Below are 57671 nucleotides of genomic sequence, written 5' to 3' on the forward strand. Positions count from 1 at the left end.
TCGCCCTGGCCGTGATCGGCACCGTGGCCTCCCTGGGTGCGTTGGCCGCGCCTACAGCGGCGCTGACCGCCAGCTATGTAACGGCAGTCACTACCGCGACCTTGAGTGTGGTGTCGCTGGCAGCGGATGTGGCCTCGATAGCCTTGCTGGCCACCGGCAATGAAAACGCCGGGCGGATTCTGGGCTGGGTGGGCATGGCAACCGGGCTGGCCTCGGCGGCCCCGTCTATGGCCGGGGCTGCGGCCAAGGGGGTCAAAAAGGCCGGCAAGTTTGTGGGCAGCTGGCAGCATAAATTGCAACATGCAGGGGGCGCTCCGGGGGGTAACCGGGCGTTTCCCGGCAGGGCTCATCGAGTGGCAACGAGCGCCCCACCCCCGCAAATGCAAAATATGAACTTTGCCTATTTACTGGAACAAACACCGATCCGGGACAGCTTTTTGCCGCACTTGTCCCGTGGTGACTTGCAGAACATAGGACAGACCAACAGAGCCAATAGAGCCGCCGTATATAATCCGACATCAAGCACGGCGGTCCAGCCATTAGAGCTGCCTTTTTCCGGGACCAGAGGTATGGAAGATGGAATACAGCACGAGTACCTGAGGCCGGTTATCAACAACCCAAACTATGTCAACGAAGTGAGACAAATCATTACTGGCAATCACCCGCAGTATTATCCTTGGCAGGTTGCTGTTGAAACAGGTATTCAGAACCCGTCCCGATTAAGAATTCTAGAGGCCTCGACTTACCAGGCTTACGAAACATCAAGGGCTGCGGGTAACAGGACCTGGCCAGTAGGTTTCAAGAATTTTGAGGACGATTACAAATGGTTTGGCCCTCAGGGGGAACTTATGCGCAGAGGATGGGCCAATCGAATGCTGTAAGGGTTTCGATGGGGCAACTTTTGATCCATTAAGTTTTTATTCCCCCTCCATCCGGCAATACCGCCAGCAAAGCCCAATGCCTCGCATTGGGCTTTGCTGTTTAAAACCTGCTGTTGAAACGACCTGGTCTTTTTAGACACTAAAGACATTGCCCGTTGTTCGCTATATAGCGGCCACTCCAGGCCGCAACCGGATACGACTTATGGCAAATTGAACGGGGTCACGATCTGCACCTGTGACGGGCTTATCGGACCTGCTTTCCATACCCGGTGATAGTGCAGGATATGCAGGAACACATGCCGGGCATCGACCTGCAGGTTGTGATCGATGATTGCGGCGATTTTTTCTTCGGCCAGCAATTGCCGGTTTTCTTCATCCAGATCATGCCCGATAAACACTTGCAGCGGCCGTCCAAGGGCGGCGAAAGCATCGACAATCGCCCGGTTGCCACCGCCCACGCTGTACACCGCCTGCAATCGCGGATGCTGTTCCAGGGCCAGAGTCACGCGGGCAAAGGTCGGTTCGTAGACCCCGAGCCCTTCACTGATGTCCAGTACCCGCAGGTGCGGCGCCCGCCCACGCAACCACATGCGAAAGCCCATTTCACGTTCTTCCTCGCCGCGAAAACGTTCGCTGCTGATCACCACCGCCACCTCTTGCGCCTCCGTACCCAGCCAGCGTGACAGCAAGTACGCTGCGGTTTGCCCGGCGTTGCGGTTGTCCATGCCGACGTACGCGATGCGATCACTCTGGGGTAAATCGGTGACCAGGGTCACCACCGGAATCCCGGCCGCCACCAGCCGGTTGACCGCAAGGTTGATCAATGGCTCATCCGCCGCCTTGAGCACCACCCCCTGACTGCCCTTCTCTGCGCAGCGCCGGATCAAGTCGTGCATGGCCTGGGGGTCGATCTCTTCGAACAGATGAAAACGCGGCGAAATACGAAACGGCGCCATGCTGCTCAGCTGTGCCGATATGGCTTCTTTTACCGCCGTACTGAAGCGCTCCGGGGTGTGCAGGATGACGTCGACATGAAAAGTGCGACCCATCGCCAGGCCACTTTTCTCCTGAGCTTCCAGCTCGCCCAGGGCCTGCTCGATACGCCGTTGAGTCTGCTGATGAAAACTGCCGCGCTGGTGCAGCACGCGGTCGACCGTGGCTTTGCTGACACCGGCCTGGGTAGCAATTTGCTTGATGGAGAAACGCTTGGCACGGCTGAGCATGATAATCCCCGGGCTGTTTCTTGAGGTTTTTATGAGGTCTTTTCTGCCAGTTATGAGGCTTGGCTGATGCTAGTCTCGGTTTCACGAGGTGTCACCCGACGATCTCGACAACAATAAAAAACCGCAGGAGACGTTCATGTCTGAAGCCGATTTTTCCACCCAGTTCGCAGGCCGTTTTTTTGTCGTTACCGGCAGTACTCAAGGCCTCGGCGCAGCCGTGGCCCATACCCTGGCCCGTCGCGGTGCAGCCGGGCTGATCATTTGCGGGCGCAGCCGTGACAAAGGCGCCGAGCAGGTGCGCCAGCTGGCACAACTGGACTGCCAGGCCTTTTTCGTCGAGGCCGACATGGAGCGTGTGGAAGATTGTCGCGCCGTGATCGAAGCCGCACGCAAACATTTCGGCACCTTGCACGGGTTGGTCAACTGCGCAGGCATGTCTGACCGAGGCAGCATTCTCGACACTTCGCCAGAACTGTTCGACCGCATCTTCGCAGTCAATGTGCGGGCACCGTTTTTCCTTATGCAAGAAGCCATCAAGCTGATGATCCGCCAGGGTGTTGAAGGCGCCATCGTCAATATCCAGAGCGTCAGCGGCCATGGCGGCCAATCGTTTCTCTCGGCTTACTCGACGTCCAAGGGCGCACTGGCGATCCTCACCAGGAACGTGGCCTTCAGCACCCTGCGCAACCGGATCCGGGTCAACGGTCTGAATATCGGCTGGATGGACACCCCCCACGAAGACCAGATCCAGCGCCAATACCACGGCGCACAGGATGGCTGGCTGGCCGAAGTGGAACAGTCGATGCCGTTCGGCCGGCTGCTCAAGCCTGAAGAAGTCGCCCGCAGCGTGGCCTTTTTGCTGTCCGCTGAATCCGGAATGATGACCGGCTCGGTGATTGACCTGGAGCAAGGCGTGATGGGCTGTGGTGACGGTTCAACCCCGCGCCCGGACGCACCTTTGGCATTGGGTGATGCATGACCGGCGCCAGCGCTTTCGTCCGCCAGAGTGCAGTGGCTCTGAGTGACTTTGCCGCGCTGTGCGGGCAGTCTGCCAAAGCCGCGGATTACCCGGGTTGCGCCGGGGTCCAGAGCAATGTGGTGATCTATCACGCCGATACGCTACACAAGGCATTGCATGACGACCCGCTACCGCTGATGAACCAGCTGCACCATTTGTTGCGCCATGGCCCCGGGGTGCTGGTGGTGCGCCAGGCCTATGGCGATCTGCAAGTGGTCGATCGCCATAGCCGGGTATTCGAAGCGATTCTTGCCCGCCAGGCACAGGCTGCAACCGGTGCCGATCATTTCGCCAAAGCAGGGAGCAACGGCCGCATATGGAACTCCCTACAAAAGGCGGCGCTGTATTCACCCGAGTCGTTTATCGAGTACTACGCCAACCCTCTGATCGGGCTGATTGCCGAGGCGTGGCTGGGGCCGCATTTTCAGATCACGGCCCAGGTCAACGTGGTGCATCCCGGCGGCCAGGCGCAGCAGCCCCACCGAGATTATCACCTGGGTTTTCAGTCGGTGGACGAGGTGCAAAGGTACCCGTTGCCACTGCATGTGCTGTCGCAGTATCTGACCTTGCAGGGCGCCATCGCCCACACCGACATGCCGCTGGAAACCGGGCCGACCCTGTTGCTGCCGTTTTCCCAGCAATATGACTTGGGGTATCTGGCATGGCGGGACGAGGCATTTATCGACTACTTCAACCAGCACGCGGTGCAACTGGCGCTGAGCAAGGGCGATATGCTTTTTTTCAACCCGGCGCTGTTTCACGCCGCCGGCAGCAACCACACCGCGAACTGCCAGCGCATGGCCAATCTGCTGCAAATCAGTTCGGCGTTCGGCAAGCCCATGGAAAGCCTGGACCGCGAAAGCATGATGCTGGCGCTCTATCCGGCGCTGCTCAAGGGGCTGCAACAGGATGAACTGGACGCCCGGGATCTGGCGGCAGTGATTGCTGCGGTCGCTGACGGCTATGCATTCCCCACCAACCTGGACACCGACCCGCCGCTTCACGGCCTGGCACCGCAGACCGGGCAGCAGTTGATGCTTGAGGCCCTGAACAAGCGCTGGTCGTATGAAGTCTTTGAACAACAGGTCAGCCTGATGCGCAGCAAGCGTCAGGCCTGATCACCTTCGATATCACCCAACGGAATGATCTGCGCGCTGCCATGCCGCACCCCGCGTTCGGCCATGACGTGGCGCGCCAGTTCCGAAACTTCGCCAATGCTGCCCTTGAGCACCGACACTTCCATGCACTTGCCCTGATCCAGATGCACATGCAGGGTCGAGAGGGTCAGGTCATGGTGCTCATGGAAGGCGGTGTTCAAACGCTTGGACAACTCCCGGGTGCCATGATCGTAGACATAGCTCAAGGTGGCCACGCAGGGCTCCTGCGGGTTGCGGTTTTGCGGTTCCAGCAAACCGGCGCGCAATAAATCGCGAATGGCTTCGGAGCGTCCCTGATAACCGTGGGTGCCAACCCGCTGGTCAATCGCAGTCAGCAAGGCATCGTCCAGCGTGATTGTGACCCTCTGCATCTAATCGGCCTCGCAGTTATGATCTTTTGACATAGACTTCATACCCAATGAGTGGACAGGCCAGCGGCCATCAACCTGAGGGAGACGCAGTGTGGAGCAGTCAAGGATGAAAAAACAACTTGCCTTATGGATGTCCGGAGTCTGCCTGAGTATGGGCCTGATCGCAGCCCACGCCGCCGACCCGGCCCCCACCCTCACCTATTCGTGGCCGACCAATGCCGGGCCGCTTGACCCCCGGGGTTACTCGCCAAACCAGATGTACGCCCAGGCCATGGTCTATGAGCCCCTGGTGCGGTACACCGACAAGGGCACGCTGGAACCCTGGCTCGCCACCCAATGGACAATCTCGCCGGACGGCAAAACCTACACCTTTACCCTGCGTGACGCGGTGACCTTCAGCGATGGCAGCCCGTTCAATGCGGCCGCCGCCAAAGCCAGTCTGGACGCCGTACTGGCCAACAGCAAACGCCATCAGTGGATGGAACTGGTCTCCACCCTGGAGGGTGTTGAAGCACCGGACGAGCACACCCTGGTGCTCAAGCTGAAACACCCTTACTACCCGACCCTGATGGAACTGGCGCAAGTGCGCCCGCTGCGCTTCGGCGCACCACACGCCAAACCGGGTGCACCGGTGGGCACCGGGCCCTGGATCCTGGCGCAAACCCGACGCGGCGAATACGACCGCTTCGAGCGCAACGAACGCTATTGGGGGGCCAGACCGGCTTACGGCTCAGTGCTGGTGAAGGTCATCTCCGACCCCGACAGCCGCGCCATTGCCTTGCAGACCGGGGAGCTGGATCTGATTCAGGGCGCCGAGGGTGAAATCTCCCCCGGGACCTTTGTGCGCCTGCGCGACTCAGGTTTCAACACCGCCATTTCCGCGCCCCTGGCTACCCGTTCGGTGGCGATGAACACCGGCCTGGCCCCCACCAACGAACTGGCGGTGCGCCAGGCGATCAATCAGGCCGTGGACAAGGACACCATCATCGCCAAGGTCCTGCATGGTCTGGAACCCCGTGCCGACGCCCTGTTTTCCAACAACATGCCGTACACCGATCTGGGCCTCAAGGCCGCGCCCTACGACCCGCAGCAAGCGCGCCAAACCCTGCAGGCCGCCGGCTGGAAAGCCCAGTCGGGCAAGGGCATCCTTGAGAAGGACGGTCAGCCCCTGAGCATCGAACTGGTGTTTCTGGGCACCAGCGCCCTGCAAAAAAGCCTGGCCGAAATCATCCAGGGCGAGCTGGCCAAGGTCGGAATCGAGGTCAAGCTGCGGGCCGAGGAAGACGGCGCGCTGGTGCAGCGCCAGCGTGAAGGCCGCTTCGGCATGATTTTCGCCGACACCTGGGGCGCGCCTTACGACCCGCACTCCTTTGTCAGCTCCATGCGCTATGCCGGGCACGCCGACTATATGGCCCAGCGCGGCCTGCCGATGAAGGATGCCATCGACGCCAGGATCGCCGAAGTCCTGGGCCAGACCGATGAGCAACAGCGCGCCGAAGGCTACCGCGAAATCCTCACCACCCTGCACGATCAGGCGGTGTATTTGCCGATTTCCTATCTGACCGCCATCAGTGTCAGCCGCAACAATGTGGCTAACGTCCAGTTCGGCAGCACGCTGTTCGACGTGCCGTTCGAAGTCATGCACCCAGCCACCGGGAAGCCCTGAGCCATGCTGCGCTATATCATTTTGCGTCTGGTACTGCTGATCCCGGTGCTGCTGGGGGTGTCGCTGATCGTGTTCATCCTCCTGCACCTGGGCAATGGCGACCCGGCCCTGGATTACCTGCGCCTGTCGCAGATCCCGCCGACCGACACCGCACTGGCAGAGGCACGCCAGGCTTTGGGGCTGGATCGCCCGCTGCCCGAGCAGTACATCAGCTGGCTGTGGAATGCCCTGCACCTGGACTTCGGCACCTCCTACATCACCGGCCGCCCGGTGCTGGACGACCTGCTGTATTACCTGCCGGCCACTCTGCAACTGGGTGGCCTGGCCCTGCTCACCACTCTGCTCATGAGCATCCCGCTGGGCCTGGCCGCCGCGCGCTGGAAAGGCCGCTGGCCGGATCAGGTGGTGCGTTTCATCACCTTTATCGGTGTGTCGATGCCCAACTTCTGGCTGGCCTTTTTGCTGATCGCCCTGTTCTCCCTGTGGCTGGGCTGGTTGCCGCCGATGGGGCGTGGCGGGCCGCAGCACTTGCTGATGCCGGTACTGGCCATCGCGCTGATGTCGATGTCGATCAACGCCCGCCTGCTGCGCGCCAGCCTGCTGGATGTGCGCCAGCAGCGGCATGTGTTCTACGCCCGGGCCCGTGGCCTGAGCGAACGGCGGGTGTGGCGTGATCACATCCTGCGCAACGCCTGGATGCCGCTGGTGACCGCCACCGGCATGCATATCGGCGAACTGCTGGGGGGTGCATTAGTGATCGAAACCATCTTCGCCTGGCCCGGCGTCGGGCGCTTTGCGGTCAGTGCCGTGCTCAACCGCGACTTCCCGGTGATGCAGTGCTTCACCCTGTTGCTCACCACCCTGCTGGTGCTGTGCAACCTGGTGGTGGACATCTGCTACGCCTGGCTCGATCCGCGCACGCGTCTGTCGGGGGTGATGGCATGAGCACCTCAACCATGGCCTTGCCGGGTAAAAAACACGGGATGCGGGTCGGCTATCTGCTGGTCGGCCTGTTGCTGTTGATGGCACTGTTCGGGCCCTGGCTTGCGCCTTACGACGCGACCCTGGTGAGTCTGGATGATCGCCTGCTGCCCGCCAGCGCCAGCCACTGGCTGGGTACCGATCACCTTGGGCGCGACGTGCTTTCGCGCTTGATCGTCGGCACCCAGTTGTCCCTGGGCAGCGTGGTGCTGGTGCTGGCCCTGGTGCTGATCATGGGCGTGGTCATTGGCGGGATCGCCGGGATCGTTGGCGGCAAGGTCGACATGTTTCTGATGCGCCTGTGCGACATGTTCCTGACCTTCCCGACCCTGGTCCTGGCGTTCTTCCTGATTGCGCTGCTGGGCACCGGCCTGACCAACGTCATCATCGCCATCGCCCTGTCCCACTGGGCCTGGTACGCACGCATGGTGCGCGGCATGGTGCTGGCCCAGCGCAACCGCGACTATGTGCTCGCCTCACGGCTGGCCGGGGCCTCGCGCCTGACCCGTCTGCGCCAGCACGTGATGCCCAATGTGGTGGGACAGTTGCTGGTGCTGGCCTCGATGGATATCGGCCACATGATGCTGCACGTCTCGGGCCTGTCGTTCCTGGGTCTGGGCGTGAGCCCGCCGACTCCCGAATGGGGCGTGATGATCAACGACGCCAAGGAATTTATCTGGACCCAGCCGCAACTATTGCTGTGGCCGGGGCTGATGATTTTTATCTCGGTCATGGCCTTCAACCTGCTGGGCGACGCCTTGCGCGACCGGCTTGACCCCAGCGTGCTGGCGGAGATCAAGGAATGAAACATACCCTGAAAATCAGCGGCCTGACCCTCAAGCACCGGCAACGCACCCTGGTCGAGAGTGTCGAGCTGACCCTCAAGGCCGGCGAGGTGCATGCACTGGTGGGGGCCAGCGGTTCGGGGAAATCCCTGACCTGCCTGGGCATCCTCGACCTGTTGCCGCCCGGGGTGCACAGCAGCGGCGCCAGCCTGTTGCTGGACGGGCAGGCAGTTGCGGCCGCCAGCCTGCGCGGGCGCGAAGTGGCACTGGTACTGCAAAACCCGCGCAGTGCTTTCAACCCTGTCCGTTCACTGCGCCAGCACGCCTTGGAAACCCTGCAGGCGCGAGGCATACGGGGCGTCGACGCCGAGCAACTGATCCACGCCACCCTGCTTGAAGTCGGCCTGTTTGACGGCCAGCGGGTGCTCGATTCATTTGCCTTCCAGCTCAGCGGCGGCATGCTGCAACGGATGATGATTGCCCTGGCCCTGCTTGCCGACAGCCGATTCTTGCTGGCTGACGAGCCCACCAGCGATCTCGACGTGGTGGCCCAGGCGCGCTTTCTCGACCTGCTTGAACGACTGATGGTGCACCGTAATCTCGGGGTACTGCTGATCACCCATGACATGGGCGTCGTGGCCCGCTGCGCCGATCAGGTCACGGTCATGGCCCACGGCCGGATCGTCGAGCAGGCCGATGTGCATAGCCTGTTCCATGCCCCGCAGAGCCAGGAGGCGCGCACCCTGCTTGCGGCGCATCACTCGTTAACGATGGAGAGCTGCCCGGCATGAATTTATTCCAGATACGCAACCTCAGCCACGGCTATACCGCTGGCGCAATGTTCAGCAAACGGCATCGGGTGCAGGTGCTCAGCGAACTGAATCTGGACCTGCCCGAGGGCCAGAACCTTGGCCTGCTGGGGGGCAGCGGCAGCGGTAAAAGCACCCTCGCCCGCCTGTTGATGGGCCTGGAAACGCCCGACCAGGGCAGCATCCACTTCAATGGCCAGGCGTTGCAGGGCACCCATCCGGAGTTTTTGCAGCGGGTGCAGATGGTGTTTCAGGATGCCCTCAGTGCTTTCAACCCCCAGCGCAGCATTGGCTGGAGCATTGCCGAGCCGTTGCGCCACCTTGCGGGCATGCACCGCGAGGCGTGCCAGGCCCGGGTTGAACAACTGTTGCAGCAGGTCAAACTCGAACCGGCCGACATCGACAAACTGCCGGCGCAACTCAGCGGCGGGCAGCTGCAAAGGGCCGGGATCGCCAGAGCCATGGCGGTTGGCCCGCAACTGATCATTCTTGACGAAGCCCTGTCCAACCTTGACCGGGTATTGCAGGTGCAGATTCTTGATTTGCTCGCAGAGGTGCGACGTGAATCCGGGACAGGGTTCTTGCTGATTACTCATGACCTGAGCCTGGTCCGGCGTTTTTGCCAGCGGGTGGTGGTGCTGGCCGACGGCAACCTGGTGGAAGACCGCGAAGTAACGCCGGGGATGCGCTTCGAGCATCCTGCGGCGCGCATTCTGCAGGAAGCCGTGCTGCCGGCGATGCCCGGGGCCCGACAGGTGGCCCCTCGCACGGCCAGCGCCTAGTCGCCGACCAGGCACGAAGCTGCGCTGGACTGCGCAGCAGCCCCCGGGTATCGGGGGCTCAGGTCCCGCTTTTGACCTTGCTCCACAACCGGGTGCGTATCCGCTCCAGTTTGAGTGCCATGGGCTGAAGCGGGAACAGGGTCGCCATCACTGCCTCGGTCGGGTAAATATCAGTGTCATCGCGAATGACTTTGTCCACCAGCTCCCTGGCGTCCTGGTTGCCATTGGGGTATTTGAGGTGGTTAGAGGTACGGGCAATCACTTCGGGGCGCAGCATGTAATTGATAAACGCCAACCCCTGTTGCGGGTTCGGTGCATCATTGAGCAACACCAGGTTCTCGATCCAGATCGGTGCCCCTTCACGGGGGATGCTGTAGCCAATGGTGCGACCATTGCCAGCCGCCAGCGACGCCGTTTTCGCGTCCTGCACCCCGCCTGCCCAGCCCACCACCACGCAGACATTGCCATTGGCCAGATCGGTGATGAACCTCGACGAGTCAAAGTAACGGATATACGGCCGCACCTTGAGCAGCAATGCCTCGGCCTTTTGGTAATCCTGGGGGTTGCTGCTGTTTTGCGGCAGGCCAAGGTAATGCAGGGCAATGGAGATAATATCGCCCGGGGCATCAAGCATGGCCACGCCGCACTGGCTCAGTTTGCTGATGTTTTCTTCCTTGAAGATCAGGTCCCAGGAATCCACCGCAGCATCAGGACCGAGAGTCGCCCTGACCTTGTCCGCGTCGTAACCAATGCCCGTGGTGCCCCACAGATAAGGCACCGCATAGCGATTACCGGGATCATTGTTTTGCATTTTCGCCAGAATGGCCGGGTCAAGGTGTGGCAGGTTGGGTAACTGCGAGCGATCGAGCTCCTTCAGCACCCCGGCTTTTATCAAATTAGGCAGCACATCGTTGCTGGCGACCACCACGTCGTACCCGCTGCCTCCCACCATGAGCTTGCTCTGCATCACATCACTGCTGTCGTACACGTCATACACCGAGCTGATGCCGGTTTCAGCCTGGAAATTCTTCGTCGCATCCGGGGCAATAAAGTCATACCAGTTGTAGATATGCACCTGAGAATCCGCCGCCTGCACCTGGGCCAGACCGACACTCAACAAGGTGGCCAGGGCCCAGTTGACACTGCGTTGACTTTTCATTGTGCAACTCCGGTCAGCAGCTCGCGGCGGCCATCTGGGTGGACGATCTGTTCGCCGGCAAGCAGCACACGGCGGTCCTTGAGATAGTCGTAATCACGGCGGGCGAACCTGAGCAGATTCAGGTCCAGCTCCACCACCTGTCGCACTTCTTCGCGTCCGGCCTCAAAGACCACCTGGCCATGGGGGTCAACCACTGTACTGCCACCGGCAAATACCAGGCCGTCATCCCCTGCCCCGACGCGATTGACCATCACGGCAAAGATCTGGTTCTCCTGGGCCCGAGCCATGATGGCGGTACGATGCACCGCACCGTAGGGGTCCATATTGCCGTTGGTGACGATAATCAGATCAGCGCCCAGTTGCGCCAGCGCACGGCTGGTTTCGGGGAACTCGATGTCATAACAGATCAGCAAACCCACTCGAATCCCGCGCCATGGCACCGTGCTGAAACGATCGCCGGGGCAAAAATCACCGCGCTCGGTTGGCCACAGGTGGGTCTTGCGATAAGCCAGCGCTATGCCCTCGGGGGTCACCAGAACCGAGGTGTTGTAGTAGGTGCCGTTGTGCTGTTCAGCCATGCCCAGCACAACCGAAACATCCCGCTCGCGCACGGCCTGCAACACCCTTTGCAGGGCCGGGCCATGCACAGGTTCGGCGACGCGGGCCAGCTCATCGGCGCCGACAAAGCCGCTCAGATGAGTCTCGGGGAACACCAGCAAATCGGTGCCGGCCTCACAAGTGGCGATGGCATTGAGGGTACGCGTCAGGTTATAAGCGGTGTCGCCGTCACGGCCTGCCAGTTGCATCAGTTCAATCTTCATCTCAGATCCTTGCACGGGGGATGAACCGAGTATGGAACGCGGCATCGCGCCAATAAATGACATCGATGGGGTAACCCCCTCTGGGTACAAAGATGAGTCTGACATTGCAGGATGTGGCCTGGCATGACGCCATGGGCCGGGTGATTGAAACCCTCGATCGCCCCAATTTCTGGACCGCGCTGGTGCGCTTGCTCGGCCGCTACCTGCCCGTGGACAACTGGGTGGTGCTGATTTACGGCGCCGGCAAGCCCCAGGTACTGGCCGAGTCCCCCGGTGCCGACGGCGCCGTGGACCCGCTGTTCCAGGACTACCTCAAGGGCCTGTACCTGCTGGACCCGTTCTATATCGCCAACCGCGAAGCGCCCCAGAGCGGGTTGTTCCAGCTGCAGGACGTGGCTCCCGAATGCTTTGAACAGACCGATTACTACCAGCGTTATTTCCGTCTGAATATCGTGACCGACGAGGTGCATATCAACGTGCAACTCGACAATGAACGCACCCTCAGCCTGTCCCTGGGCAGCCAGTGCCGGTTCAGCCTGGAACAGACCGCCCTGCTGGGACTGGTCCAGCCGTGGGTCGCGGCGCTGATGCGCCAACGCCTGCTGTTTGAACGCGATCCCGGGGAAGCGCCAGAACTGACGCCCAACTGGCAGGCTCGCCTGGAGGCGGCCACTGCACAGTTGAGTTCGCCCCTCACCGCACGGGAGATGGAAGTGGGCCGGCTATTGCTCAGCGGCTGCTCGAACAAGGAAATCGCCCGCAAACTGGCAATCTCGGCCGAAACCGTAAAAGTGCATCGCAAACACATGTACAGCAAGCTGGGAATCAAGTCCCAGTCGGAACTGTTTTCACTGTTCCTGCAAGCCCAGCAATCGGTGTAGGTGCGAGGGTGAAATAAAGGGGGCTGTTTTTGACCCATTTTCGATAATGTTTTGTTACATTCATCCGCTATTCACCCTCAACCACCTGCAAAGGAATGCCCTGCTCAATGGATTTCTCACTCAAGCAACTGGCCGCCGCAACCCTGATGATGGCCAGCCTCACAGCGTTCACCCCGGCTGCTATGGCCAATATCACCCCGCAGCAGAGCGAGCTCATCCTCAAGTCCTTCAGCGATAAATCGGTAACGGATTTCAGGCAGTTCCTGACCAGCCTGGCCAAGAGCGATCTGGCTAAAACCGATGACCTGGGCCCTGCGATCAATGCTTTTCTCGACAACAAAACCCTGTCCGCCGAGCAGCAGAACGAGATCTATCGCCTGCTGGGCCTGTACACGCGGATCAAGTACGGCAGCGCGGCCACCCAGACCCTGATCGAGCTGGTGGCCATCCCCACCGTCAACGTGGAAGGCGTGCCATCGTACAAGAACCCTGAATTCATCAAGATCGGCGACAAGATCAGAGACCTGGCCAAGGCCTTCAATCTGAACTATCGCAACGTCGATGGCCGGGTCTACGAGATCTCCCTGGAAGGCAAAGGCGATGAAGTGGTGGGCATCCACGCCCATGCCGACGTAGTACCGGTGAGCCCGGAAAACTGGGTACTGAAAGACGGCACCCGGCTTGACCCGTTCAAGGTCACCCTGATCGGCGACCGCATGTACGGCCGCGGCACCGAAGATGACAAGAACGGCATCGTGGTCACGCTGTACGCGATGAAGGTGATCAAGGAAGAAAACCTGCCACTGGCGCGCAATTTCAAGCTGCTGGTGGACACCACCGAGGAAACCAGTGGCGACGCCATTCCGTATTACTTCGAACACAACCCGACGCCCAACTACAACCTGGCACTGGATGGCGGCTACCCGGTGGTCATTGCCGAAAAAGGCTACGGCACGGTGATGGCCAACTTTGCACGGCGTAAAGCAGAAGGCCAGGGTGCAGAAATCACTTCGCTGACCGGCGGCCTGGCCACCAACCAGATCCCGTCGACATCAGTCGCCACTTTTGTCACTGACAAGCCTGCCGAGCTGGCCGCCAGCCTGCAAAAAGTCGGCATTGAATATGCCAGACGCAATGGTGAGAACTTCGAAGTGAGCGCCAAAGTGGTTGGCAAGGACGTGGTGCTGACCGTGACCGGCGTATCCGCCCACTCCTCCAAACCCGACTCCGGGGTAAACCCGGTGGCGCGGATGCTGGACTTCATCAACAGCCTCGAAGGTCAGGTAGCGCTCAAGCACAACCACATCACCGATGCGGCCCGTTATGCAGCCGACAACTGGGGCCTGGACTATCTGGGCGGCAAGTTGGGGATAGGTTTTGCCGATGATTTCATGGGGCCGCTGACCACTTCCCTGACCTATGTCGGGATGGACGACAACAACTTCAAACTGGCGGTCAACCTGCGCGTGCCCAAGGGTGAATCCCCGGAAGCGCTGAAAGCCGAAATCACCGAAAAACTGACGCAGTGGAGCAAGAACAACCATATCCCGTTGACCCTGGAGACCTCCATTGCCGAGCCGATGTACCGCAACCCTGAAGGCGAGTGGGTCAAGGCGCTGCTGGCGGTGGCCACTGAAAACCTGGGCATGGAACACAAGTTCGGCGCCTCCTCGGGTGCGACTTCGGTGCATGAACTGCCCAATGGCGTGCAATTCGGCCTGGCGATGCCCGGGGTCAAATACACCGGTCACAACGATAACGAGTTCAAGACAGTGAACCAGTTCATGCTGGACCTGCAGATCGTGACCGAAATGATGGCGCGCGTCGGCCAGCTGCCGAACCTCTGACCCGCCTCCGTGGGAGCTGGCTTGCCAGCGATGCATACACCGGGGTTTACCTGGTACACCGCACCGCTGCCATCGCGAGCAAGCTCGCTCCTACAGGTGCACCTGCCCACCTGCCCACCCACCCGGCCAGTGCACCATCATTTCTGTGGGAGCTGGCTTGCCAGCGATGCATACACCGGGATTTTCCTGATACACCCCACCGCTGCCATCGCGAGCAAGCTCGCTCCTACAGGTGCACCTGCCCACCTGCCCACCCACCCGGCCAGTGAACCTCATTTCTGTGGGAGCTGGCTTGCCAGCGATGCTTACACCGGGATTTTCCTGATACACCCCACCGCTGCCATCGCGAGCAAGCTCGCTCCTACAGGTCCATCTGCCCACCTGCCCACCCACCCGGCCAGCGAACCATCACTACTGTGGGCTCAGGGTTGCCAGCCTACTTTGGCCAGGGCGCTAAGCAGGCGCTCTGGCTTGAGGGAAAACACCTGGCTGGCGCAACCCTTGAGGTCACTGGCAGCCAGCATGGCATTGAGAATGGCCTCTTCTACCGCGTCCGCGGCAGCCACGAACAACGGCGAGATGTAATCGTTATTGACCATCTGCAACTCGGTGGTCGGCGCCCCCGGATGACCAAAATCAGCCGCCGGCAAACTGCTGTTGCCCACCGAAAAGGCAATGAAGATATCGCCACTGGAATCCTCAGTGCCCCCTCCAACACGTGCAAGACCAACACTGGCCCGCTGCGCAAGCCGGGTGCATTGATGCGGCAACAAAGGTGCATCGGTAGCAATGGTAATCACGATGGAACCCATGCCCGGCTCGCCGACATTGATCTCGCTCCTGAACGGCGACGGCACATCATTCAGTACCTTGCCGACCGGATACCCCGCCACCCGCAGCGCTTCTCGTACGCCGTAGTTGGCCTGCACCAGAGCGCCAACGGTCCAGCCGCCCTGCTCAGTGCTCAGCACCCGCGAAGCGGTGCCGATGCCACCCTTGAATTCATGGCAAATCATGCCCGTGCCACCACCCACATTGCCCTCCTGGACAGGGCCGGACCTTGCATCCAGCAGCGCCAGTTGCACATGCTCGGGGCGCACGTGCTGGCCCCAGATGTCATTCAAGGTGCCATCGTAGGTTTCCAGTACCACAGGCATGCACCAATAGGTGTGCTTCTTGCCCATTTCACGTTCTGCGGCCACCAGCGCATCGCGCACTACACCGACACTGTGGGTGTTGGTATAGGCGATGGGCGTGGTCAGTAAACCGGCTTCGCGAATCCACTCCAGACCGGTTGCGTCACCGTTGCCGTTCAACACATGGACCCCGGCAAAACACGGCTGCAAATGCGCCGCGCCGGCCCGCGGCTCAATGACCGTGACACCGGTATGGATGGAAGCTTCGGCGGTTTCTACATTCAGCGTGTGATGCCCGACCCGCACACCCGCAACATCGGTGATTGCGTTATAGAGGCCCGGGGTGCCCGAACCAATGGTTATGCCAAGCTCACGGATACGCATCGTTCTGCTCTCGTTGTGGTCAGTAAAGTGCGCCCAGTGTAGAAATCCGGGCAACACTTGACGATACCCCCCATTCACTACCCCAAAGAGGGTATGGATCAATCCTTTACTTGTCCGACTTGATGCTGGTCCAGGCCCGGGTGCGTACACGCTCGAGCTTCTGGGGCAGCGGCTGCACCACATACAGGTTGTTCAGGGCTTCGCTGGTCGGGGTCAGGTTGGGGTTGCCGGTAATGTCCTTGCTGATCAAGGGCAGCGAGTCTTTGTTGGCATTGGGATAACCGAGAAAATCGCTGATCGGGGCAATGACCTTGGGCTCCAGCAAGTTGTTGAGGAATTCATGGGCCTCGGCGACATTTTTCGCGCTTTTCGGAATGGCAAAGGTATCGAACCAGATGGGCGCGCCTTCCTTGGGCAGACGCCAGTCAACCACCACACCGTTGCCCGACTCTTTGGCCCGGTTGCCGAACTGGTAGAAGCTGCCGGAATAACCGATGGCCACGCAGATGTCACCGTTGGCAATGTCGGTCATGTATTTGGCCGAGTTGAAATAGGTGATGTAAGGACGAACCTTCAACATCAGTTCCTTGGCTTTTTCATAGTCGGCCGGGTTCTGGCTGTTCGGGTCCAGACCCAGATAGTGCAGGGCCAGCGGCAGGATCTCGGAAGGCGAGTCGAGCATGGCCACGCCGCAGGATTTCAGTTTTTCCATGTTCTCGGGTTTGAACACCAGGTCCCAGCTGTCCACCGGTGCATTGTCGCCCAGCGCGGCCTTGACCTTGGCCGGGTTGAAACCGATCAGCACCGTGCCGTACATGTAGGGCACCGCGTACTGGTTGCCGGGGTCGTTGGTCTGCAACAGCTTGAGCAAGGCCGGGTCTTGATGCTGCCAGTTGGGCAGTTTGGCTTTGTCCAGTTTCTGGAATACCCCGGCCTTGATCTGGGTATCGAGAAACTGGTTCGACGGCACCACCAGGTCATACCCCGAGTTGCCGGTCAGCAGCTTGGCCTCCAGGGATTCGTTGGTATCAAAGGTGTCCCAGATCACCTTGATCCCGGTTTGTTTGGCGAAGTCCTTGGGCACCGAAGGCAGGATGTAGTCTGCCCAGTTGTACACCCGCAATTCGCGCTGTTCGGCCTGTACGGCACTGGCCAGCAGGGTCAGTCCGCAGACGGTAAGGCCCAGTAAGCGTTTGATTGTGTGCATGCGTGTGTTCCCCGAAGTCGGCGTGAGATCGATATTTTTTATGTTCTGTACACGGCAGCGGCCTGCAAATGGCCAAGGGCAAGCTCGGCAAACTTTCTTGTTAGAGGGCGGGTGCTTTTGATTCTTGCCGACAACCCTGGCGCATCACAGTGGGAGGCAGGCCAAAAGGGGATAGTTATGGCCAATGTTTATGTCCGGATCCAGCCGTCGAGCCTGCAGGAACTGTTGCCCAGCCAACAGTGGATCAGCAAACACCTGCCCCAAAAACAGCAGCCGATGCGCCAACCCCCGCATTCAGGGGCTTTGTCTGTTGGTACGGAGTTTGCTCAAGGGTATTACCTGTCCACAGTCCGCTGCCCAACAGCCAAGGATCAACCATGTCTCAAGCGCTGCAAGTCGTCGTCGTTTCCGGGGGAGCATTCAGCCCTTCACGCACCCTGGTGCTGGCCGAGGCGATTCTCGACGAACTGAAAACCCGGCTTACCCTCGAAAGTCACTTGATTGAGCTGGGCGATATCGCCCGGCAATTGGGCGGCGCCCTGTCACGCCAGGAGCTTGGCCCCGAGGTCGAAGCACAGATCCGGGCCATCGAGAACGCCGACCTGCTGATTGTTGCGACACCGGTCTATCGCGGCTCCTACCCGGGGCTGCTCAAGCACCTGTTCGATCTGGTGGATATCAACGGCCTGATCGATACCCCGGTGTTGCTGGCCGCCACCGGCGGCAGTGAGCGCCATGCCCTGGTGCTCGAACACCAGCTGCGGCCGCTGTTCGGTTTCTTTCAGGCACTGACCCTGCCGATCGGGGTGTATGCCGTCGAATCCGATTTTGCCAATTACCAGATAACCAGTGAGCCCTTGAAGACTCGCATCCGCCTTGCTGCAGAACGTGCCGCGCCGTTGTTCGGCGTGTCTGCCAGGAACCTGCTGAAAATCGCTTAAGGACTCTGTCATGGATGTGTTCTGGTTTCTTCCCACCCACGGCGACGGCCATTACCTGGGTACCACCCAGGGCGCCCGCCCGGTCACCCTCAACTACCTGAAACAGGTGGCCCAGGCGGCCGACGATCTGGGCTACCACGGGGTGCTGATCCCCACCGGCCGCTCGTGCGAAGACTCGTGGGTGATCGCCTCGGCACTGGTGCCGCTGACCGAGCGTTTACGTTATCTGGTGGCCATCCGCCCGGGAATTATTTCGCCGACGGTCTCGGCACGCATGGCCGCAACCCTGGACCGACTGTCCGGCGGGCGTCTGCTGATCAATGTGGTGACTGGCGGCGACCCGGATGAAAACCGTGGCGACGGCAGCTTCCTCGATCACAGCGAGCGCTATGAAGTCACCGACGAATTCCTGAAAATCTGGCGCAGGGTCCTGCAAGGCGAAGCTGTGGATTTCGAAGGCAAGCACCTGCGCGTACAGAACGCCAAGGCGCTCTACCCGCCCGTACAGAAACCCTATCCGCCGCTGTATTTCGGCGGCTCTTCCGAAGTCGCCCACGAACTGGCTGCCGAACAGGTCGACGTGTACCTGACCTGGGGCGAACCACCGGCGGCCGTGGCCGAAAAACTGGCCGATGTACGCCAGCGTGCTGCCCGCCAGGGCCGTACCCTGCGCTTCGGTATCCGCCTGCATGTCATCGTGCGCGAGACCGAACAGCAAGCCTGGGCAGCGGCTGACAAACTGATCGAACACATCAGCGACGAGACCATTGCCGCCGCCCAGAAGTCCTTCTCGCGCTTTGATTCTGAAGGCCAGCGGCGTATGGCCGCGCTGCATGACGGCCGTCGCGACAACCTGCAAATCGCCCCCAACCTGTGGGCCGGTGTCGGCCTGGTGCGCGGTGGCGCCGGTACTGCACTGGTGGGCAACCCGCAACAGGTGGCAGCGCGGATCAAGGAGTACGCCGACCTTGGGATCGAGAGCTTCATCTTCTCCGGCTATCCGCATCTGGAAGAGGCCTACCGCTTTGCCGAGCTGGTATTCCCCTTGTTGCCCGAGCCGTATGCCAGCCTGGCTGGACGCGGCATCACCAACCTGACCGGCCCCTTTGGCGAAATGATCGCCAACGACGTCCTGCCGGCCAAAGCCTGAGGCCTGCCCTGTATCGAACCAACTGTAGGAGCGAGCTTGCTGTGTAGGAGCGAGCTTGCCTCGCGAGCTCTTCACAACAGCGCCGCAGATATAAAACCGCCCCAAACGGCTCGCGAGCAAGCTCGCTCCTACAGAAACACAGGGGCACAGCGGCACAGCGGCAGGATTTTTTGAATGGAGGCCATAACCCGTGACAGCCCATCTACAAGACGCAGCACTTACCCCGCTGCACACCGCCCGGGCGCTGGCCAGCGAGTTCGCCCACAGCGCGGTCGAACGCGACGAGCGTGGCGGTACGCCCATTGCGCAACGGGATGCCCTGCGCGCCAGCGGCCTGCTGGCCATGAGTATTCCCCGCCAGTTCGGCGGCCTCGGCGCCAGCTGGAGCGATACCTTTGAGGTGGTGCGCGAGTTCGCCCGGGTCGACAGTTCCATTGCCCACGTATTGGGCTTTCATCACTTGATGTTGGCCACTGTCCGGCTGTTCGCACGCCCCGAGCAATGGCAGCCCTGGTTCGAACTGACCGCCCGCCAGAACTGGTTTTGGGGCAACGCCCTCAACCCGCTGGACACCCGCACCACCGTGCGCAATTTCGGCAGCTGGCGCGAATTCTCCGGTAAAAAAAGTTTCTGCTCCGGCGCCAGCGACTCGCAGATGCTGATCGCCTCGGCGGTGGATGAGGCCGCCGGTGGCAAGCTGTTGATCGCCGCCATTCCCAGCGCACGTACCGGCATTACCTTGCATGGCGACTGGGACAACATGGGCCAGCGCCAGACCGACAGTGGCAGTGCCACCTTCGAGCGGGTACGGGTCGAAGAGTCGGACTTGCTGCTCGATCCGGGACCTTTGAGCACCCCGTTCGCCTGCCTGCGGCCTCTGATTGCACAGCTGCATTTCGCCAACATTTTTCTCGGCATCGCTCAGGGCGCGTTCGAAGAGGCACGCCAGTACACCCTCGGTGAAACCCGCCCCTGGTTTAAATCCGGCGCCGCGCAAAACCATCAGGACCCCTATGTACTGGGGCACTACGGCGATTTCTGGGTGGGCCTGGAAAGTGCCCGGCTGCTGGTCGAGCACGCCGCCGCGCAACTGGACAAGGCCTGGGCCAAGGGTCCCAGGCTCAGCGAACAGGAGCGAGGACAGGTGGCCGTGGCCATCGCCACCGCCAAAGTCGCCGCCCACCGCCACGGGCTGGAGCTGTGCAGCAAGGTTTTTGAAGTCACCGGCGCCCGCGCCACCCACGCCGCTGTAGGTCTGGACCGGCACTGGCGCAACCTGCGTACCCAAAGCCTGCACGATCCGCTGGATTACAAGCTTCAAGAATTGGGCGACTGGGCACTGAACCAGAACCTGCCTACTCCCACTTTCTATTCCTAGAGAAGCCTATGCAGCTTTTGACGCTACCGCCCTCACCCGCCCTGGCAACGTCGATCCGCGCCACCGCGCAAGTATTCGAAGACCCGAAATCCAGAGCGTTGCTGGCCCATTTGCAGCAGGTCGCCCCCAGCGAAGCCAGCGTACTGATCATTGGTGAAACCGGAACCGGCAAAGAACTGGTCGCCCGCCATCTTCACAACCTGAGCGCTCGCCGTAACCGGCCGTTCATTGCGGTCAACTGCGGCGCGTTTTCGGAGTCACTGGTGGAAGCGGAGCTGTTTGGGCACGAGAAAGGCGCCTTCACCGGCGCGCTCAGTGCCAAGGCCGGCTGGTTCGAAGAAGCTGACGGCGGCACCCTGTTCCTCGATGAAATCGGTGATTTGCCGATGGCCATCCAGGTCAAGCTGCTGCGGGTGCTGCAGGAGCGCGAGGTGGTGCGCCTGGGGTCGCGTAAAAGCATACCCATCGACGTGCGGGTGCTGGCTGCCACCAACGTGCAGCTGGAAAAGGCGATTAATGCCGGGCATTTTCGTGAGGACCTGTTTTATCGCCTGGACGTGGTAAGCCTTGAGCTGAGCCCGTTGCGCGAGCGGCCCGGCGACATCCTGCCGTTGATCCGGCACTTTATCGAGGCCTACAGCAAACGCCTGGGCTACGGCGAGGTACGGCTAAGTCCTGCAGCGCAAAGCAAGCTGCAGGGCTATGGCTGGCCGGGCAACATCCGCGAGCTGGAAAACGTGATCCATCACACGCTGTTGATCTGCCGCGATGGCCTGATCCAGAGTGGCGATTTGCGCCTGTCCAATATGCGCATCGAACGCCAGGAGGAGCCCGCCGGCACCGACAAATCTGCCGAAGCCCTGCTGGAGCGGGCCTTTCAGCAACTCTTTGAAGAACACCCCGCAGCCCTGCACCAGAAAGTCGAGGAGGTTCTGTTCCGCGCCGCCTACCGCTTCTGTCACTACAATCAGGTCCACACCGCCAACCTGCTGGGCCTGAGCCGCAACATCACCCGCTCCCGACTGATCAACATCGGCGAACTGGCGGTCAACAAACGCCGGCCCAATGACACACCGCAAAGCGAAAGAATGCTAAACCTGTGCATCTGAACTGTCCAAACACCTGCCCCATGAGGATTCGATGACTTATATCGCTGCCGAAAACCGCTATCAATCCATCCCTTATCGCCGTACCGGTCGCAGCGGGCTGCTGCTGCCAGCACTGTCTTTGGGCCTGTGGCACAACTTTGGCGACAGCACGCCGATCGACACCCAGCGCGCGCTGTTGCGTACTGCCTTCGACCTGGGCATCAACCACTTTGACCTGGCCAACAACTACGGCCCGCCCTACGGCAGTGCCGAGATCAACTTTGGCCGTTTATTGCGCGAAGACTTCAAGCACTACCGTGACGAGCTGATTATCTCCAGTAAAGCCGGCTGGGACATGTGGCCCGGCCCGTACGGCCAGGGCGGCGGTTCGCGCAAGTACGTACTGGCCAGCCTGGATCAGAGCCTGCAGCGCCTGGGGCTGGACTATGTCGACATCTTCTACTCGCACCGCTTCGATCCCGACACGCCACTGGAAGAAACCGCCAGCGCCCTGGCCACCGCAGTGCAACAGGGCAAGGCGCTGTACATCGGGATCTCCTCGTATTCCGGGGTAAAAACCCGCGAAATGGCGGCCTTGCTCAAAGAGTGGAAAGTGCCGTTGCTGATCCACCAGCCGGCGTACAACCTGCTTAATCGCTGGGTTGAAAAGGACCTGCTGGACACCACCGAGGAGCTGGGCACCGGCGTGATTGCCTTTACTCCGCTGGCTCAGGGGCTGCTGACCGACAAGTACCTCAACGGGGTTCCGGCCGATGCACGGGTCAATCGTCCGGGGGGTGGCTCGCTGCAAGCCTCGCATCTGTCCGACGCCAATATCGCCCATGTGCGTGCACTGAACGAGATCGCCAAACGCCGCGGCCAAAGCCTGGCCCAGATGGCGCTGGCCTGGACATTGCGCGATCCGCGGGTGACCTCGGCGCTGATAGGTGCCAGCCGGCCGGAGCAAATCATCGAGAACGTCGCGGCGTTGCAGAACCTGAGCTTCAGCGAGCTGGAACTGGCCGAGATCGACCGCTTCGCCCAGGAAGGCGGGATCAACCTCTGGCAGAAGCCCTCGCTGGCCGAATGACCAGGCGCCCACAGGTTCTGTAACCTTCAACATAAAACCCTGTAGGCGCTTGCTCGCGAGCTTTCTATCGAGCCTATATTGATGACCGCATGAACGCGGCCTTCTTGAGAAGCTCGCGAGCAAGCTCGCTCCTACAGGCGAGCTTGCCTGGCCAACCGCTCTGCCAGAGCCTTGGCCTGCAAGGCAACGTCGGTCACCGCAGTGCTTTCCCACCACATTCCGCGCAATGGAGGGCCCATGGCAAACAGCCGTGGCGCAGGCTGTGATGCCGCATCCAGCACGGCACCTGAAGCATCGGCAGCAATCCCCAACCCCAGATTTCCGGGCTGCACCAGCCCACGTCGCAACAGCTGTACCGGCAGCGGTTTATCCACCCGGCGCCAGTCGTACTCGATGCCGGTGGAGTTGATCAGCCCGTCACCTTCGACCCATACCGATTCGGTCTGCCCCCGGTAGCGCAGACGAATCCGTGGCCGACCGCCCACCGCCTCCACCCCTTGCAGGGAGGCTGCGGTAATCGTCAGGCGGCCTTCACTGAGCAGGCGTTGCAGTAACGCATTGCCCTGGGGTGGCGAACGGTGGTGATGACTTTCCCACCAGGGCCGCACATGGCGTACAAACTGACGCCGTTGCGCATCGCTGGCCTGGTTCCAGAGCCTGCCTATATGCACCCGTACCGTATCCAGCGGTGCTTGCCAGTCGATACCCCGGGCCTGTGCCAAACGACATTGGCGGCGCAGTTCACGGAACAATTGCAGGGGGCTGCGCAGCTGTGGTGCCAGGGTCAGAAAGTCTTCCCAAACCGGCGGCTGGCGTCGAACCTGGGGCAATAGCCCGTGGCGCGAGTAGACCTGGATCGGACCGCGATGCCCGGCCTGATGCAAGGTCTCCAGGGCATCGACCATGGTCAGCCCGGAGCCGATGATCAGTACCCGCGCATCCACCGGCAAACCACGCAAGGCTGCAACATCCCAGGGGTCCAGGGCAGCGGCATTGAGCCCGCTGGACTGGCGCTGGGCGGTACGCGCGGCCGGGAACATGCCGGTGGCCAGCACAGCTGCAGCGGCTTGCCATTGGCCACCGTCGCCAAGGGTCACTGTGGCCCCCTGTTCATGGGTTTGCAGGTCCACCACGGCATCACGGACGTGGATCAGGGTTGAACCTGCCGCGGCTCCGATTTGCTGTGCCTGCGCCAGTTTCTGCTGGGCATACAGCCCGAACAGCCCCCGTGGCGGGAACAGCTCGGCCACCGCTACATGCTGTTGATCGGACTCCGGCCAGCCACCAGCGGCGATGTGCGCTTCAAGCCAGCGGGTCAGGTCATCGGGATCGTCCGGCTCGACGCTCATGCGCGCCGCATTGCCGTTCAGGGTGTGCCCCGGTTGCGTTGCACTGTAGGCTTCGCCACGTCCCAGCTCGGGCCGGGGCTCCACCAGCACGATGCGCCGGGCACCTGGCAAGCGCAGCAGTTGCATGGCCAACAGGGTGCCGCTCAGGCCACCGCCAACAATCAAGACATCGGCCTCGCGGATGGCAGGGGTTGCCTGTCCGGCTTGTGGCTCGCTCATGGTATTCACTCGCTTTGGGGGTTTTACAGTTCGACCGGCAGGATCTTCTGCAGATCCTGCGGTGTCCAGCGTTGCGACTCAGGCGCGCTCTTTTTGTCGGCCGCGGTTCAATTCACCGAGGTTGCGCCAGGCCGCCCCCGGATGCCCGTCCGCCAGGCGCGGGCCTTCGCCGAACAGCTTCTCGCGCAAGGTGCCCTTGGTGTATTCCTTTTTGTAGACGCCACGTTTTTGCAACTCCGGAACCAGCAACTCCACGGCGTCAATAAAGGTCTCGTGGGTCACCGCATAGGCCAGATTGAAGCCGTCGACCCCGGTCTCTTCGACCCATTCTTCAAGCAGGTCGGCTACGGTTTCAGGGCCGCCGACGAACAGCGGGCCAAAGCCGCCGATACCCACCCAGTCGGCCAGTGCATTGGGGGTCCAGAGGGTATCTGGATCAGCGCTGGAGAAGGTTTCCACCGCCGATTTGATCGCATTGGTGGGCACGTTTTCAAGCGCCTGATCGGGCTTGAACTGGCTGAAGTCGATACCGGTCCAGCCCGAGATCAAGGCCATCGCGCCTTCGTAGCTGACATAGCTTTTGTATTCTTCAAACTTGGCTTTGGCCAGGGCATTGGTTTCGCCGAGGATCACCGTTTGCAAGTTGAAGATCAGGATTTTTGCCGGATCCCGGCCCGCCTCGGCAGCACGCCTACGGATATCGCTGACAGTTTTTTTCAGCAAGATCTTGGACGGCGCGGCGACAAACACGCATTCGGCCTGCTCGGCAGCAAACTGGCGGCCACGACTGGAAGCGCCGGCCTGATACAGCAGAGGCGTGCGCTGGGGCGAGGGTTCGCACAGGTGAATACCCGGCACCTGGAAGTGTTTGCCGACATGGCGGATCTCATGAATCTTGCTCGGGTCGCTGAATACCCGCCGCTCGCGATCGCGCAAGATTGCCCCCTCCTCCCAGCTGCCTTCCCACAGCTTGTAGCAAACTTGCAGGTACTCCTCGGCATAGTCGTAGCGCGCATCGTGCTCGGTCAGTGCTTGCTGGCCGATGTTCCTGGCGCCGCTTTCCAGATAGGAGGTGACTATGTTCCAGCCGGCACGGCCCTTGGTCAGGTGGTCGAGGGTCGACAGGCGGCGGGCGAAGGGATACGGGTGCTCGAATGACAGCGAAGCGGTAAGGCCGAACCCCAGGTGCTCGGTCACCAGCGCCATCGGTGGAATCAGCTGCAACGGATCATTGACCGGCACCTGGGCGCCCTGGCGGATGGCAGCATCACCGTTGCCGCGGTAGACGTCATAGATACCCAGCACATCGGCGATAAACAGCCCGTCGAACTTGCCTCGCTCGAGGATTTTCGCCAGATCGGTCCAGTATTCGAGGTCCTTGTACTGCCATGAACGGTCACGGGGATGCGCCCACAGGCCGGGGGACTGGTGGCCGACACAGTTCATGTCAAAAGCGTTGAGACGGATTTCGCGGGACATCGAATTACTCCTGAAACTGCGGCGCTGCAACGCCGTTGCGACAATGGAAATCATTGCAGTCGCTATTGCACAGGGCGTGCCGTCAACACCTGTCTTGCAGTCGCTGATGAGGCACATGGCGGCGCAGCAGTCGCAAAACCTGGGCACTCAATAGAGCTGATAAACCTGGGGCCAGGATCAACGACAGCTTCGCTGCCGATCGCAGCCTCGTGACTCGTCAGCAACTACGGGTTGCGGCTGTGCGATTTGGGTACAGGTTGTGGCAGCGCTGTTGGCTGGCAGGCAGTTCGCTGTGCACATGGGACGTTTTTAAAGGCCCGGGCAAACGGCACAGACTATGCAATCCCCCAGGCAGGAATCTTTTTCTTCAGGAGTACTGCCATGACCGTCTCACCTCTGTCCCAGGGCACCGACTACGAAACCCTGGCCAATCGCTTCCGCCCGCTGTTTCGGCAAATCGCCACCGGCAACGTCGTGCGTGAACAGGGCCGTGACCTGCCCCGTGAATCCATCCTGTTACTCAAGCAGGCCGGTTTTGGCGCGGTGCGGGTGCCGGTCGAACACGGCGGGGCCGGTGCTTCGGTGCCCCAGTTGTTTGAGCTGCTGATCGAGCTGGCCGAAGCTGACTCCAATATCCCTCAAGCACTGCGTGCCCACTTTGCATTTGTCGAAGATCGCCTCAATGCACCGCCAGGTCCGGCCCGGGATGCCTGGTTCGCACGTTTCGTGGCAGGCGAGCTGGTGGGTAATGGCTGGACCGAAGTGGGCTCGGTCAAGCTAGGCGAAGTCATCACCAAAGTCAGCCCGCAGGCAGCCGGCTTTGTGCTTAACGGCGCCAAGTACTACAGCACCGGCAGTATCTTCGCCGACTGGATTGATGTGTATGCCCGGCGCTCGGACAACGGCGCTGATGTCATCGCGGTGGTAGATGCCCGCCACCCCGGCGTCACCCACAGCGACGACTGGGACGGTTTCGGCCAGCGCACCACCGGCAGCGGCACCTCGGTGTATGTGGACGTGCCGCTGCCTGCCGAGCACCTGATCCCCTTCGAAACCCGCTTCAAATACCAGACCGCCTTTTACCAGCTGGTACTCCTGGCCGTGCTCGCCGGCATCGGCCGTGCGATAGAACGCGATGTGACGCAAGAAATACGCGAGCGCAAACGGGTGTTCAGCCATGGCACTGCCGACACCACCCGCGGCGATGCGCAAATCCAGCAGGTTGTGGGACAGATATCCGCCCAGGTATACGCCGCCGAAGCCGCGACCCTGCGCTGCGCCGGGCCGCTGCAGCGGGCTTATGTCGCGCGGTTTGGCCACGATCAGGCACTCGAGCGCCAGGCCAATATCGACGCCGAGATTGAAACTGCAAAAGCCCAGGTGGTGGTCTCGGAGCTGATTCTGCGAGCGGCCACTGACCTGTTCAACGCCCTGGGCGCTTCGGGTGTCAGCGTCAGCAAGTCACTGGACCGTCACTGGCGCAACGCCCGCACCGCGGCCTCGCACAACCCCTGGATTTACAAGGCGCGGATTGTCGGCGACTGGACAATCAACGGTACCGAGCCGCTGTATGTGTGGCAGATCGGTAATAGCCTGAAGGCAGGATAAGCCCCCTCCTCCGGACTGCAGGAGCCAGCTCGCTCCTGCAGGGCTGTTCCTCAGTCTGCGCCAGGTTTCATCTCGTACCTTGTGTCCGGTGCCAACCAAGGCGCCATACCCCATAGGTGATCACGATCCTGTCCACTACCGCGCAGGGAAGCCTCTCGGCTGGCCGCGGCAGACATGTCAGCCGCTGCCCGTGAACCTCTGCTGGCGTTGTCCCGGGGCACTGAAAGCTGGCGTATGCTCACCCCACCTCAATTCATCACACAGGCTGACCCTATGGGCTCGTCTTTCTTTTCATCCTGGACCTTCTGGGCATTGCTCTCGGCGGTGTTCGCCGCCATGACCGCCATTTTTGGAAAAATCGGCATCACCGGGATCAATTCCGACTTCGCCACGTTTATCCGCACCATCGTGGTCCTGGTGAGCCTGGGCTTGATCGTCTATGCCACCGGCCAGTATCAGTCACTGGGCTCAATCTCGACCCGCAGCTATGTGTTTTTGGTGTTGTCCGGCCTGGCCACAGGCGCCTCCTGGCTTTGCTATTACCGCGCCCTGCAACTGGGCCAGGCGTCCCTGGTCGCGCCCGTGGACAAACTCAGTGTGGTGATTGTGGCGGTACTGGGCATGACCCTGCTGGGCGAAAAGCTCGACCTGCGGCAATGGGCGGGTATCAGCCTGATCACCACCGGCGTGGTATTGCTGGCGTGGCGCCGGTAGCACCCCGAACCGGGCTTGACGGTCTAAACTGATACAAATTATGTAAGAGGCATCTGCGGAACTTGTAGTCCCTGGCCCAGACTGCGATAAGGTTCCGCGCAAATCAGGGCTTGCCCGGCATTCCTGCAGGATCGATCACTGCCTTTGGCGGCATCAGCAAGGTTTATGGCGCTCTACGGTCAATCAACAGCAATCAGGAATCAACACTATGTACAGGGTTATCGCATGAAGTGGCTCAAGAGCATCATTCTGGGCCTGGCCCTGCTCGCCGTGGGCGCAGTGGCGCTGGGACTGTTCTACTTTCTACCGCAACACGACGTGGTGATGGTCACCGGGGTTGAAGTCAAGCGGGTCGATCACAATGGCGTCATCAACGCTGAGAACCCGGCTGACGGTCCGACCCGGGATGTGTATTTCATCAATACCGAAAACCCTGATACCAAGAATGTCATGGTCTATCGCAACGAGGACACTGGCTGGTCGTTCCCCTGGTATTTCAAGTTCGACTCTGCGGACATCCAGGCCAAGGCCCAGGGTTACTCCCGTGATGCCGAGCAGCTGGCACTTATTCGCTATTACGGATGGAGGATCAAGATCCTCTCGGTGTTCCCGAATATCACGGCCATTGAGTCCACCACCAGCCGCACTGAACCCTTCCCCTGGTTCAATACGATATTTCTGGGCGGTTTGACCCTGGTGGTGATTTTTATCGCGGTCTCGCTACGACGTCGCTTCAAGCGCCGCAATCAGGTGCCGGCGCACTGATCCTGCCCGTTCGCCCGCTGCAACTGACAAGTTTCAGGCCCCCTGTGGCGGGGGGCCTGAAAACAGCCAACGGGCCAGCTGATAACAGGCCGTAAACCAACGCCATAGTTAGTTCGGTAACAGCCGCAGGATTATTGATCCGGCATAGCGATCCGCGACTCGCAACATAGAAACATTTTGTTTGACTTAAGTTGCCTCAGAACTACGCTGACTCCTCTACTATCCCGCGCTTCAATTTAACTGGCAGGCCAGTGACGGCTGCCGGTACTTCGAATCAATCAGGGCTGAGGCCACTCAGTCCGCTCTGCAAGCTGGCAAGGGACAGTCTGCTTCTGAACTAATAATAGGAATGCCTCGATGTTTCAGCTTGATTTTTATGGAACGCTGGTGGCTGCCTCTTTGGTGCTGTTGCTGGGACGCGGGCTTGTTTCCCGCGTCGGATTTTTGCGTACCTACAATATTCCTGAACCCGTTGCCGGGGGCCTGGTCGTTGCCTTGCTGCTCCTGACTTTGCGCCTGTTCGACGTTGAAGTGCGGTTTGATACTTCACTGCAGATGCCTTTGATGTTGGCGTTCTTCGCCACGATCGGCCTGAATGCGGACTTCGCCAGTCTTAAAAAAGGCGGACGCGTGGTAAGCGTGTTCCTGCTGGTGGTGACCGGACTTTTAGTGGTCCAGAACGCCATGGGCATCGGTCTGGCCACGGCTTTGGGGCTCGACCCCCTGATGGGCCTGCTGACCGGCTCCGTAACCTTGTCCGGCGGCCACGGTACAGGGGCGGCATGGGGCGCGACATTCACCGAGCAATACGGCCTGGCCTCCGCTTCGGAACTGGCAATGGCCTCTGCAACCTTTGGCCTGGTGCTGGGTGGCCTGATCGGCGGACCCGTCGCCCGTCTGCTGATCAAACGGGTCAAGACCCCCGGCCTTACCCACGAAGAAGTGCAACTGCCAAAAGGCTTCGAGCAACCCAACGAAGAGCGTTCGATCACGCCGTTTTCCTTTATCGAAACCCTGGCGCTGATCTCCGTCAGCCTGCTGGGCGGCAACCTCCTCAACGGCCTGCTGCAGGGCACGGCTTTCGAGCTGCCGACCTTCGTCTGCGTCCTGTTCGTGGGCGTGATCTTGCGCAACGGCCTTTCTGCACTGGGCCTGTATCAAGTGTTCGAGCGTGAAGTCTCGGTCCTGGGCAACGTCAGCCTGTCGCTGTTCCTGGCCATCGCCTTGATGTCGCTCAAACTTTGGGATCTGGCAGCCCTGGCATTGCCTATTTTCATCCTGCTGGTGGCACAGACCCTGGTCATGGCCCTGTACGCCATTTTCGTGACCTTCAGGGTCATGGGCAGTAACTACGATGCTGCAGTTCTGGCGGCAGGCCACTGTGGCTTCGGCCTGGGTGCCACACCGACGGCCATCGCCAACATGCAGGCGGTGACACAGCGCTACGGTCCTTCGCAGATAGCCTTTCTGGTGGTGCCAATGGTGGGGGCGTTCTTCATCGACATCATTAACGTCATCGTGATCAAGCTGTACCTGTTGCTGCCGTTCCTCGGCGCCGGCTCCTGATCCACCGCTACCGGGCCTGCTCTGTCAGTGCCCGGACTGCCCGGCCATAAAGGCACCCGGGGCAGCGCAACAACAAATAAACCTTTTTGCGATCGACAGTTGTTGCGGTCGATCGCAACTTGCAGTCTTCAATACCCTGCCCTTTACATCAACTTGTCGCCCTGACTGAAAGTTGCGCAGGGGTTTTATTAAATACAATAATCCTTCGACAAAACCATCCCCATAAACAGGTGAAACTCTCAACTTCGAGAGATTGCACCGCCCTTTATAATTAATATCCCGCCGCCTTATATAAGCATCACACTTTAGATTGTTCCCGTTTCATCCCCTGCTACAGGGCAATTCTGTAACGCGGGTGTTTTCTTGCAGGTCATACCCTGACATCAGCCCATTCGAAACCGAGCGCGGACTGAGTGCCTGTAACAGTGCAGCGATCATTGGCGGGCGTCGCGTGACCGGCAGGACCTCGCGGTCATGGCGGCGAGCCGTCCAGATCCGCCACCGCCCCCTTGCTGAGCGCGTTCCTTGAGACCTGCGGGCGACATCAGCAACCGACTGAATAATATGAGTATTAAATTGGAATTTTAAAAAAACGCTGCATCCGACGCGCAACACATGGACAGCAGGCCACCTGGAGCCAATGATGCAGGCAACTGTTCCCGTGAACAGGCCTCCAATAAAAACAACCAGGGGACCTTGATCGCCGATGAATATTCTCTACGACGAACGCGTTGACGGTTATCTGCCCGCCGTCGATAAAGATTCGCTGCTACAGGCTCTGCAGCAACGCTTGCCCGATCTGGATCTCCTGCACCAGGAAGAAGATCTCAAGCCCTACGAGTGCGACGGTCTGTCGGCCTACCGCACCACGCCGATGCTGGTGGCACTGCCGCGTACCGTTGAGCAGGTACAGGGCCTGCTCGAACTCTGCCATCAGCGCCGGGTGCCGGTGGTCGCACGGGGCGCCGGTACCGGGCTTTCCGGTGGTGCATTACCGCTGGAAAAAGGCGTGTTGCTGGTGATGGCGCGCTTCAACCGCATTCTGCACATTGATCCCGCCGCCCGCAGTGCCCGGGTTCAGCCCGGGGTGCGCAACCTGGCAATCTCCCAGGCGGCCGCCGCTACAGGTTTGTATTACGCGCCGGACCCGTCTTCCCAGATCGCCTGTTCCATCGGCGGCAACGTGGCCGAAAACGCCGGTGGCGTGCATTGCCTGAAGTACGGACTGACCGTACACAACCTGCTCAGGGTCGAGATTCTCACCGTCGAAGGGGAACACCTGAGCCTGGGTTCTGACGCCCTCGACGCCCCCGGTTTCGACTTGCTGGCGCTATTCACCGGCTCCGAAGGCATGCTCGGGATCATCACTGAGGTCACGGTCAAACTGCTGCCCAGGCCGCAAGTTGCCAAGGTACTGCTGGCAGCTTTCGACTGCGTGGAAAAAGCCGGGCTTGCAGTGGCCCGGATCATTGCCGAGGGCATCATTCCCGCGGGCCTGGAGATGATGGACAACCTGGCGATCCGGGCCGCTGAAGATTTCATTCATGCCGGGTATCCGGTAGACGCCCAGGCCATTCTGCTGTGCGAGCTGGACGGCGTCGAAGCCGATGTACATGACGATTGCGAGCGGGTGCGCAGGGTTCTGCTACTGGCCGGTGCCACCGAGGTGCGTCTGGCCCGCGACGAAGCCGAGCGGGTGCGCTTCTGGGCCGGACGCAAAAATGCGTTTCCGGCAGTGGGCCGGTTATCCCCGGACTACTACTGCATGGACGGCACCATTCCCCGCCGCGCACTGCCCGCCGTGCTCAAGGAGATCGCCACCCTGGCCGGGGAGTACGGGCTGCGGGTCGCCAACGTGTTTCACGCCGGCGACGGCAATATGCACCCGCTGATCCTGTTCGATGCCAATCAGCCCGGCGAGCTGGACCGGGCCGAGGCCCTGGGGGGCAAAATCCTTGAACTGTGCGTCAAGGTCGGCGGCAGCATCACCGGCGAGCACGGGGTCGGCCGTGAAAAAATCAATCAGATGTGTGCCCAGTTCAACAGCGATGAGCTAACCCTGTTCCACGGGGTCAAGGCCGCATTCGACCCGCGGGGCCTGCTCAATCCCGGAAAAAATATCCCGACCCTGCAGCGCTGCGCCGAGTTCGGGGCCATGCATGTGCACATGGGCCAGTTGCCCTTCCCTGAACTGGAGCGTTTTTGATGGATGCCGAACACAGTGTCGATGACAGCCAGGCGTTGCTGGAGCAGGTCAACCGGGCGCTGGCCAATGCCACGCCATTGCTGATCCAGGGCTCCAACAGCAAGGCGTTTCTCGGGCGTGCGGTGGCCGGTGAAGTCCTCGATACCCGCAGCCATCGCGGCATTGTCAGTTACGACCCCACCGAGCTGGTGATCACCGTCCGCGCCGGCACCCCTCTGGCTGAGTTGTCCGCAACCCTGGCCGCAGCCGGGCAGATGCTGCCCTGTGAACCGCCGTCCTTCGGTCCGGGAGCCACAGTCGGGGGCATGGTCGCTACCGGCCTGTCTGGCCCGCGCCGGCCCTGGTCCGGCTCGGTGCGTGACTTCGTCCTCGGCACCCGGGTGATCACCGGTCTGGGCAAACACCTGCGCTTCGGCGGCGAGGTGATGAAGAACGTTGCCGGTTACGATCTGTCGCGCTTGCTGACGGGCAGTTACGGCTGCCTTGGGCTGATCACCGAAGTGTCGTTGAAAGTGCTGCCAAAACCCCGACACTGCTTCAGTGTTTCGCTGGAGATGGATCGCGCCCGGGCACTGGAAAATCTTGCCCGATGGGGCCAGCAGCCCCTGCCTGTCAGCGCCGCCTGCCATGACGGGCAGCGCCTGCACCTGCGTCTGGAAGGTGGCGAAGGATCGGTGGCGGCTGCCCATGAACGCCTCGGCGGCGAAGCGCTGGACCCCGGTTTCTGGAACGACCTGAATGAACAGCAGTTGGCCTTTTTCGACGTTGGCCCGCCGCTGTGGCGCTTGTCAGTGCCCAACAACAGCGGCGCCCTTGATTTGCCCGGCGCACAACTGGTCGATTGGGCCGGCGCCCAGCTGTGGCTGAAGTCCGACGCCGATGCCGGGGTCATTCGCGCTATTGCCCAAAAGGCCGGCGGCCATGCCACCTGTTACAGCCACGGTCTGATCGACAGCCCCTTTCAACCATTGCCCGCCGCGTTGCTGCGCTATCACCGCCAGCTCAAGGCGCAACTGGACCCGCAAGGGGTCTTCAACCCGGGCCGAATGTACGCGGAGTTTTGAACCATGCAGACCCTCCTCAGCGAGCAGGCCGCACTGCTGCCACGGGCAGCAGAGGCCGAAAGCATTCTGCGCAGCTGCGTGCATTGCGGCTTCTGCAACGCCACCTGCCCCACCTATCAATTGCTCGGTGATGAGCTGGATGGCCCGCGCGGGCGCATCTACCTGATCAAACAAGTGCTGGAAGGCCATGCGCCCACGGCCAGGACCCAGCTGCACCTGGATCGCTGTCTGTCGTGCCGCAACTGCGAAACCACCTGCCCGTCCGGAGTGGATTACCACAACCTGCTGGATATCGGCCGCGCGGTGGTCGACGCGGCCGTACCGCGCCCCCTGGGCCAGCGTCTGCTGCGCAAAAGTCTGCTGGGAATGGTGCCAAACCCCGGGCTGTTCAAAGCGGTGATCAATACCGGCGAAGTCTTTCGGGCCCTGTTACCCGAGGTGCTCCAGGCCAAGCTGCCGCGCAGCGTGCGCCCGGCCGGGTTGCGCCCCGCGACCCGGCACCGGCGTCAGGTGCTGATGCTCGAAGGCTGCGTGCAGCCGAGCCTGGCCCCCAATACCAATGCCGCTGCGGCCCGGGTACTGGACCGCCTGCACATCAGCGTTACGCCGATCAGCCAGGCCGGATGCTGCGGTGCCGTGGACTATCACTTGAATGCTCAAGAGGCGGGACTCAATCGTGCCCGACGCAATATCGACGCCTGGTGGCCGGGTATCGAAAACGGTGCCGAAGCCATAGTCCAGACGGCCAGCGGCTGCGGCGCCTTCATCAAGGATTACGGGCATTTGCTGCGCCACGATCCGGCCTATGCCGCCAGGGCCGCACAGGTCAGCGCCCTGGCCAGGGATCTGGTGGAGGTGCTGCGTGACGAGCCCCTGGAGCAACTCGGGGTCAAGGCTACAACCTCCATCGCCGTCCATTGCCCCTGCACCTTGCAGCACGGACAAAAACTCGGCGGCGCGGTCGAACAGCTACTGACCGGCCTGGGTTTCAACCTTACGCCGGTCCCGGACAGCCATATGTGTTGCGGCTCGGCGGGTACCTATTCGCTGACCCAGCCCGAACTGTCGCGCCAGCTGCGTGACAACCGGCTCAACGCCCTGGAGAGCGGCCAGCCGCAGCTCATCGTCAGCGCCAACATCGGCTGCCAGAGCCACCTCGACGGCGCCGGGCGCACCCCTGTCCGGCACTGGATCGAACTGCTGGATGACACCCCGGGTTGAGCCGCTCGGGCCCGCCATCAAGCCAGGGCCATTGCCTGCATCCGGCGCTTCAAGGTGTCGGAGGGCAACTCGGCGAACTGCCGGCGATACTGTTCGGCAAATCGCCCCAGGTGGACAAAACCATAATCCAGGGCCAGCTCGGTGACGCTGCGCACGTTGCAGCTGGGATCGGCCAGGCACGCCTGGATCCGTAGCAGTTTCTGCTCACGGATAAAACGTTGCGGCGTGGTGCACATGTGCTTCTCGAACAGGGCGTACAACGAGCGCACGCTCAGTTGCGCCTGATCGGCCAGGCTCTGGACACTGATGTCTTGCTGCAGGTTGCAAGTGATGTAATTCACCAGTCGCTCGAAGGTGCTGCTGGAACAGGCCAGGTGTTCGCGCCGCACGTTATTGCGCATCAGGGTCAACATCTTGCTGGCAACTATATGGGCGTAATGCTCCTGAACCCGGGCCAGCGCAGCACCGTCCTCGGCTTCAGTGCAGATGGTGGCCAGCAAAGGGACAAAGGCTTGCAGTTGATCCAGTGCATAGCGCTGTTGCAGAAAACGGATGCCTTCGCCCGGGTAAAGCCAGCGCTGCTCCTGGCAGATCTGCTCCAGTAGCCTGCTCGGCACTTTCAGGATGAATTTTTCGCAGTCATGGGAATACGTCAGGTCTACCGGATCATCGGGGTTGATCAGCAACAGCTCCCCCGGCACCAGATGGTGTACCCCGTTAGGGCCACGCCACAGGCAGTCACCGCGCAGCAGAACTTGCAGATGGAAGATGTCCTCCAGCGCATCGGATACCACACGCACGCTGGAGCCATAGCTGATCCGGCACAGGTCCAGGCTGGCAAACTTGCGGTGATTCAAGTGCGCCTGGGCAGTGGCTTTGCGCGGCAGGTGAATACAATGGCTGCCGACATGCTGATTCACATAGCCGGATACCGCATGGGGGTCGGCGTTCTTGAACACCTCACTGCGTTCGCTTAGCAGGGGCATATTCATGGCGGTCACTCTTATATTATTTTTATCAATCAGGCGCAGTACAAATGTGACAATTACAAGCAGGCCTCGGGATTCTCGACCAGGATCCGCCTTAATACCAATACAAATAAGGTTCGGCACGATACCTCAAAGGTATTCGAACAGCCTGCCGGGCTGTACAAGCACCCAGGCTAACCCTCGGTGGATGTTGCGCACACACTGACCGGCCGCCGTTTGAGCATCACCACATGCACCGTCAACCCCAGCAGCAAGCCCCAGAAAGGGGCTGACAAACCCAGAAAAGAAACCCCCGATGCGGTCACCAGAAAGGTGAACAGGCCGGCATCACGGTCCTTGGCATCTGACACGCTGCGTACCAGAGCATCATTGATCGCGCCATACAACGCCAGGCCGGCCAGGCCCGCAATCAAAGCCTGGGGAAAGGCTGCAAATACCGATACCACTGTTGCCCCTGCCATGCCCAGTAACAGGTACAACAAACTGCCCGACAGCGCTGCGACGTAGCGCTTGCGGGGATTCTCATGGGCTTCGCGTCCGGTGCACAGGCTGGCAGTCACTGCGGCAAGGTTGAGCCCGTGACAGCCGAAAGGGGCCAGTAATGCACCGACCAGGGCACTGGCAGTGATCAACGGGCTTGCCGGCGTGGTATAGCCGGCGCCGCGCAGGACGGCTATACCGGGCATGAACTGCCCAGTCAGGGCCACCAGCAGCATGGGTAACGCCAGACTCAAAGTGGCAGACAGGCTGAACTCGGGCACTATCCATTGCGGCGTCGCCCACGCGAACACCAGGGCCTCGCCCCGAAACTCGCCACTGATCAGGGCAATGCCCGCCCCCACCACCAGCACAGCCGCCACTGCATAGCGGGGCCACAGCTTGCGAAAACCGATATAGGTCAGAAACATCGCGCCGATCAACAGCGGCGCCTCAGGTGCCGAGCGAAAGGTTTGAATACCGAAGCTGAACAGAATGCCGGCCTGCATCCCGGCAGCAATCGACCCCGGCAGATGGGCCAGCAATTTATCGAACACAGCGCTGTAACCTATTACCCACAGCAACAGGTTCGCCACCAGGTAGGCACCCACGGCCTGATTCAGGCCGATCTGGGGCAACGCCGTCACCAGCAGCGCCGAGCCTGGAATCGACCAGGCCACCACCACCGGAACTTTGTACTTGAGGGACAGGAAAGCACCGAGCACTGCCGAGCCGATGGAAATCGCCCAGACCCACGACGACAACTCAACGGCTGACAGATGCGCCTGCTCAGCAGCATGGAAAATGATAACCAGCGGGCCCGCGTAGGAAATCAATGTTGCGATAAACCCGGCAATCACTGCCGACAATGACAGGTCGCGAAACAGAGTTGGCATAGCTACCTCATGGTCGCCGGGATTTGAGTGCCGGCGCACCCTCACCCGGCCCGGGATAAGCATTCGGCTTGGTCTCAGCTGTCCTGCAACACCCGCGGACGCTGGCTGCGCTGCTCGCCGCACGGACTGGCGGCCGGCTGCAACTGGAAGTCGAACTCAAGCTCTGCATGACGGCCATCCACTCCCCGGTTGCGGGCAGCTGCCTGGTCGTCGACAAACACCACCTGGCCGACCAGGCCGTCGCGGGTGGCGAAAGCAAAGTCATCCCACAGGTACTTGTCCCCTGACAGATTGATCTGGGTGGTCAGGTGCCGGTAGCCCGCAGCCGAGATGAAGTAGTGGATATGCGCCGGGCGCTGGCCGTGGCGTCCGAGCAGGTCCAGACACTCCTGGGTCGGGCCGGCCGGGTTGCAGCCGTAGCCGGACGGCACAATGGAGCGCGCGCGATAGCGGCCCTGGGCATCGGTGACGATGCGTCGGCGCAGGTTGTACTCCGACTGGCTGGAGTCGAAGTACGAATAGGTACCCCGGGTGTTGGCATGCCAGAGATCGACAATCGCCCCCGGGACAGGATTACCGTCGGTATCGCGCACCACACCCTCGAGAAACAGTACCGTCGCCACCCCATCTTCGCTGCCATCGTCGAGCCTCGCCTCGCCCTGACTGATCGGCGCCCCGGCCACGTACAGCGGTCCTTCGATGGTGCGCGGGGTTCCGCCGACGTATCCGGCACTGGCGTCTTTGGCGTCTTGCAATAGATCGAGAAAATGCTCGACACCAAGACCGGCGACCAGCAGCCCGGCCTCGCTACGGGCACCCAGGCGATTGAGATAATCCACCGCCGCCCAGAACTCGTCATCCGTCACTTCCAGGTCTTCGACGATCCGCGCTACCTCGTTCACCAGGCGCAGCAGCAACTGTTTGGCCCGCGGACTGCCCTGGTCGTTGCCCCCACCGCTGACCTCCTTGAAAAAGGCCTGGAGCTCGGGGGTCTGGGAAATTTTCACGGTCATTCTGACTACCTCTTTTATTGATTTATATTGCCCGGGCCGGCAACGCAGGGGCACACGTGCGCCGTCTGGCGCTGACAGCAAAGACCGCCATGGCCAGCGCAGCCACCACGCCGGGGATGGCAAAGGCGACAAAGTTCAGGTGCAGCGGCAGGCCCAGGCCCATTAACAGCCCGCCCAGCACCGGCCCGACAATCGCACCGTTACGGCCGATGCCCGAGGCCCAGCCCAGGCCAGTGGAGCGGATGGACAGGCCATAGAGCTGGGCGGCACCGGCGTACAACAGGATTTGCGTGCCGATGGTGGTAGCGCCCGCCACACCGATCAGCAGGTACAGCAGCGGCGTCGGGCTGTTGAAGCCCAGCAGACTGATGGCCGCAGCGGCGATCAGGAAGTAGACGACCATGACTTTCGTCAGGTTCAGCCGATCACCAAGCCAGCCGCCACTGATGGCACCCAGCATGCCCCCCAGGTTCAGTGCCACCAGAAACGACAGGCTCGAGCCCAGGCTGTAACCGGCGCTGGCCATCAACTTCGGTAGCCAGGAACTGAGCGCATAGACCATCAGCAGACAACAGAAAAATGCCACCCAGATCGCCACTGTCCGCACCGCCCGGCCTTCGCGAAAAAGCTCCAGCACCGACGCCGCTGCCTGCTTGCGGTCATCAACCAGCAGCCGGTCACCCGCTGCAATCACAAGGCCTGGCTGCAGGCGCTGCAACAGTGCCCGGGCTTGTTCATCACGCCCTTGGCGCACCAGAAAACCAATGGATTCGGGCATGTAATAAAGAATCAGCGGCAGCAACAGCAACGGTAACGTCGCCAGCAAAAACATCGACTGCCAGCCAAAGGCGGGCAACATGTAAATTCCGGCGCCGGCACAAATCAGGCCGCCCAGGGAGTAGCCGCTGAACATCACGGCCACCAGGGTGCTGCGCATGCGTTTGGGTGCATATTCATTCATCAGCGCAACCACATTCGGCATCAAGCCACCGCAGCCAAGGCCGGCTATAAAGCGCCAGACTGCAAACTCGGTGGGCGTACTGGCAAAGCCATTGATGATGGTCGCGACACTGAACAGGACAAAGCAGATCGCGATGCCTTTCTTGCGCCCGATGCGATCCGCCAGACTGCCGAACACCAGTGCGCCGAACATCATGCCGAACAAGGCATAACTGCCCAGCGCCCCGGCCTGCAGTGGCGTCAGCCCCCACTCCTGCATGATCACCGGCAGTACCACGCCGTAGATGAACAGGTCATAACCATCAAAAATCAGCAGCAGAGCGCACCACAACATGACCATCCAGTGGAATCGGCCAAACCGGGCATTGTCGACAATTGCATGAACATCCAGAGTTCCCATGGCTTTTATTCTCTTGTTGTTATTGGGCGCCTGTGTTTCGGGTACCGCTGTGTATCGGGCTCAGCCCAGGTCGCCACCGCCCACGGGCAAGGTAACGCCGGTGATATAGGACGCGTCATCGGACGCCAGGAACAGGATGGCCCCCACCTGTTCGTCGATCGAACCGTAGCGTTTCATCAAGCTACTGTCCTTGGTCTGCTCGACGATCTGCGAGTACCACTGTTGCTCTTGCTCGGTGGCGGCAGCACTGTTGCGCGGAATCCGGCGCGGCGGTGCATCTGTGCCACCGGGGGCGGTGGCATTGACCCGCACACCGCGCCCGGCGGTTTCAAAGGCCAGGCAGGCGGTCAGTGCATTCACCCCGCCCTTGGCTGCGCCATAGGGCACACGGTTGACCCCGCGGGTGGCGATCGAGGACACATTGACGATCACACCGCTGCCTTGTTCCAGCATATGCGGCAGCGCGCTGTGACAGCACCAAAGGGTCGGAAACAGCGAGCGCCGCACCTCCGCCTCGATCTCCGCGTGCAGATAATATTCGAAGGGTTTGGCCCAGATAGTGCCGCCTACGTTATTGACCAGAATATCCAGCCTGCCGAAGTGCTCGACGGCCCGGGCCATCACCTGCTGGCAATCTTCATAGCGCTCCAGGTCTGCGGTCAGCGTCAGGGCTTGGGGTGCCAGTTCATGCACCAGCTCGCTGCGGTCAACCGCAACGACCCTGGCCCCTTCCAGCAGCAAGCGTTCCACCACCGCGCGGCCTATGCCTTGCGCCGCGCCGGTGACCAGCGCGACTTTATCCTTGAATCTCATGCTCATGATGATCTCCAGACCCGTTGTCGTAGCCGCGTGTTCAAGCAGCGCTGGCGGCGAATTTTTCGTAGTAGAAGTTGGCGGGGGAAATGCCCTGCTCGCGGATGTACTGGCTCACGGCTTCAACCATCGGCGGCGGTCCGCACAGATAAATATCCACATCACCGCCATTCAGATGCTCCGGGGCAATGTGCTGGGTGACATAGCCCTTTTGCGGCCATGCGCTCTGCGGGTTGGCCACGCAGGCACTGAAGGTGAAGTTGGGAATGCTCGCTGCCAGGGCTTGCAAGCGGTCGATTTCCACCAGATCGAAATCGTTGGTCACGCCATAGATCAGGTGCAGTGGATGCTCACTGCCCTTTTGCGCGATGGTCTCGAGCATGGCGGTAAACGGCGCCAGACCGGTACCGCCGGCCAGCAACAGCAAGGGTCGCTTGATCGGGCGCAGGTAAAAGCTGCCCAGGGGGCCGGCCAGGCTCATGTGGTCGCCGACCCTGGCCAGCTCGGTGAGAAAATGGCTCATCAGGCCGCCGGGGACATTGCGAATCAGGAAGCTGACACGCCCGTCTTTCTGCACCGAGCTGAAAGAGTAGGCACGGGTCTGATCACTGCCCGGCACCTGCAGGTTTACGTACTGCCCCGGCAAGAATGTCAGGTCAGCCAGCCCGGCCCCCTGAATCGACAACGACAGGGTGCTGTCTGACAGGCGCCGCACTTCCTCGATGGCGCCTTCATAGGAGGACTGGCGGGTTTTGCATACATCCGATGACGTCGGGATGTGCACCACGCAGTCACCCCTGGCGCGCATCTGGCAGGTCAGGACAAAACCTTCAGCGGCCTCGGCGGCGGTCAGGGCATCGTCGATGTATTCCTCACCCAGGTCATATTCACCGGATTCGGCGAAGCATTTGCAGGTACCGCAGGCACCGTCACGGCAGTCCAGGGGAATGTTTATCCCCTGGCGGTACGCTGCGTCAGCCACGGTTTCGCTGGCGCTCGCGTCGATAAAACGGGTCACGCCGTCTTCGAAATTCAGGGCAATCTTGTGGCTCATGGCATACCTCGCATGACTGCACTCCCCCCGCACGCTTGGCGGGCGCTGGAATGCAGCCCGGTTTACAGGTGGTAGATATCGATGACCTGGCGCACATAGTCGTTTTTCAGCACCACTTTCTTGGCCTTGATCAGCGGCTGTTCACCGCGGGTGTCGAGGGTGTAGAAGCTGGTTCCGAAATAACTGTCGACGGTCTTGTAGCGAAAGCTCAGGGTGTGCCAGTTGAAACGCACCACGCACTGGTCCGCGCTGCGCTCGACAATCTCGATATTGCTCAAGTTATGGGAGGTGCGGGTGTCCGGGATGCTGGCACTGGAACGCTCGGTCTTGATCCGGAAAATGCGGTCTTCCAGACCTTCCCTGCTGCCGTACCAGATCAGCGATATTTCGCTTTGCGGGTCCTCGGTCAGCTCGTCATCGTCATCCCAGGACGGCATCCAGAACGTCGCATCGGCGGCGTAGAGTTCCAGCCACTGGTCCCACTGTTTATCGTCCAGATGCCGGGCTTCGCGATACAGGAAATCGCGCACGGTGTCGTATGACAGGCTCATTGGACCTCCCGCGCAGGGATCTTGCCTGCCTGTTCAGCGGCCACGGCCTGCAACATGGTGTCTTGCCAGTACTTGTGCTGTTCCACAAACAACCCTTCGTCTTCTGTGCGCACGCCGCTGAGCAACGGCTGCAAATCAATTTCCAGCGCCGCCTCGTCCGGCCCTTCGACCCAGTGTTCGGCGCCACGGGACATATCGTTCCAGGCGGTGGCACTGCCTTGGTAACCGATCTGGCAGGAACGGAATTCCTCCAGATCATCGGGGGTGGCCATACCGCTGACGTTGAAGAAGTCTTCGTACTGACGAATGCGCAGGGCCCGGGCTTCTGCACTCTCGCCCACCGGGGCAATGCAGTAGATGGTGATCTCGGTCTGGTTGACCGAAATCGGCCGGGCAATGCGGATCTGCGAGCTGAACTGGTCCATCAGATAGACATTGGGGTACAGGCACAGATTGCGCGAGTTGCCGATCATCCAGTCGGCGCGGGCCTGTCCGAAATCACTGACCAACTGATCACGGCGCTCATATAACGGCCGGTCCTCGGGGTTCGCCCAGCGCGTCCAGAGCAGCATGTGGCCCTTGTCGAACGAGTAGAAGCCGCCACCACTTTTGGCCCAGCCACCGGCACTCATGGTGGGGTTGGCATCACCGCTCTGGCGCTCTTTGCGCTGGTTCTGGGTGGCGGCATAGTTCCAGTGCACCGAACTGACGTGGTAACCGTCGGCACCGTTTTCGGCGGTCAGTTTCCAGTTGCCTTCGTAGATGTAGCTGGAGGAGCCGCGCAGGACTTCCAGGCCATCGGGGGACTGATCGACGATCATGTCGATGATCTTTGCCGACTCCCCCAGGTGTTCGGCCAGGGGCACCACATCGGCATTCAGGCTGCCGAACAGAAAACCCCGGTATGACTCAAAGCGGGCGACTTTGGTCAGGTCGTGGGAGCCCTCGCAGTTGAAGCTGGCGGGATAGCCTGCGTTGCCCGGGTCCTTGACCTTGAGCAGCTTGCCGGAGTTGTTGAACGTCCAGCCGTGGAACGGGCAGGTATAGGACGACTTGTTGCCGCGCTTGTGCCGGCACAGCATCGCCCCGCGGTGGCTGCAGGCATTGAGGAAGGCATTGAGCACCCCGTCTTTGTTGCGCGCGATAAAGACCGGCTGACGACCCATCTGCAGGGTGATGTAGTCGTTGTTCTGCGGGATCTGGCTTTCATGGGCCAGGTACAGCCAGTTGCCTTCAAAAATGTGCTTCATTTCAAGGTCGAACAAGCGAGGGTCGGTGAACATCTCTCGCTTGCAGCGGAAGCGGCCTTCATCACGGTTTTCTTCAAGCAAGGAATTGAGATACTCGACGCCTATGGACATGGCCTGAGCCTCCGTTGTTGTTATGGGGTATTGGCAGTGTCCACGACCTGCGCGCCGGGCAATATCCGTTACCTGCAGACCGCTATCCGCTTTGTGCAAAGTGGCACGCCGGCCATCGGCGTCTTGCCTCGCAGGGCCCGGCGCAGCGTTGCCATGATGCTCCAAGACCTTGATTTATAAGGACATAACACCAGAGCCCGCGCTTCGAAATGGCGCTGCGGGGCGGGCAAAATGTCACCTAGCGTTCGTTAATCGCACGACATCGCATGCAGCACCGCCCTCTCGGGCTGAATGTTTGGCACCCTAGGCACATGCTCTGTCGGACCGTGCCCCAGTGGTCGGCCATGCAGATTGATCTGTTCACTCAAACTAAAAACAGGAGCACGCCTTGATCAACAAAACCTTCGAATCCATCGCTGCCGCACTGGATGGAATTGCCGATGGCTCGATCATCATGGTGGGTGGCTTCGGCACTGCCGGCATGCCGTCGGAACTGGTGGACGGGGTCATTGCCTCGGGCGCTCGCGACCTGACCATCATCAGTAACAACGCCGGCAACGGTGAAATCGGCCTGGCCGCACTGCTCAAGGCCGGACGGGTCGCCAAGGTGATTTGCTCGTTCCCGCGCCAGTCCGACTCCTATGTGTTTGACGAGCTGTACCGGGCCGGGAAAGTGCAGCTGGAGGTGGTACCCCAGGGCAACCTGGCCGAACGCATCCGTGCGGCGGGCTCAGGAATCGGTGCGTTCTATTCCCCGACCGGGTACGGCACGTTGTTGGCCGAAGGCAAGGAAACCCGGGTCATCGAGGGCCGCAACTATGTGCTGGAAATGCCACTGCACGCCGATGTCGCGCTGATCAAGGCCGAACAGGGCGACCGCTGGGGCAACCTGACCTACCGCAAAGCCGCGCGTAACTTCGGACCGATCATGGCCATGGCGGCGACCACGGCCATCGCCCAGGTCAACCGGATCGTCGAGCTGGGTGAACTGGACCCCGAGCACATCATCACCCCGGGGATCTTTGTCCAGCGTGTGGTCCAGGTGCCATCCGCCCGCTCCCCGATTGCCAACGTCAACTGAGGCCCACCATGACCGTCATGAAAAAACTTTCGCGCAATGAAATGGCCCAGCGCGTGGCCGAGGATATTCTCGAGGGTGCTTATGTAAACCTGGGCATCGGCGTACCGACCCTGGTGGCGAACTACCTGGGTGACAAGGAAGTGTTCCTGCACAGCGAGAACGGCGTGCTGGGCATGGGCCCGAGCCCGGCCCCGGGGGAAGAAGATGATGACCTGATCAACGCCGGCAAGCAGCATGTGACATTGCTCGCCGGTGGCGCCTATTTCCATCACGCCGATTCGTTTTCGATGATGCGCGGCGGCCACATCGACATTGCCGTACTGGGTGCTTTTCAGGTCTCGGTCAAAGGCGATCTGGCCAACTGGCACACGGGCGCCGAGGGTTCGATCCCTGCGGTGGGCGGCGCGATGGACCTGGCCACCGGCGCGCGCCAGGTATTCGTAATGATGGATCACCTGACCAAGACCGGCGAAAGCAAACTGGTGCCGCAGTGTACCTACCCGCTGACGGGCATCGGCTGCGTCAGCCGGATCTATACCGATCTGGCGATTCTGGACGTCACCGCCCAAGGCCTGCTGGTACGTGAAATTCTGGCGGATATCAGCTTCGAAGCCTTGCAGGAACTCAGCGGCGTGCCGTTGCTTCAATAACACCCCAGTCCAACTGCATGGGGTCGCCTGCGGCCTCACTGCCCCTCACCGCCAGCGGATCGGAGCACCGGTCTGCATGGCCGGTCTTTACCGCCCCTGCGCCAGCCATACCTTTGAGGTATTGCACGCCACCCAAATGATATTAGACGCCCACGGCAGCGGCATTTAGCCTCTGCCCCGGCAGGCTGTGCCTGCCCATAACTATAAAAATCCTGGAACTGCCGGAGCCGCCATGAGCACGCACTATTCCATTCCCGAACTGATCGACAGCAGACCCATCAGCGCCTTTCAATGGCGGGTTTTTGCCCTGTGTTTTTTCGTGGCGATTCTCGACGGTTTCGATACCCAGGCGATTGCCTTCACCGGCCCTTCAATCATTCAGGCGTTCGGGCTGGGGGCTGGTGCGCTGGCACCGATCCTGACCGCCGGGATTGTCGGCATGGTGCTCGGAGCAATGGCTCTGGGGTTAATGGCCGACAAGCTCGGGCGCCGGCCGATCATCATCACTGCAGTCGCACTGTTTGCCATTGCATCCCTGGCGACCGCCTTTGCCCGAACGACGGAACAGATCCTGGTCTTGCGCTTCATTGCAGGCATCGGCATGGGCGGCGCGACCCCCGTGGTGCTATCGCTGGCAGCCGAGTACGGCAGCGCCAGACAGCGTGGCACGATCATGACTACGGTATTGCTGGGGTTGCCTGCCGGGGCCATTCTGGGCGGTTTGCTGGCCGCCTGGATGCTGCCGTCCATTGGCTGGCAAGGCATCTTTGCAGTGGGTGGCATCGTGCCGCTGTTACTGCTGGCGGTACTGATCTTCGCCCTCCCCGAATCCTTGTATTTTTTAACCAGGCGCCAAAGCGTTGTCAGCCGCAACCAGATCGGAAAAATCCTCACAGGCATCACAAAAACCCGGATTGACCCGGACAGTACCTACAGTGTTCCGGAACTGGAGGTTAAAACCGGGGTGAGCTCTTTGTTCCGCACCGGGCTGGCCCGCAACACTCTCGGGATATGGACGGTGTACCTGTTCAACTGGATTGCATGGTTCATGCTTCTGTCCTGGCTGCCTACCGTGCTCAAAGCCACCGGCCTGCCGGCAGAGCAGGCGCCCATGGGCACGGTGGCGGTCAATACGGTGTTTGTGGTTTGCGCGATCCCGCTCTCGATCATCCTGCCGAAAATCAATACCCGACTGTTGCTGCTGATCCTGTTCGGATTTGGCATTGCCCTGTGCCTGGGCCTGGCTAACAGTGGCAACCACTGGGCACTGGTATTCACCCTCGCCGGTTGCGCAGGCCTGGGTATTGGCGGTCAGCAAATCGTGTTGAACTACATGGTTGCCCAGGCGTATCCCACCGCATTGCGCGCAACTGCCACCGGCTGGGCCATTGCGCTGGGGCGTGTGGGAGCCATCATCGGCTCTGCGAGCGGCGGCTGGTTTCTCGAACACGGCGGCCCCGCAGGCTATTACAGCGCGCTGGTGGTACCGTTGGTGATTGCCACGGCCGCCCTGCTGATCATTCGCCCCCGGCCCGAAGCCGCCGGCTGCCAGCCGCTGGCGGCCCATTGAGACTTGCGCCAGCGAAAGCGGCTCAAAGGGGAGCCTGACCACCCGGCCCCGGCATGAGGGGCTTGCTCGCGCTGGCAGAGTGTCAAAGCCCGATACATCAGCCGGCAAGCCAGCTCCCGAACAGAGTCAGTGCTGGATTTCAGTGGTTTTCGCCGCAACGAAAAAAGGACCCGAAGGTCCTTGTTTCAATCACTTGCAGATCGGTAAAAATCTGCAGTGCAATGTTTGGAGCGGGAAACGAGACTCGAACTCGCGACCCCGACCTTGGCAAGGTCGTGCTCTACCAACTGAGCTATTCCCGCGTCTTGGTGCCGGCATTCTATATGAATCAAAAAATGCGTCAAGCCCTTGATTCAAAAAGTTTTATTTATTTGGTCGAGGTGGTCTTCAAATGCGGCCAGGCAGCCCGCAAATACTGCACCATCGACCACAGGGTAAGCCCCGCAGCGACCAGCAGCAGTGCATAACCCACCACTACCCAGAAGCTGAAATCGGACGGATTGGCCAGCAGGATGATCAACGCCAGCATTTGTGCCGCGGTCTTCCACTTGCCCATGTTGGACACGGCAACTTGTGCCCGCGCGCCCAGCTCTGCCATCCATTCACGGAGCGCAGAGATTACGATTTCACGGCCAATGATCACTGCGGCAGGCAGGGTCAGCCACACGTTGTGATGTTCCTGCACCAGCAAAACCAGGGCTACAGCGACCATCAGCTTGTCGGCAACCGGGTCCAGGAAAGCGCCAAACGGGGTGCTTTGCTCCAGCCGCCGGGCCAGGTATCCGTCGAGCCAGTCCGTCGCCGCCGCAAATGCGAAGACTGAACTGGAGGCCACATAGCTCCAGCTATAGGGGAGATAGAACAACAGAATAAAGAAAGGAATCAGCAGAACGCGTAGTACGGTGATCAAATTAGGGATATTCATCGGCACAACTGGCTACGAGGTGAGGGGGGCAGTCTACTCGGTGTTGCGGTCTGAGAGACAAATTCTAGGAGCATTCCCGGTGCATGTCTAACGGAGTTCCCACACAAGTCGGATAATGTGACAGACCCCAACCATACCAGAATCGGCTGCCCTGCTGAGCAGCCAGTTTAAGCGGCAGGGGCAGGTTTGAGGTCTTGTGAAGAGAACCCGGGGGCCAAGGGTTATTTATTCGCTGTGCAGATTCGCATAAATCAGCTCTGCGAGTTTTTTGCTGATCCCCGGCGCCTTGGCGATTTCTTCGATGCTGGCACGGGTCAGCTCCTGTAGCCCGCCAAAATGCTTCAGCAAGTCGCGACGGCGGGTCGGCCCTACCCCGGCGATGCCTTCCAGGGTTGAGGTGCGCCGGGTTTTGCCACGCCGGGCACGATGCCCGGTAATGGCAAAGCGGTGAGCTTCGTCGCGGATCTGCTGGATCAGATGCAAGGCCGGCGAATCACCTTTGAGCGTGAACTCATGGGCCGCGTCGTTCAGGTAGAGGGTTTCGAAGCCTGCCTTGCGGGTGGTGCCCTTGGCCACACCGAGCAACACCAGGTCCGGGATTGCCAGTTCATTGAGCACATCCCGGGCCATCGACAACTGCCCCTTGCCGCCATCCACCAGCAGAATGTCCGGCAGCTTGCCCTCGCCCTCTTTTAGCCGGCTAAAACGGCGCATCAGTGCCTGATGCATGGCGCCATAGTCATCGCCAGGGGTGACGCCCTCGATGTTGAAACGCCGGTAGTCGGACTTGATCGGACCTTCAGGGCCAAATACCACGCAGGACGCAACCGTTGCTTCGCCACTGGAGTGACTGATGTCATAGCACTCCAGCCGTTGCGGGATCTCATCGAGTTTGAGCACTTGAGCCAGGGCTTCAAAGCGCGCCGCCACATGCAGACGGTTGGCCAGGCGGGCGCCCAGAGCCTGCTCGGCATTGGTCACCGCCAATTGCTGCCAGCGGGCACGGGTGCCGCGCACACGGTAACTGATGGCCAGTTCCCGTCCACGCAGGGCCTCGATGGCATCGATGATTGCGTCGAAACTTTCATGCTCGACGTTAACGATCAATTCGCTCGGCAGATCGCGCTCAGGGCTGCTGATGTAGTACTGCCCGAGGAAGGCGGCCATGACTTCGGCAACGTCCTCCTCGATACCGACCTGGGGGAAGAAGTTCTTGCTGCCCAGCACTCGCCCGCCGCGCACATTGATTAAATGCACACAGGCACCGCCCGGGTTGACGAACGCGGCGATGACATCCACATCGCCGGTGCCGCCCTCCATGCTTTGCTGATCCTGAACCCGGCGCAGCAACGATATCTGGTCACGCACTTCGGCAGCGCGTTCAAAGTCCAGGGTGCTGGCGGCCTGCTCCATCTCGCTGTTCAACTCGTCGGTCAGCGCACTGCTGCGGCCTTCAAGGAACATCACTGAGTGGCGTACATCTTCGGCATACACCTGGGGGTCAACCAGCCCGACGCAAGGCCCCTTGCAGCGCTTGATCTGATACTGCAAGCAAGGACGGGTGCGGTTTTTGAAGTAGCTGTCTTCGCACTGGCGCACCATAAAGGTTTTTTGCAGGATGCTCAGGCTTTCACGAATGGCCCCGGCGCTGGGGTAAGGTCCGAAATACTTGCCCTTCAGTTTTTTGGCGCCGCGATGAATGCTCAGGCGCGGGTACTGGCCGTCCGACAGAAACACGTAGGGATAGGACTTGTCGTCGCGCAACAGGATGTTATACGGCGGCCGCCACTCTTTGATCAGGGTCTGCTCAAGTAGCAGCGCCTCGGTTTCGTTAGCCGTAATGGTGGTTTCAATTTGCGCGATACGCCCCACCAGCGCCGCTGTTTTGGGCGCCAGGCCGGTTTTGCGGAAATAGCTGGCCAAGCGCTTTTTGAGGTTCTTGGCTTTGCCCACGTAAAGCAGTCGCGCATCGCCATCGAACATGCGATACACGCCGGGCCGACCGCTGCAGGTCGAAAGAAACGCACTGGCATCGAACTTGTCAGTCATCGTCAACCAGCGTCTACCATGCCGTGCCGGACAGCCAGCAAGGCCAGTTCCACATCACTTTTGACTGACAGCTTCTCGAATATCCGATAGCGATAGGTGTTGACCGTTTTCGGGGACAGGCAAAGCTTGTCGGAAATCACCTGGACCTTCTGGCAGCCGACAATCATCAGGGCAATCTGGATTTCTCGCTCGGACAAGGCATCGAACGGCGAGTCGCTGGCAGGCTGGAACGACTTGAGCGCCAGCTGCTGAGCCACTTGCGGGCTGATATAGCGCTGGCCGGCGAACACCAGGCGAATGGCCTGGACCATTTCTGCGAGACCGGCACCCTTGGTCATGTACCCGGCAGCCCCAGCCTGTAACAGCCGCGTCGGGAACGGATCCTCTTCGCACACAGTCACTGCAACCACTTTGATGTCAGGGTGGCTGCGCATCATTTTGCGGGTAGCTTCGAGGCCGCCAATACCGGGCATTTTGACATCCATCAAGACCACATCCGGTTTTAGCTCACGCGCCTTGATCAGCGACTCCTCACCGGACTCGGCTTGACCGACCACTTGCAGGCCCTCGATATCGGCCAGCATTCTGGTGATGCCTGTACGCACAAGATCATGGTCATCGACCACTAGAACCCGAATCAAGTCGACACCTCGCAAATTGGTCTTGGTTGATTGCCGACACCTTAGCAAAAAACTGTTAACCCAACCTACCTATCATGAGCCAATGATCCATGGCAAAACTGCAAAGCAAGCGCAAAGCCGTGACCTTGCAGGACACAAACGTGACCGGTTGTGGTTGCCACCCCTTCCCTGCCCCCTGCGCGCGCCCATAGTTTTGCCAGCTCGGGCCCATAGTATTTTTTGATTGAACAGGTCCGGGGGAGTCGAGTAAGCTCCCAGCACTTATCGGAGACAGCACATGTTGCATCACGCCCCCACAGACATTTGTAAGACCACAGGCGAATCTCGCGTGGCCGAATCTGTGTGCGCGAACGCTGCACGATTTTATTTTGGGTATTGGTTTAGCCACTGGCGCGCCTGATACCCACACGGCGCCCACTACTTAGGGGTCGCCTACCAGAGAATTCTCACCCCCGGTCGGCTTCCCGACCGGGGGTTTTGTTTTTTCAGGCCCCGAAAATCATTAATTAAAGGAATCTTCCCCATGAACTACGCCACTTATTACCGCTTCGACCTTTGCACTGCATGGCGATTTATCAGCCGCCGCTCGGGACAGTCAGCCGCCTCCGAACGGACCCACATTGGTGGCACGCATGCACTCACAGCCAGTCTGGCCAATTGTCGAACACCCCAGTAGGGCCGAGCGCGCGGAACAATCCGCCGCCTGCCCAGGACGTACACCATGAACGCATCCATTTCTGCTCTGCCGGTACACCAGTCTCCTGCATCCGTATTGACCCGACGCCTGCCCGGCGCGGCGCAGCTCAAACAGCAGCTGCCCCTCAGCGACACCCTTGGCCGTCAGGTCAGCCAGCAACGCCAGGCCATTCGCGCCATCTTGAACGGTGAAGACTCCCGCTTACTGATAGTGGTCGGCCCCTGCTCCATCCATGACCCGGTCTCTGCTCTGGAATACGCCAGCAACCTTGCCGCTCTGGCCCACGATCTGCGCGACGACATGTTGCTGGTGATGCGTGCCTACATCGAAAAACCTCGCACCACTGTGGGCTGGAAAGGCCTGGCCTACGACCCGCACCTGGATGGCAGTGATGACATGGCCCACGGCCTTACCCTGTCCCGCGAACTGATGCTCGAGATGCTGGGCATGGGCCTGCCAATTGCTACGGAACTACTGCAACCCATGGCTGCCGGTTACTTCGACGACCTGCTGGGCTGGGTGGCCATTGGCGCACGCACCACCGAGTCGCAAATTCACCGCGAAATGGCCAGCGGCCTCGCGATGCCCGTAGGATTCAAAAACGGCACCGACGGCGGCGTGGCGATTGCCAGCGATGCCATGCGCTCTGCCGCCCATGGCCATCGTCACTTCGGGGTCGACAGCCAGGGCCATCCGGCAATCGTCCAGACCCCGGGCAACCCCGACACCCATCTGGTGCTGCGCGGCGGCCATAGCGGCCCGAACTACGACCGCAGCAGCGTGGCCCGCGCCCGGGCCGGGCTTGAGAAAAATGCCATACCCGCCCGATTGATGGTGGACTGCAGCCACGCCAACAGCAGCAAAAATCCACTGCGCCAGCCCGAGGTGTTCAATGACGTACTTGCCCAGCGCCTGGAAGGCGACCGCTCGCTGATCGGCATGATGCTCGAAAGCCATCTGTTCGAAGGCTGCCAGCCGTTGAGCGCAACCCTGCGTTACGGTGTGTCCGTGACCGACGGTTGCCTGGGCTGGGATGCGACCGAACAACTGCTGCGCCATGCAGCCGGACAACTGCAGGCGCAGCGCCTCTGCGCCAAGGCTAGCGCCTGAGAGAGCCGGGGCGGCAGCAAAAATGCCGCCCCGGGAACTTTTGCCAGGAAAAACCCCACTGAATCCGGTAGGCTCAGCACTTTCTTGAAAGGAGTACTCTCTCATGGCTAAAGCCACTGCCCGTCACATCCTCGTTGCCAGCGAAGACAAGTGCAACGAACTGAAAGCACAAATCGAAGGCGGCGCTGATTTCGCCGAAGTCGCAAAAGCTAACTCCACTTGCCCGTCCAGCCGTCAAGGCGGCGATCTGGGCTCGTTCGGCCCGGGCCAGATGGTCAAGGAATTCGACACTGTCGTATTCAGCGCGCCAATCAACGTGGTGCAAGGCCCGGTTAAAACCCAGTTCGGCTACCACCTGCTGGAAGTCACCAGCCGCCAGGACTGATCCCGGCCCTGCGTGAAAACGGCCCGCCTTTGGCGGGCCGTTTCGTATCCGCGATTGCAAGCCTCGTGCTACGTTTCCTCATTCACGAACCCGTCGTGTCTCACCTGAGGAATTGATCATGAGCCTTAAGGGTAAAACTGCCTTGGTTACCGGTTCCACCAGCGGCATAGGCCTGGGCATCGCACAGAGTCTGGCCAGAGCTGGAGCCGACCTGATACTCAACGGTTTTGGCGACGCCAGCAAAGTCGTTGCCGAGATGGAACAGTTCGGCGGCAAGGTTGGCCATCATCCGGCAGATGTCAGTGATCCCGCACAAATCGCCGACATGCTCAGCTACGCCGAACGTGAATTCGGCGGCATCGACATCCTGGTCAATAACGCCGGCATTCAGCATGTCTGCAGCGTTGAAGAATTCCCGGTGGAGCGCTGGGACTCGATCATCGCCATCAACCTGTCTGCGGTCTTCCACAGCACTCGCCTTGCCTTGCCGGGCATGCGCAAACGTGGCTGGGGTCGCATCGTCAATATTGCCTCGGTGCATGGGCTGGTGGGCTCGGTCGGCAAAGCTGCTTATGTGGCCGCCAAACATGGGGTCATCGGCCTGACCAAAGTCGTGGGCCTTGAAACTGCCACCAGCAACATCACCTGCAACGCAATTTGCCCTGGCTGGGTATTGACCCCGCTGGTCCAGAAGCAGATTGACCAGCGTATCAGCCAGGGTATCGACCCCTACCAGGCGCAGCACGATCTGCTGGCCGAGAAACAACCCTCACTGGAGTTCGTCACCCCGCCGCAACTGGGTGAACTGGTGCTGTTCCTGTGCAGCGAAGCCGGCAGTCAGGTGCGCGGTGCGGCATGGAATGTCGACGGTGGCTGGCTGGCGCAGTAAGCCTGCGCATTGCTGCACACCCGACATGCAAAAATGCACACCAACCCTGCACTTATCAGGGTTGTACAGTGCAAATTTGCACTGTTAGCATCGACTATCGTTCGCCCGCGAACACACCTAATAACAAGACAAAGCAGGGAGTTAGTGATGACTGCTCAGGTTTCATCCTCACCGACACAGGATGTCGAGCCGACTCAAAGCACGGTCCTGGCCCAGGTGCGCAACCAGATTGGCCACCTGACCCTGAACCGCCCCGCCGGCCTCAACGCAATCGACCTGGAAATGGTGCGCAGCCTGCAACATCAGCTCGATGCCTGGGCCCAGGACTCAAGGATCAAGGCAGTCGTGCTGCGCGGAGCAGGCGAAAAAGCCTTCTGTGCCGGCGGCGACATTCGCTCGCTGTATGACAGTTACAAGAGCGGTGGCACCCTGCACAAAACCTTTTTCGAAGAAGAGTACGCCCTCGACCTGACCCTGCATCACTACCCCAAACCGGTGCTCGCGCTGATGGACGGCTACGTTCTGGGTGGCGGCATGGGACTGGCCCAGGGCGCCGACCTGCGGCTGGTGACAGAGCGCAGCCGACTGGCAATGCCCGAAGTTTCGATCGGTTATTTTCCGGACGTGGGCGGCAGTTATTTCCTGACCCGAACCCCGGGCCAGCTGGGCACCTACCTGGGGGTCAGCGGCGTGCACATCCGCGCCGCTGACGCACTGTATTGCGGCCTTGCCGACTGCTACACCGAAAGTGCCCGACTGCCTGAACTGGATCAAAGCCTCGACACCCTGCAATGGCAGCAAAACCCCCTTGAAGACCTCAAGGCGCTACTGGCCACTTTCGCCGTGCCCAACTTGCCTGAGGCACCGCTGGCCAAATTCCGCCCCTTGATTGATCAGGTTTTCGCCCTCGACAGCGTGCCCGCCATCGTCGCCGCACTGCGCGCGACAACAGCTGCCGAAAGCCGCGAGTGGGCGCTTGAAACCGCCGACCTGCTGCAGACACGCTCGCCTTTAGGCATGGCTGTGACCCTGCAAATGCTGCGCCACGGCCGCGAACTCAAGCTGGCACAGTGCTTCGCCCTTGAACTGCATCTTGACCGTCAGTGGTTTGATCGCGGCGACCTGATCGAAGGCGTGCGAGCGCTGATTATCGACAAAGATAAAACCCCGCACTGGAACCCGGCCACCCTCGACGAGCTTGATCCGGCCCATGTCGCCAGCTTCTTCACCCACTTCAAACAGCACGGAGTCTGAGCCATGCAAGACCTCGAACTGACTGAAGAGCAGGTCATGATCCGCGACATGGCTCGCGACTTTGCCCGCCGCGAAATCGCCCCCCATGCCCAGGCCTGGGAAAAGGCCGGCTGGATCGACGACGCACTGGTGTCGAAAATGGGCGAGTTGGGCCTGCTGGGCATGGTGGTGCCCGAAGAGTGGGGCGGTACCTATGTCGATTACGTGGCCTACGCCCTGGCCGTGGAAGAGATTTCCGCCGGCGATGGCGCCACCGGCGCACTGATGAGTATCCATAACTCGGTCGGCTGCGGCCCCATCCTCAAATATGGCAGCCAGGCACAGAAAGAAACCTGGCTGGCGGACCTGGCAAGCGGCCAGGCCATTGGCTGTTTTTGCCTGACCGAACCCCAGGCCGGATCGGAAGCGCACAACCTGCGCACCCGCGCCGAGTTGCGTGACGGTCAGTGGGTAATCAACGGCGCCAAGCAGTTCGTCAGCAATGGCAAGCGCGCCAAGCTGGCGATTGTGTTTGCTGTGACTGATCCGCAGCTGGGCAAAAAAGGCCTTTCAGCATTTCTGGTGCCCACCGACACCCCGGGTTTTATCGTTGACCGCACCGAACACAAAATGGGCATTCGCGCCTCGGACACCTGCGCTGTCACCCTGAGCAACTGTACGGTCCCTGAAGCCAGCTTGCTGGGTGAGCGCGGCAAAGGCCTGGCGATTGCCCTGTCCAACCTTGAAGGCGGCCGCATAGGGATTGCCGCTCAAGCCCTGGGGATCGCCCGTGCCGCTTTTGAGGCGGCGCTGGGGTATGCCCGTGACCGGGTGCAGTTCGACAAAGCGATCATCGAGCACCAGAGTGTGGCCAACATGCTGGCGGACATGCAAACCCGGCTCAATGCAGCACGGTTGCTGATCCTGCATGCAGCCCGACTGCGCAGCGCGGGCAAACCGTGCTTGTCGGAAGCCTCGCAAGCCAAGCTGTTTGCCTCGGAAATAGCTGAGTTTGTGTGTTCCAAAGCCATACAGATCCATGGCGGCTATGGCTACCTTGAAGATTATCCGGTGGAGCGTTACTACCGCGACGCGCGAATCACCCAGATCTATGAAGGATCGAGTGAAATCCAACGCATGGTGATTGCCCGGGAGCTGAAGAACTATCTGATCTGACAACAAACCTGTAGGAGCGAGCTTGCCTCGCGAGCCTCTAAAGCTCGCGAGCAAGCTCGCTCCTACAGAGGATTGGTGCTTGCCGCGGCGTGCCAGTCAGCCGGATTCACTCAGCGCATGGTGATTGCCCGGGGGCTGAAGAAATGTCTGATCTGACAACAAACCTGTAGGAGCGAGCTTGCTCGCGAGCCTCTAAAGCTCGCGAGGCAAGCTCGCTCCTACAGAGGTTTGGTGCTTGCCGCGGCGTGCCAGTCAGCCGGATTTACTCAGCGCATGGTGATTGCCCGGGACCTGAAGAACTATCTGATCTGACAAAAAATCTGTAGGAGCGAGCTTGCCTCGCGAGCCTCTAAAGCTCGCGAGCAAGCTCGCTCCTACAGAGGATTGGTGCTTACCGCGGCGTGCCAGTCAGCCGGATTCACTCCGCGCATGGTGATTCTCCGGGGGGCTGAAGAAATGTCTGATTTGACAACAAATCTGTAGGAGCGAGCTTGCTCGCGAGCCTCTAGAGCTCGCGAGGCAAGCTCGCTCCTACAGAGGGTTGGTGCTTGCCGCGGCGTGCCAATCAGCCGGATTCACTCAGCGCATGGTGATTGCCCGGGGGCTGAAGAAACGTCTGATTTGACTACAAATCTGTAGGAGCGAGCTTGCTCGCGAGCCTCTAGAGCTCGCGAGGCAAGCTCGCTCCTACAGAGGGTTGGTGCTTGCCGCGGCGTGCCAGTTAGCCGGGTTTACTCAGCGCATGGTGATTGCCCGGGACCTGAAGAAATGTCTGATCTGGCAACAAACCTGTAGGAGCGAGCTTGCTCGCTCCTACAGATGGGGTTACTGATTTTTGAACTGTGCTACGCGCTTGCCTACGAATGCGGCCATGCCTTCTTTCTGGTCCTGGGTCGCGAACAGGGAGTGGAATACCCGGCGCTCAAAGCGCACGCCTTCCGTCAAGCTGACTTCAAACGCGCGATTGACGCTTTCCTTGGTCAGCATCAGCACCGGCAACGATTTGCTGGCAATGGTCGCGGCGACTTTCAAGGCTTCTTCCAGCAACTCATCAACCGGTACCACACGGGATACCAACCCTGAACGCTCGGCTTCTTCAGCGCCCATGAAGCGACCGCTGAGGCACATGTCCATCGCCTTGGCCTTACCCACTGCACGGGTCAGGCGCTGGGTTCCACCCATACCCGGCAGCACCCCGAGATTGATTTCCGGCTGGCCGAATTTGGCGTTATCGCCAGCCAGGATAAAGTCGCACATCATCGCCAGTTCGCAGCCGCCGCCCAAGGCAAAACCAGCCACCGCGGCAATGATCGGCTTGCGCCGGGTAGCCACTCGGTCACTGTCGCAAAACAGGTCTTCCAGATAGATTTGCGGGTAAGTCAGGTCGGCCATTTCCTTGATATCTGCGCCCGCAGCAAAGGATTTTTTCGAACCGGTGATAACAATGCAGCCAATGCTGTTGTCGGCTTCCAGCTGGTCCAGCGCATGATTCACTTCACTGATCAGTTGCGCATTCAGGGCGTTCAGCGCCTGCGGCCGGTTCAGGGTGATCAGGCCAACATGGTCGTGGATGTCCAGCAGAATGGTTTCGTAGCTCATCGATCAAGTCCTCAATTCAAAGATTGCGCGCAATAACCATGCGCTGGATATCGCTGGTGCCTTCGTAGATCTGGCATACCCGCACATCGCGATAGATCCGCTCCAGCGGGAAGTCGTTCAGGTAGCCATAACCGCCCAGGGTTTGCAACGCCCGGGAACAGACGCGCTCGGCCATTTCCGAGGCGAACAGCTTGGCCTGGGAGGCC

General features: G+C 60.6%; 52 protein-coding genes and 1 tRNA gene (1 of these 53 running past the window's edge). 31 read left to right on the top strand and 22 right to left on the bottom strand.

Annotation, left to right across the window (positions count from 1 at the left end; genetic code table 11):
* A partial coding sequence (locus JQ845_RS21700) for a hypothetical protein (protein WP_203009450.1) occupies positions 1-881 on the top strand: 881 nt, incomplete at its 5' end.
* Between the two features lie 200 nt (positions 882-1081).
* On the opposite strand, the gene JQ845_RS21705 is transcribed toward JQ845_RS21700, so the two are convergent.
* On the bottom strand, positions 1082-2104 hold the full coding sequence (locus JQ845_RS21705; RefSeq protein ID WP_127197076.1) for a LacI family DNA-binding transcriptional regulator: 1023 nt from the start codon (positions 2102-2104) through the stop codon (positions 1082-1084).
* 136 nt (positions 2105-2240) lie between these two features.
* Here JQ845_RS21705 and JQ845_RS21710 point away from each other — a divergent pair, with 136 nt between their 5' ends.
* Positions 2241-3083 (top strand): SDR family oxidoreductase, encoded by an 843-nt coding sequence (locus tag JQ845_RS21710; RefSeq protein ID WP_003446400.1) that lies wholly within the window; start codon positions 2241-2243, stop codon positions 3081-3083.
* A complete protein-coding gene (locus JQ845_RS21715; protein ID WP_203009451.1) occupies positions 3080-4240 on the top strand; it encodes a phytanoyl-CoA dioxygenase family protein in 1161 nt (386 codons plus the stop codon). The genes JQ845_RS21710 and JQ845_RS21715 overlap by 4 nt, the downstream gene beginning before the upstream one ends.
* Here the strand turns inward: JQ845_RS21715 and nikR are convergent.
* On the bottom strand, positions 4231-4650 hold the full coding sequence (gene nikR, locus JQ845_RS21720) for a nickel-responsive transcriptional regulator NikR (RefSeq protein ID WP_010657233.1): 420 nt from the start codon (positions 4648-4650) through the stop codon (positions 4231-4233). The two genes, JQ845_RS21715 and nikR, sit on opposite strands and share 10 nt — an antisense overlap.
* 106 nt (positions 4651-4756) lie before the next feature.
* Here nikR and nikA point away from each other — a divergent pair, with 106 nt between their 5' ends.
* The 5 genes from nikA to JQ845_RS21745 are packed head-to-tail and all read left to right on the top strand — an operon-like array spanning position 4757 to position 9673.
* Entirely contained in the window at positions 4757-6316 is a 1560-nt protein-coding gene (gene nikA / locus JQ845_RS21725; protein WP_236010229.1) for a nickel ABC transporter substrate-binding protein, read from the top strand.
* Between the two features lie 3 nt (positions 6317-6319).
* On the top strand, positions 6320-7261 hold the full coding sequence (gene nikB / locus JQ845_RS21730) for a nickel ABC transporter permease subunit NikB (RefSeq protein ID WP_003446393.1): 942 nt from the start codon (positions 6320-6322) through the stop codon (positions 7259-7261).
* Positions 7258-8103, top strand: coding sequence for a nickel ABC transporter permease subunit NikC (gene nikC, locus JQ845_RS21735; RefSeq protein ID WP_003446390.1), 846 nt, complete (start codon positions 7258-7260; stop codon positions 8101-8103). Before nikB ends, nikC begins: the two co-directional genes overlap by 4 nt.
* Complete coding sequence (locus JQ845_RS21740) at positions 8100-8873, top strand: ATP-binding cassette domain-containing protein (protein ID WP_160627424.1); 774 nt, start codon at positions 8100-8102, stop codon at positions 8871-8873. The genes nikC and JQ845_RS21740 overlap by 4 nt, the downstream gene beginning before the upstream one ends.
* Positions 8870-9673 (top strand): ATP-binding cassette domain-containing protein, encoded by an 804-nt coding sequence (locus tag JQ845_RS21745; protein WP_161720247.1) that lies wholly within the window; start codon positions 8870-8872, stop codon positions 9671-9673. Before JQ845_RS21740 ends, JQ845_RS21745 begins: the two co-directional genes overlap by 4 nt.
* A gap of 58 nt (positions 9674-9731) precedes the next feature.
* On the opposite strand, the gene JQ845_RS21750 is transcribed toward JQ845_RS21745, so the two are convergent.
* Together JQ845_RS21750 and JQ845_RS21755 are read right to left on the bottom strand one after the other, a co-directional pair.
* Positions 9732-10832: a polyamine ABC transporter substrate-binding protein gene (locus tag JQ845_RS21750; protein WP_003446385.1), complete on the bottom strand. Its 1101-nt coding sequence runs from the start codon at positions 10830-10832 to the stop codon at positions 9732-9734.
* Positions 10829-11653 (bottom strand): carbon-nitrogen hydrolase family protein, encoded by an 825-nt coding sequence (locus JQ845_RS21755; RefSeq protein WP_003446384.1) that lies wholly within the window; start codon positions 11651-11653, stop codon positions 10829-10831. Before JQ845_RS21755 ends, JQ845_RS21750 begins: the two co-directional genes overlap by 4 nt.
* Before the next feature lie 92 nt (positions 11654-11745).
* Here JQ845_RS21755 and JQ845_RS21760 point away from each other — a divergent pair, with 92 nt between their 5' ends.
* Both JQ845_RS21760 and JQ845_RS21765 read left to right on the top strand, forming a co-directional pair.
* Complete coding sequence (locus JQ845_RS21760; RefSeq protein WP_003446382.1) at positions 11746-12534, top strand: helix-turn-helix transcriptional regulator; 789 nt, start codon at positions 11746-11748, stop codon at positions 12532-12534.
* Between the two features lie 107 nt (positions 12535-12641).
* On the top strand, positions 12642-14381 hold the full coding sequence (locus tag JQ845_RS21765; RefSeq protein WP_203009453.1) for a dipeptidase: 1740 nt from the start codon (positions 12642-12644) through the stop codon (positions 14379-14381).
* Between the two features lie 422 nt (positions 14382-14803).
* On the opposite strand, the gene JQ845_RS21770 is transcribed toward JQ845_RS21765, so the two are convergent.
* Both JQ845_RS21770 and JQ845_RS21775 read right to left on the bottom strand, forming a co-directional pair.
* On the bottom strand, positions 14804-15901 hold the full coding sequence (locus JQ845_RS21770) for a DmpA family aminopeptidase (protein ID WP_202210544.1): 1098 nt from the start codon (positions 15899-15901) through the stop codon (positions 14804-14806).
* A gap of 106 nt (positions 15902-16007) precedes the next feature.
* Positions 16008-17108: a polyamine ABC transporter substrate-binding protein gene (locus JQ845_RS21775; protein ID WP_203009454.1), complete on the bottom strand. Its 1101-nt coding sequence runs from the start codon at positions 17106-17108 to the stop codon at positions 16008-16010.
* Positions 17109-17485: 377 nt separating this feature from the next.
* Here JQ845_RS21775 and msuE point away from each other — a divergent pair, with 377 nt between their 5' ends.
* The 5 genes from msuE to mgrA all read left to right on the top strand — a co-directional run bounded on the left by msuE (position 17486) and on the right by mgrA (position 22755).
* Positions 17486-18049: an FMN reductase gene (gene msuE / locus JQ845_RS21780; protein ID WP_003446376.1), complete on the top strand. Its 564-nt coding sequence runs from the start codon at positions 17486-17488 to the stop codon at positions 18047-18049.
* A 10-nt stretch (positions 18050-18059) separates the two neighbouring features.
* On the top strand, positions 18060-19199 hold the full coding sequence (gene ssuD, locus JQ845_RS21785; RefSeq protein WP_203009455.1) for an FMNH2-dependent alkanesulfonate monooxygenase: 1140 nt from the start codon (positions 18060-18062) through the stop codon (positions 19197-19199).
* 190 nt (positions 19200-19389) lie between these two features.
* Positions 19390-20577: an acyl-CoA dehydrogenase family protein gene (locus JQ845_RS21790; RefSeq protein ID WP_161720217.1), complete on the top strand. Its 1188-nt coding sequence runs from the start codon at positions 19390-19392 to the stop codon at positions 20575-20577.
* 8 nt (positions 20578-20585) lie between these two features.
* Positions 20586-21686, top strand: a complete 1101-nt coding sequence (locus JQ845_RS21795) for a sigma-54 interaction domain-containing protein (RefSeq protein ID WP_160627430.1) — start codon at positions 20586-20588, stop codon at positions 21684-21686.
* A gap of 31 nt (positions 21687-21717) precedes the next feature.
* The gene (mgrA, locus tag JQ845_RS21800; protein ID WP_003446361.1) at positions 21718-22755 is read left to right on the top strand and encodes an L-glyceraldehyde 3-phosphate reductase; all 1038 of its coding nucleotides are present in this window, start codon (positions 21718-21720) and stop codon (positions 22753-22755) included.
* 131 nt (positions 22756-22886) lie between these two features.
* Here the strand turns inward: mgrA and JQ845_RS21805 are convergent, their stop codons facing one another.
* Both JQ845_RS21805 and JQ845_RS21810 read right to left on the bottom strand, forming a co-directional pair.
* A complete protein-coding gene (locus tag JQ845_RS21805) occupies positions 22887-24323 on the bottom strand; it encodes an FAD/NAD(P)-binding protein (protein WP_203009456.1) in 1437 nt (478 codons plus the stop codon).
* 78 nt (positions 24324-24401) lie between these two features.
* Positions 24402-25802 (bottom strand): LLM class flavin-dependent oxidoreductase, encoded by a 1401-nt coding sequence (locus JQ845_RS21810; RefSeq protein ID WP_203009457.1) that lies wholly within the window; start codon positions 25800-25802, stop codon positions 24402-24404.
* A 381-nt stretch (positions 25803-26183) separates the two neighbouring features.
* Between JQ845_RS21810 and JQ845_RS21815 the strand changes: the two genes are divergently transcribed.
* The 7 genes from JQ845_RS21815 to glcF all read left to right on the top strand — a co-directional run bounded on the left by JQ845_RS21815 (position 26184) and on the right by glcF (position 34946).
* Complete coding sequence (locus tag JQ845_RS21815) at positions 26184-27410, top strand: acyl-CoA dehydrogenase family protein (RefSeq protein ID WP_003446339.1); 1227 nt, start codon at positions 26184-26186, stop codon at positions 27408-27410.
* A gap of 273 nt (positions 27411-27683) precedes the next feature.
* Positions 27684-28124 (top strand): EamA family transporter, encoded by a 441-nt coding sequence (locus JQ845_RS21820; protein ID WP_203009458.1) that lies wholly within the window; start codon positions 27684-27686, stop codon positions 28122-28124.
* Between the two features lie 225 nt (positions 28125-28349).
* The gene (locus tag JQ845_RS21825) at positions 28350-28889 is read left to right on the top strand and encodes a DUF1523 family protein (RefSeq protein ID WP_003446335.1); all 540 of its coding nucleotides are present in this window, start codon (positions 28350-28352) and stop codon (positions 28887-28889) included.
* A gap of 357 nt (positions 28890-29246) precedes the next feature.
* The gene (gltS, locus tag JQ845_RS21830; protein WP_010657222.1) at positions 29247-30455 is read left to right on the top strand and encodes a sodium/glutamate symporter; all 1209 of its coding nucleotides are present in this window, start codon (positions 29247-29249) and stop codon (positions 30453-30455) included.
* A 706-nt stretch (positions 30456-31161) separates the two neighbouring features.
* Positions 31162-32661: a glycolate oxidase subunit GlcD gene (glcD, locus tag JQ845_RS21835; RefSeq protein ID WP_202210537.1), complete on the top strand. Its 1500-nt coding sequence runs from the start codon at positions 31162-31164 to the stop codon at positions 32659-32661.
* On the top strand, positions 32661-33725 hold the full coding sequence (gene glcE, locus JQ845_RS21840) for a glycolate oxidase subunit GlcE (RefSeq protein WP_203009459.1): 1065 nt from the start codon (positions 32661-32663) through the stop codon (positions 33723-33725). Before glcD ends, glcE begins: the two co-directional genes overlap by 1 nt.
* Positions 33726-33728: 3 nt before the next feature.
* The gene (glcF, locus tag JQ845_RS21845; protein WP_003446330.1) at positions 33729-34946 is read left to right on the top strand and encodes a glycolate oxidase subunit GlcF; all 1218 of its coding nucleotides are present in this window, start codon (positions 33729-33731) and stop codon (positions 34944-34946) included.
* A gap of 17 nt (positions 34947-34963) precedes the next feature.
* Here the strand turns inward: glcF and JQ845_RS21850 are convergent, their stop codons facing one another.
* From JQ845_RS21850 to benA, 8 genes are all read right to left on the bottom strand, one after another.
* Positions 34964-35938 carry an AraC family transcriptional regulator gene (locus tag JQ845_RS21850; RefSeq protein ID WP_003446329.1) on the bottom strand — a complete coding sequence of 325 codons (975 nt, stop codon included), beginning with the start codon at positions 35936-35938 and terminating at the stop codon, positions 34964-34966.
* Between the two features lie 170 nt (positions 35939-36108).
* Positions 36109-37308 carry a benzoate/H(+) symporter BenE family transporter gene (locus JQ845_RS21855; protein ID WP_010657219.1) on the bottom strand — a complete coding sequence of 400 codons (1200 nt, stop codon included), beginning with the start codon at positions 37306-37308 and terminating at the stop codon, positions 36109-36111.
* Positions 37309-37382: 74 nt separating this feature from the next.
* A complete protein-coding gene (gene catA / locus JQ845_RS21860; protein WP_203009460.1) occupies positions 37383-38321 on the bottom strand; it encodes a catechol 1,2-dioxygenase in 939 nt (312 codons plus the stop codon).
* A 22-nt stretch (positions 38322-38343) separates the two neighbouring features.
* Positions 38344-39681: an MFS transporter gene (locus JQ845_RS21865; RefSeq protein ID WP_010657217.1), complete on the bottom strand. Its 1338-nt coding sequence runs from the start codon at positions 39679-39681 to the stop codon at positions 38344-38346.
* A gap of 60 nt (positions 39682-39741) precedes the next feature.
* On the bottom strand, positions 39742-40500 hold the full coding sequence (locus JQ845_RS21870; RefSeq protein ID WP_127197054.1) for a 1,6-dihydroxycyclohexa-2,4-diene-1-carboxylate dehydrogenase: 759 nt from the start codon (positions 40498-40500) through the stop codon (positions 39742-39744).
* Between the two features lie 34 nt (positions 40501-40534).
* Positions 40535-41548 carry a benzoate 1,2-dioxygenase electron transfer component BenC gene (gene benC, locus JQ845_RS21875; protein ID WP_003446309.1) on the bottom strand — a complete coding sequence of 338 codons (1014 nt, stop codon included), beginning with the start codon at positions 41546-41548 and terminating at the stop codon, positions 40535-40537.
* Between the two features lie 62 nt (positions 41549-41610).
* Positions 41611-42099: a benzoate 1,2-dioxygenase small subunit gene (gene benB, locus JQ845_RS21880; protein ID WP_003446308.1), complete on the bottom strand. Its 489-nt coding sequence runs from the start codon at positions 42097-42099 to the stop codon at positions 41611-41613.
* The gene (gene benA, locus JQ845_RS21885; RefSeq protein WP_003446307.1) at positions 42096-43460 is read right to left on the bottom strand and encodes a benzoate 1,2-dioxygenase large subunit; all 1365 of its coding nucleotides are present in this window, start codon (positions 43458-43460) and stop codon (positions 42096-42098) included. The genes benB and benA overlap by 4 nt, the downstream gene beginning before the upstream one ends.
* Positions 43461-43496: 36 nt before the next feature.
* Between benA and JQ845_RS21890 the strand changes: the two genes are divergently transcribed.
* The 4 genes from JQ845_RS21890 (at position 43497) to JQ845_RS21905 (ending at position 46761) form a co-directional block, all read left to right on the top strand.
* Positions 43497-43640: a hypothetical protein gene (locus JQ845_RS21890; RefSeq protein WP_203009461.1), complete on the top strand. Its 144-nt coding sequence runs from the start codon at positions 43497-43499 to the stop codon at positions 43638-43640.
* A 208-nt stretch (positions 43641-43848) separates the two neighbouring features.
* Entirely contained in the window at positions 43849-44541 is a 693-nt protein-coding gene (locus JQ845_RS21895; protein WP_003446305.1) for a 3-oxoacid CoA-transferase subunit A, read from the top strand.
* Between the two features lie 8 nt (positions 44542-44549).
* Entirely contained in the window at positions 44550-45191 is a 642-nt protein-coding gene (locus tag JQ845_RS21900; protein ID WP_003446304.1) for a 3-oxoacid CoA-transferase subunit B, read from the top strand.
* A 232-nt stretch (positions 45192-45423) separates the two neighbouring features.
* Positions 45424-46761, top strand: a complete 1338-nt coding sequence (locus JQ845_RS21905) for an MFS transporter (protein ID WP_010657215.1) — start codon at positions 45424-45426, stop codon at positions 46759-46761.
* Between the two features lie 226 nt (positions 46762-46987).
* Here JQ845_RS21905 and JQ845_RS21910 read toward each other — a convergent pair.
* The 4 genes from JQ845_RS21910 to gacA form a co-directional block, all read right to left on the bottom strand.
* Positions 46988-47063 (bottom strand) — tRNA-Gly (locus JQ845_RS21910).
* Between the two features lie 65 nt (positions 47064-47128).
* Positions 47129-47686, bottom strand: a complete 558-nt coding sequence (gene pgsA, locus JQ845_RS21915) for a CDP-diacylglycerol--glycerol-3-phosphate 3-phosphatidyltransferase (RefSeq protein ID WP_003445025.1) — start codon at positions 47684-47686, stop codon at positions 47129-47131.
* Between the two features lie 225 nt (positions 47687-47911).
* On the bottom strand, positions 47912-49735 hold the full coding sequence (uvrC, locus tag JQ845_RS21920) for an excinuclease ABC subunit UvrC (protein ID WP_010657433.1): 1824 nt from the start codon (positions 49733-49735) through the stop codon (positions 47912-47914).
* A gap of 2 nt (positions 49736-49737) precedes the next feature.
* Positions 49738-50376 (bottom strand): response regulator transcription factor GacA, encoded by a 639-nt coding sequence (gene gacA, locus JQ845_RS21925; protein WP_003445030.1) that lies wholly within the window; start codon positions 50374-50376, stop codon positions 49738-49740.
* A 721-nt stretch (positions 50377-51097) separates the two neighbouring features.
* Between gacA and JQ845_RS21930 the strand changes: the two genes are divergently transcribed.
* From JQ845_RS21930 to JQ845_RS21950, 5 genes are all read left to right on the top strand, one after another.
* Positions 51098-52183, top strand: a complete 1086-nt coding sequence (locus JQ845_RS21930; RefSeq protein ID WP_010657432.1) for a 3-deoxy-7-phosphoheptulonate synthase — start codon at positions 51098-51100, stop codon at positions 52181-52183.
* Between the two features lie 103 nt (positions 52184-52286).
* The gene (locus tag JQ845_RS21935) at positions 52287-52568 is read left to right on the top strand and encodes a peptidylprolyl isomerase (RefSeq protein WP_003445034.1); all 282 of its coding nucleotides are present in this window, start codon (positions 52287-52289) and stop codon (positions 52566-52568) included.
* Between the two features lie 118 nt (positions 52569-52686).
* A complete protein-coding gene (gene hbdH / locus JQ845_RS21940; protein WP_003445036.1) occupies positions 52687-53457 on the top strand; it encodes a 3-hydroxybutyrate dehydrogenase in 771 nt (256 codons plus the stop codon).
* Between the two features lie 147 nt (positions 53458-53604).
* Complete coding sequence (locus JQ845_RS21945; RefSeq protein ID WP_203009462.1) at positions 53605-54711, top strand: enoyl-CoA hydratase/isomerase family protein; 1107 nt, start codon at positions 53605-53607, stop codon at positions 54709-54711.
* 3 nt (positions 54712-54714) lie between these two features.
* Positions 54715-55866 (top strand): acyl-CoA dehydrogenase family protein, encoded by a 1152-nt coding sequence (locus tag JQ845_RS21950; RefSeq protein ID WP_127197063.1) that lies wholly within the window; start codon positions 54715-54717, stop codon positions 55864-55866.
* 825 nt (positions 55867-56691) lie between these two features.
* Here JQ845_RS21950 and JQ845_RS21955 read toward each other — a convergent pair.
* Together JQ845_RS21955 and JQ845_RS21960 are read right to left on the bottom strand one after the other, a co-directional pair.
* Positions 56692-57465, bottom strand: coding sequence for an enoyl-CoA hydratase (locus JQ845_RS21955; protein WP_203009463.1), 774 nt, complete (start codon positions 57463-57465; stop codon positions 56692-56694).
* Positions 57466-57481: 16 nt separating this feature from the next.
* A protein-coding gene (locus tag JQ845_RS21960; RefSeq protein WP_003445047.1) for an acyl-CoA dehydrogenase crosses the window boundary here: on the bottom strand, positions 57482-57671 show its 3' end. Its footprint extends 938 nt past the window's final position; 190 of the gene's 1128 nt are visible here — the last part of the coding sequence; its start codon lies off the right edge, out of view; its stop codon occupies positions 57482-57484.

Origin of the sequence: Pseudomonas paraversuta, assembly GCF_904063065.1 — a bacterium.
GTDB lineage: Bacteria > Pseudomonadota > Gammaproteobacteria > Pseudomonadales > Pseudomonadaceae > Aquipseudomonas > Aquipseudomonas paraversuta.

Excerpts from the sequence above, each read along its gene's own strand:
- JQ845_RS21705 (WP_127197076.1), bottom strand. The coding sequence starts at position 2,104 with ATGCTCAGCCGTGCCAAGCGTTTCTCCATCAAGCAAATTGCTACCCAG.
- JQ845_RS21710 (WP_003446400.1), top strand. The coding sequence starts at position 2,241 with ATGTCTGAAGCCGATTTTTCCACCCAGTTCGCAGGCCGTTTTTTTGTC.
- JQ845_RS21715 (WP_203009451.1), top strand. The coding sequence starts at position 3,080 with ATGACCGGCGCCAGCGCTTTCGTCCGCCAGAGTGCAGTGGCTCTGAGT.
- nikR (WP_010657233.1), bottom strand. The coding sequence starts at position 4,650 with ATGCAGAGGGTCACAATCACGCTGGACGATGCCTTGCTGACTGCGATT.
- nikA (WP_236010229.1), top strand. The coding sequence starts at position 4,757 with ATGAAAAAACAACTTGCCTTATGGATGTCCGGAGTCTGCCTGAGTATG.
- nikB (WP_003446393.1), top strand. The coding sequence starts at position 6,320 with ATGCTGCGCTATATCATTTTGCGTCTGGTACTGCTGATCCCGGTGCTG.
- nikC (WP_003446390.1), top strand. The coding sequence starts at position 7,258 with ATGAGCACCTCAACCATGGCCTTGCCGGGTAAAAAACACGGGATGCGG.
- JQ845_RS21740 (WP_160627424.1), top strand. The coding sequence starts at position 8,100 with ATGAAACATACCCTGAAAATCAGCGGCCTGACCCTCAAGCACCGGCAA.
- JQ845_RS21745 (WP_161720247.1), top strand. The coding sequence starts at position 8,870 with ATGAATTTATTCCAGATACGCAACCTCAGCCACGGCTATACCGCTGGC.
- JQ845_RS21750 (WP_003446385.1), bottom strand. The coding sequence starts at position 10,832 with ATGAAAAGTCAACGCAGTGTCAACTGGGCCCTGGCCACCTTGTTGAGT.
- JQ845_RS21755 (WP_003446384.1), bottom strand. The coding sequence starts at position 11,653 with ATGAAGATTGAACTGATGCAACTGGCAGGCCGTGACGGCGACACCGCT.
- JQ845_RS21760 (WP_003446382.1), top strand. The coding sequence starts at position 11,746 with ATGAGTCTGACATTGCAGGATGTGGCCTGGCATGACGCCATGGGCCGG.
- JQ845_RS21765 (WP_203009453.1), top strand. The coding sequence starts at position 12,642 with ATGGATTTCTCACTCAAGCAACTGGCCGCCGCAACCCTGATGATGGCC.
- JQ845_RS21770 (WP_202210544.1), bottom strand. The coding sequence starts at position 15,901 with ATGCGTATCCGTGAGCTTGGCATAACCATTGGTTCGGGCACCCCGGGC.
- JQ845_RS21775 (WP_203009454.1), bottom strand. The coding sequence starts at position 17,108 with ATGCACACAATCAAACGCTTACTGGGCCTTACCGTCTGCGGACTGACC.
- msuE (WP_003446376.1), top strand. The coding sequence starts at position 17,486 with ATGTCTCAAGCGCTGCAAGTCGTCGTCGTTTCCGGGGGAGCATTCAGC.
- ssuD (WP_203009455.1), top strand. The coding sequence starts at position 18,060 with ATGGATGTGTTCTGGTTTCTTCCCACCCACGGCGACGGCCATTACCTG.
- JQ845_RS21795 (WP_160627430.1), top strand. The coding sequence starts at position 20,586 with ATGCAGCTTTTGACGCTACCGCCCTCACCCGCCCTGGCAACGTCGATC.
- mgrA (WP_003446361.1), top strand. The coding sequence starts at position 21,718 with ATGACTTATATCGCTGCCGAAAACCGCTATCAATCCATCCCTTATCGC.
- JQ845_RS21805 (WP_203009456.1), bottom strand. The coding sequence starts at position 24,323 with ATGAGCGAGCCACAAGCCGGACAGGCAACCCCTGCCATCCGCGAGGCC.
- JQ845_RS21810 (WP_203009457.1), bottom strand. The coding sequence starts at position 25,802 with ATGTCCCGCGAAATCCGTCTCAACGCTTTTGACATGAACTGTGTCGGC.
- JQ845_RS21815 (WP_003446339.1), top strand. The coding sequence starts at position 26,184 with ATGACCGTCTCACCTCTGTCCCAGGGCACCGACTACGAAACCCTGGCC.
- JQ845_RS21820 (WP_203009458.1), top strand. The coding sequence starts at position 27,684 with ATGGGCTCGTCTTTCTTTTCATCCTGGACCTTCTGGGCATTGCTCTCG.
- JQ845_RS21825 (WP_003446335.1), top strand. The coding sequence starts at position 28,350 with ATGAAGTGGCTCAAGAGCATCATTCTGGGCCTGGCCCTGCTCGCCGTG.
- gltS (WP_010657222.1), top strand. The coding sequence starts at position 29,247 with ATGTTTCAGCTTGATTTTTATGGAACGCTGGTGGCTGCCTCTTTGGTG.
- glcD (WP_202210537.1), top strand. The coding sequence starts at position 31,162 with ATGAATATTCTCTACGACGAACGCGTTGACGGTTATCTGCCCGCCGTC.
- glcE (WP_203009459.1), top strand. The coding sequence starts at position 32,661 with ATGGATGCCGAACACAGTGTCGATGACAGCCAGGCGTTGCTGGAGCAG.
- glcF (WP_003446330.1), top strand. The coding sequence starts at position 33,729 with ATGCAGACCCTCCTCAGCGAGCAGGCCGCACTGCTGCCACGGGCAGCA.
- JQ845_RS21850 (WP_003446329.1), bottom strand. The coding sequence starts at position 35,938 with ATGAATATGCCCCTGCTAAGCGAACGCAGTGAGGTGTTCAAGAACGCC.
- JQ845_RS21855 (WP_010657219.1), bottom strand. The coding sequence starts at position 37,308 with ATGCCAACTCTGTTTCGCGACCTGTCATTGTCGGCAGTGATTGCCGGG.
- catA (WP_203009460.1), bottom strand. The coding sequence starts at position 38,321 with ATGACCGTGAAAATTTCCCAGACCCCCGAGCTCCAGGCCTTTTTCAAG.
- JQ845_RS21865 (WP_010657217.1), bottom strand. The coding sequence starts at position 39,681 with ATGGGAACTCTGGATGTTCATGCAATTGTCGACAATGCCCGGTTTGGC.
- JQ845_RS21870 (WP_127197054.1), bottom strand. The coding sequence starts at position 40,500 with ATGAGCATGAGATTCAAGGATAAAGTCGCGCTGGTCACCGGCGCGGCG.
- benC (WP_003446309.1), bottom strand. The coding sequence starts at position 41,548 with ATGAGCCACAAGATTGCCCTGAATTTCGAAGACGGCGTGACCCGTTTT.
- benB (WP_003446308.1), bottom strand. The coding sequence starts at position 42,099 with ATGAGCCTGTCATACGACACCGTGCGCGATTTCCTGTATCGCGAAGCC.
- benA (WP_003446307.1), bottom strand. The coding sequence starts at position 43,460 with ATGTCCATAGGCGTCGAGTATCTCAATTCCTTGCTTGAAGAAAACCGT.
- JQ845_RS21900 (WP_003446304.1), top strand. The coding sequence starts at position 44,550 with ATGACCGTCATGAAAAAACTTTCGCGCAATGAAATGGCCCAGCGCGTG.
- JQ845_RS21905 (WP_010657215.1), top strand. The coding sequence starts at position 45,424 with ATGAGCACGCACTATTCCATTCCCGAACTGATCGACAGCAGACCCATC.
- pgsA (WP_003445025.1), bottom strand. The coding sequence starts at position 47,686 with ATGAATATCCCTAATTTGATCACCGTACTACGCGTTCTGCTGATTCCT.
- uvrC (WP_010657433.1), bottom strand. The coding sequence starts at position 49,735 with ATGACTGACAAGTTCGATGCCAGTGCGTTTCTTTCGACCTGCAGCGGT.
- JQ845_RS21930 (WP_010657432.1), top strand. The coding sequence starts at position 51,098 with ATGAACGCATCCATTTCTGCTCTGCCGGTACACCAGTCTCCTGCATCC.
- JQ845_RS21935 (WP_003445034.1), top strand. The coding sequence starts at position 52,287 with ATGGCTAAAGCCACTGCCCGTCACATCCTCGTTGCCAGCGAAGACAAG.
- hbdH (WP_003445036.1), top strand. The coding sequence starts at position 52,687 with ATGAGCCTTAAGGGTAAAACTGCCTTGGTTACCGGTTCCACCAGCGGC.
- JQ845_RS21945 (WP_203009462.1), top strand. The coding sequence starts at position 53,605 with ATGACTGCTCAGGTTTCATCCTCACCGACACAGGATGTCGAGCCGACT.
- JQ845_RS21950 (WP_127197063.1), top strand. The coding sequence starts at position 54,715 with ATGCAAGACCTCGAACTGACTGAAGAGCAGGTCATGATCCGCGACATG.
- JQ845_RS21955 (WP_203009463.1), bottom strand. The coding sequence starts at position 57,465 with ATGAGCTACGAAACCATTCTGCTGGACATCCACGACCATGTTGGCCTG.